Raw genomic sequence first — 55,478 nt, forward strand, 5'->3', positions numbered from 1 at the left:
CGCGGTGGCCCTGCAGCGCGATGCCGCAGGCCGGGGGGAGGCGACGCTGCACTTCGAGAAACTGCCGCTGCTCAAGGGTCGCTACACCGTGTCGGTGTACGTGCTGTGCGAGCGCTCGATCAACATCTACGCCGCGGCCGAGCATGTGCTGGGCTTTGAAGTCCGGCAGGACAGCGTGTTGCAGGGCCTCGTGGCCTTGCCGCACCGCTGGCAGCTGGGGATGTAGCCGTGAGTCACGCTTTGCTGCGGCAGCCGGCGAAGCTGCGGCGCCTTGAGTTCGGCCCGGGGCAGGGCGGCGCCTTGCTCGCCACGCCGGCTGGCGAACCCCACGATGAGCTGGTGCTGCGGCACTGCAGCCATGAGGTCGGCATGCTCGCGTTGTTCGACGCTGCCGATCTTGTGCTGACGGCGCAGGGCGCTGCCGTTCTGGTGGTGCAGGATCGCTTCGTGCTGCAGCGCGCATCCACTGACCAACCGGGGCACCACGCGCTCGATGCGTTCTTGGCTCTGGCCCAGCGCATGGGCTGGGTGCTGGCCGATCGGGTCGAACTGGGCCGCGACGGGCCCTGCGGCGAGTACAGCCTGCGCTTCGAACGCGCAGCACCGCCGTCAGACCGGCTGCACCCGGTGGGAGCAACCGAGTCGGGCGCGATGCGGGCGCTGTTCGCGCATGTCTTCGGCCACGAGATGACCCCGGCCCACTGGCACTGGAAATACGGTGAGGGTCGTGGTTTCGCGGCCGGGCTGAGCCGCGACGGGGAGCTGGTGGCCCACTACGGCGGCTGCACGCGCTCGGTGCTGTGGGCCGGCCGGCCGGTGACGGCCTGCCAGGTGTGCGACGTGATGGTGGCGCCGGCGGCCAACAGCGCGCTGGTGCGCAAGGGCACCATGCATCAGGTCACCACCGCGTTTCTCGAATCCGAGATCGGTTGGGGCCAGCGGCATGTGCTGGCCTTCGGCTTTCCGAGCGACCGGCATCATGCCTTGGCCCGTCTGCTGGGGCTGTACGACGGCGTCGACAGCATGCTGCGCGCCAGCTGGCCCGCCACGCCACCGGCGCAGTCGCCGGGCTTGAGCAGCCGCGCCTTGCAGCATGCTGAGCTTGCGCCCGGCAGTCGCCATGCAGCAGCGGTGCAGCGCTTGTGGCAGCAGATGGCGGCGGCTTTCTCCGGTCAGCTCATCGGCGTGCGCGATGCGGCCTGGCTGCGCCACCGCTATCTTGCGCACCCGAGCCTGAATTACGACGTGCTGCTGCTGCGCCGCCGCTGGACGCGGCGGCCGGTTGGCGTGCTGGTGCTGAGAACCCACGAGCGGCATCTGGACGTGCTGGATCTGGTGGCACCGCCGTCAGCGTGGCCCGCGTTGATCGCCATCGCGCGTCAGCGCGCCGCCGCGGCCGGCCTCGAACGCGTGGACCTGTGGATCACGCAATCGCAGAAGCATCAGGTGGCTGGCATCGATGCTCCGGCGCTGACCCTGATCCCGCTGAACATCACCGTGCCGTCCATCGTGCACACGCCGGGCCCGGCAGTCGACGAACTGCGGGATCGCTGGCTGCTGCTGGCCGGCGATGCCGATTTCACTTAGGAGACGCCGGCTGTGAGCCCATCCCCCCCCATGCCCTGGCATCCGCTGCCCGAGCAGGAACTCGTGCCCTATCAGCCGCTGGGCACGCTGGGCATCGGCGCCTTGCTGGTGCTGGCGCCCCACCCGGACGATGAGGTGTTCGGCTGCGGTGGACTGCTGGCGCTGGCGGTGGCGCAAGGCGTGCGGGTGCATGTCGTGGTGGTGTCCGACGGCGCGGCAGGCGGCGATGCCGCGCAGCGCGAGCAGGAATGCCTGGCGGCGGCCCGCGAGATCGGCTACCTGACCCACGACGATGCCTTGCAGTTCTGGCGCCTGCCGGACCGCGGCGTGGCGCCCGACGAGGCGCTGGTGCAGCGCATCGTCCAGGCCATCGGCCATGGCCGCGTCGATTGGGTGTTGGCGCCGTCGCCGTTCGAGATCCATCCGGACCACCGTGCCGTCTGCGCGGCGGCGATCGAGGCCTGCAGGCTGGCCCATGCGCGGCTGGCCTTCTGCGAAATCGGCCAGGCGCTGATGGCCAACTGCCTGATCGACATCACGGCCGTGCTGCCGATCAAGCAACGCGCAATGCAATGCTTCACGTCGCAACTGGCAGTACAGGACTATGGCGAGCAAGTCACCGCGCTGAACCGCTACCGCTCGTACACGCTGGGCCCCACCGTGACTCATGCCGAAGCCTTTTGCCTGGTGGATGCAGCCGTGTCGAACGGCGGCCTGGAAGCGGTGCTTGGCGCAGTGCAGCAGCAACTGGACCATCGGTTCTCTTCGACGGTGCGCCCGCCGGGCTGATGCCGGCGTCGGTGGAAGAGGGTATCGACGTCAGGAAGCCGAACGCGCGCGCTGCAGCGCCCCTGCGAATCCCGCCACCAACAACAAGGGCAACGCGAACTTGCCGTCGCGTATCACGACGTTGAAGAGGCCGGTCCAGGCGATCGCGGTCCAGGCCAGCAGCGCGGCTTGTCCGTCAGGCCCCGCCCGCCAGGCGCGCCAGAGGTTGCCGCCGAACAGCCACAGCAGCAGCACGATGCCAGCCAGCCCCAGTTGCGAGGCGACCAGCAGGTACTCGTCATGCGGCGTGGTGTGGATGGAGATCAGCAGCCCGGGTTGTACGCGTTGCCGCCACTGCGCCAGCCAGCTGCCGACGCCATGGCCGAGGATCGGTTTCTCGCGCACCATGTCGATGGTGTGTTCAGCCAAGCGCAAGCGCATACCCCAACTGGTGGCGGCCGTGTCACTGGACTGATAGGTGCGCAGTTCGTGCAGGCCTTCGTCGAGGCGGCCGCGAACACCGGGTGAAAACTGCCAGGCCGCCGCCGACAGTGCAACCACCGCCAGCACCAGCACCAGCCGGCGCCAGGCCGAACGTTGGTGTGCCATGCCCAGCACCGCCAGCAGCACCGGCAGCGCGACCATGCCGGTGCGCCGGTCCTGCAGGGCCAGGCCCAGCAGCGCCAGCAAGGCTGCACCCAGCCAGGCGAGACGCCTGCCGGGTTGAGTCGACTGCCAGGCCTGCAGCAGACACATCGCAACGCCCAGCGACAGCACCAGCGAATTGACGATGCGCTGGTTGCCTTCGGCATCCACAGTGCTGTGCCACAGCGGGCTGGCCGGCAGCCAGCCGACCTGCGCAAGCCCGGTGGCCGCACCGACCACGGCGGCGGCCAGGCCGAACTGGCGCAGCGCCACGCGGCCCAGTTCGGGGGGGCAGGCCAGTGCGATGAGCGGCGCCACCAGCAGCATGCCGTACAGCCATAGCTGGCCGACGATCAGCTCGGCCGATGCGCCGGACCACGACACCGATGCCAGCGTCAGACCCCAGAACGCGGCGGCGGCGACGAATCCGGGGCTGCGCCACAGCTCGCCCCATCGCTGCTGTCGCGCCAAGCTCAGCAATGCGGCCAGGCCACAGCCCAGATAGGCCAGGTACTTGACGCCCACCGGCATGAATGCAGCCCAGCCGCAGGCGCCGGCCAGCAGTATCAGCAGGTTGCGGTTCATATCAGCGCCGCCCGGCCGTTCCGAAGGCGCTGAGCGCCCCCTCGGGGGGCAGCGAACGCAGTGAGCGTGGGGGCTGCTTCACTCCAGGTGCCTCGTGAACAGGCCTGCCACGGCGCCGCGCAGCAATGCGGCGAGTTTGGCGGGACGATGCGTTTCGGCCAGCGTGATACCCACCACCTCGTAGGCCAGCCGCGTGAGGCACAGAAAGGCAAATGCCGGTTCGCGCCACAGGTAGCGGCGCGCCAGCCAGGCGGTGTTGCGGCCGATCAGGTAGCGGCGCTGCGGTGCATGGCCGCCGGCCTGCATCTCGCGGCCGAACAATGTGAAGCGCTTGCGCTCGCCGATCGAGTGGGCGAATTCATGGGCGCCGGCGACGTAGACGTTCAATCCGGCCCCGCGTGCGCGCAAGCAGTATTCGGTGTCGACATGGTCGATGCGCAAGCCTTCGTTGAAGAGGCCGATGGTGCGCAGTGCGGCCACACGCCAGACTGACATCGAGTTGATCACGAAGCTCACGGGTTCAATAGCGTCGAATTGACGCGGCAGGTAGTGCAGCTGCCAGCGCTGCAGCTGGATGTGCTTGCCGCGCAGGCCGGTGGCCCGGTCGCGGTAGGCCGGCGCCACGGCCGCTGTCGTGTCGGAATGCAGCAGCGCCTGAACGGCGGGATCGGCCAGCAATTCTCGTAGCGCGCTGGCGTCCGAGTCTTCGTCGAGCAGCACGATCTGGCGGATCGAAGCATGGGTCAGCAGCAGGTGTCCGCAGGCGCGGTTGTAGGCGCCGGCCAGCCCGCCGTGGTTGCGGTTGCTCAACACGGTCACGTCGCTCAAGGGACGCAGGTTTGCCAACGCCGGATGGCCTTCGGGGGCGTTGTCGACGACGATTGTGTGCAGAACGGTCGTGCGCAGCTGTTCGATCAGCGTGTCTGGATCGGCGTCGAGACGGTAGACGACGACGATCGCGGCCGTCGTGCGAGCCACAGGGCTCATGACGAACAGCGGCTCTACAGCCGGTTGATCAGCGCTGCCAGCGTGATACCCAGATTGCCGAGCACGGTTTGCCGATGGATGCCGGTACGCCGCAGTCCCAGCAGCCGTGGGGCCAGCCAGCGCTTGCGGGCGCGCACGAACTCGTCCAGCACCTGCTGGCTTTCCGGCGTCATCAGGTGCCGCACGCGCTGCAGCGCCGAGAGGTTGGCGTCCACCCAGCCTCGGAAGCGGCCCTGCAGCAGCAAACGCACGCGCTTCATCTGCGCCAGCGGGCTGATGTTCGATCCGAACTGGTTGCGGGCATGCTGGCGGTAGCGCACCGTGGGGTGCACGTCGTAGTGCACCACGCCGCCGCAGCTGGTGACCAGCATGTAGGCCCACCAGTCATGCGTGACGGCTTCGATGTTCTCGCCGGCCGCACGCAGCAAATCTCGCGCGGCGCGGTTGAAGACCATGGTGTTGCCGCCGGCAATGCTTTGCACCAGCGCATTGCGGAAACTCGGCGGGTGTTCGAACAGCGGCGAATAGCCGATGTGCTGATTGCGTGCGTCGACCAGCAAGGTGCGCGAGCCATACAACGCCGGCACATCCGAGGGAATGGTCTTCAGCCAGTCGACCGCGCGTTCGAGCTTGTCGGCTTCCCAGATGTCGTCCTGGTCGGCGTAGGCGAAGTAGTCGGCGTCAATGTCGGCGCGGCAGGTCAGCGACAGGAAGTTGGCGGTGGAGCCTTCGGCTGGCCCGGCATGGATGGACAGCCGGTCTTCGCTCCAGTGCGACTGGTAGTACTCGAGGATGGCGTGGGTGTAGTCGTCCGAACCGTCATCGGAAGCCCAGATGGCCCAGGCCGGATGGGTTTGCGTGGCGATCGAATTCAGCTGCTCGGCCAGAAAGTGCTGCGCCTGCATCGTGCACAGCAGCACGGCCACCTTGGGCACCGAGGGGTGCGGCCGGTGTAGCAGCGACTTCAGCGACACCAGCGGAATGACGCGCCGGAATTCCTCCCAGGGGGAGAGCAACTCCTTGATGCTGGCGCGTGACCCTTGCGCTGTGTGGCCGCTGGCCGCGGCGTCCTGGGATTTTTCTAGAGTCCTCACCATGTCGGCGGCGAGTGTAACCCGAGTCCGTGAGAATGCTCACGGTTCAATTCGCCAAGCTGTTGATTTTAATAATGAATTGACGGCTTGTTACGATATGGCAGGGTGCCTGTCAAGTGCACGCGTCACCCCGAGTACGGACGCTCAGCAGCCGATCACCTTGAATTCGACGCGCCGGTCCAACGCATCGCTGGCGTCGTCGCGGGCATTGCCGACCAGGGTTTCGCGCGAGCCCATGCCATTGGCGATCAAGCGCTTGGACAAGGCCGGCGAGGCCCGTTCGAGCTGGCGCTTGATGTGGTCTGCGCGCAACTGCGACAGCCGTTCGTTGATCGGCTCCGGCCCGGTCGGGCTGGCGTGGCCGGTGACTTCCATGCAACTCTGGCGCTTGCCGGCCTGCGAAGACAGCTCCATCAGCCACAGCTGGTAGGGGCTGGCGGTCGGCCCGGTCTCGGCGGCAAGCACGGCCGAGCCGGAGCGGAACAGGAATTTCACGCCCAGGCGCTTGTTCTCCAGCCCATAGTCCACCAGCTGGCCAAAGGCCTTGACCGCTTCCTGCTTGCGGCCCAGGCGCCAGTTCGCGAGGTACAAGCCGCTGTACACGCGCAGTTGCTGGCCCTCGGTCGAGCGCAGCACGGTTTCGTACAGGTCCCGCGCTTCCTTGTAGCGGCCGGCGTCGTAGGCCTCCATCGCCTCGCTGATCAGCGAGGCGGCCACGATGCGGTTGATGTACTGCGGGTGGATCGGGTCGCCCGCGCGTGTGCCCTGGCAGGTGCGGATGTAGCCCAGCGTCGCGGGGTCTTCGGTCCAGGCCGGAGCGTCCCGGAAGGAGGTCAGCGGCGTGACATCGACGCCGTCCATCTGCGCAAAGGCCAGGCCCTTGCTCACCAGCTTGCCGGACTTCAGGTCGGCCAGCGCCAGGCAGATGCGGAAGGACTCGCGCCGCCCCTCGGTCTTGCGCTCCTTGCTGACGCCGGTGAAGGTGCCGACCAGCACCACCGGCGATTTCTGGACATTGGCGGCGGTGAAGGGCTGCACCTCGTACTGCGGGTAGCGCTCGCGGATCAGCTGCACGATGCGCGCGCCCATGGCCTGCGTGGCCTTGGACTGCATGCCGGTGACGCCGTCGATCAGCGGGTCGATCACGATGGTGTGGCGCGGGTGCGGTGGTTCGGCGGCCAGCTGGGCCTTGCCGAGCAGGTTGTTCGCCGCGCTCAGCACCGCCTCCTCGTACGGCAGCACGGGCGGCGGCGCGGCAGGTGCCGTCGCAGCGGCCGGGGGGGACGCGACCGGCGGGGCTGCCTGGGCCACCGGTGCCGGAGCGGGTGCCGGCGCCGTGGCGGAGGCTTCGCCCGGGCTCGGCGGGTTGGCACAAGCCGCCAGCATCACGGCCAGCAGGCAGCCGGACAGGGGCTTGAAGAAAGGCGTCGCCGGGCTGGGGGTGGTCATCGCTTGCACTCCTTCTGGAAGATGGCGAGGTTCTCGGGCGACAGGTCTTCGCCGAGCTGCAGCCGCTGCAACAGCTCGGTGCAGCGCACGTTGTTGGCGCGCGTGCCGCCCGGCTGTGCGGCGCGGTTGTCGGTTTTCACTGTACTCCCGGTATCCGACGCTGCGGGCACTGGCAAACGCGGTCGAATGGCCACCGAGACGGTCTGCGGCGGCGAGGCCGTGTGTGCAGGGTCGGCTGTGCGGGCCAAGCGTCCGGGGTCGGAGGCCGCGGCCGGGGCTGCGGCGGCCGCTGTCGAGGGCGCTGGCGTTGCCACGACGGCCGGCTTCGGTGCCGGGGGTGGGGGCGTTGCCGCAGGCCGAGGGGTGGCGGCAGGTGCGTTGGTGACAGGCGCCTTGGCCGTGGGTGCCTTGGCGTTGGGTGCGGGCGTGGGCCACCACCACAGGGCGGCGGCGGCCAACACGGCGATAGCGCCGAGGCCTGCAAACCACGACCAGCGCGGTACCACGGGCGCAGGTGCAGACGGCACGGTGATCGGCACTACCGTGGTCGCCTTGGCCGACCGCTCGGTGGCCGTGCGAGACGCGAGCGTCGATGTGCGCAGCACGGTTGATACAGCGGATGCAGCGGATGTGGCGCTGGCCATCGCACGGCCGGCCTGCGGCTTGGACTTGGGCATCAGCACGGTGGCCTCGGGGTCGTCTGCCTGGGGTGCCGTCAGCGCCTTGCGCAGATCGTCGGCAAACGCTTTCGCGCTCTGGTAGCGGTGCTCAGGGTTCTTCGCCAGCGCCCGCGCGACGACGGCATCGAACACCGGCGGCACGTCCTTGTTGGCAAACGACGGCGCTAGCGGCTCATCGTTGACGATCTTGCGTTGCACGGTCCAGTGGCCACCACCGGCGAACGGCCGCTGGTGGGTGAGGAACTGGTAGAGGATCACGCCGGCGGCGAACAGGTCGGCGCGCGAGCCAACGGCTTGGCCGAGGATCTGCTCCGGCGACATGTAGCTCGGCGTGCCGACCATCGTGCCGGGCCGTGTTCGGTCCGCGTTCGAATCGGCCAGACGCGCGACACCGAAATCGGTGAGCTTGACCCGGCCTTGCCGGTCGATCATCACGTTCGCCGGCTTGACATCGCGGTGCACGATGCCGCACTCATGCGCATAGGCCAGTGCATCGAGCAGTTCGCAAAGCAGGCGCACGGCAGTGGGCCGATCGAAGAACTGGTTGTCCTCGAAGTGCTGTGCCAGCTCACGCCCTTCGATGAACTCCATCACGATGTAGGCGACCTCGTCCTCTTCGCCGAAATCGAAGACCGTGACGATGTGCGGGTGGTTCAGCCGTGCCGCGGCCTGGGCCTCGCGCACGAAGCGGGCCGAATACTCGTGGCCCACCGCATCGTCCACCAAGTGGCTCTTCAGGATGGTCTTGATGGCCACCTTGCGGCCCAGGCGGGGATCCTGCGCCTCGTACACCACGCCCATCGCACCGTGCCCGAGCACGCTGCGGAGCTGGTAGCGGCCCAGCTGGGTCAAGGGCCCGGGGAGGTTCATGCGCGGCGGGAGTGATCACCCTGCGGTGAGGTGCGCGCGAGTATAGGGACGCAGGCCTGCGTCCGAACCTGTCTTCGGTCATGCCGGCGGCCAGGCCGCGCGGCAGAAACGGGCTCAGGCCGCCGGGCTCGCGGCGGCTTGCTGCGCGGCGTACCAGGCGGCCACCAGCGCCATGCCGGCACGGATGTCGTGCGTCGGGGCATAGGCCAGGCGCTCCCGGGCCTTGCCGATGTCGGCGCGCGAATGGCGCACATCGCCGGCGCGGAAGTCACGGTACTGCGGTGCGTTGATCACCAGGCCCGGCTGGTGAGCCGCCAACTGCGCGCCGAGCATGGCGTGCAGTTCGTTCAGCGTGGTCTGATCGCCCACGGCGACGTTGTAGACCTCGTTCAGGGCCTGGACATTGGCGGTGGTCGCCGCCAGCAGGTTGGCCTGCACGGCATTGGCAACGAAGCAGAAGTCGCGGCTGGTCTGCCCATCCCCGTTGATGAACACCGGCTCCTGGCGCAGCATCGAGGATGCCCAGCGCGGCACCACCGCGGCATAGGCACCGTCCGGGTCCTGGCGCGGGCCGAAGACATTGAAGTAGCGCAGGCCCACCGAGGCCAGGCCATAGCTGCGCGCGAACACCGAGGCGTACAGCTCGTTGACGTACTTGGTGACTGCATAGGGCGACAGCGGCTGGCCGATGGCGTGCTCCACCTTCGGCAGGCCCGGATGGTCGCCATAGGTCGAGCTGCTGGCGGCGTAGACGAAGCGCTGCGCTCCGGCATCCCGCGCGGCGACCAGCACGTTCAGGAAGCCGCCGATGTTGACCTCGTTGGTGGTCACCGGATCGGCCAGCGAGCGCGGCACCGAGCCCAGCGCCGCCTGGTGCAGCACCAGATCGACGCCGCGGCAGGCGGCCTGGCAATCGGCGGGCCGGCGGATGTCGCCTTCGATCAGGCTGAAACGCGACCAGGCCGCTGCGCCGACCGTCGCCCGCACATCTTCCAGGTTATGCCGATGGCCGGTGGCGAAGTTGTCCAGGCCGACGACGCGCTGGCCCAGCCCCAGCAAGGTCTCGAGCAAGTGGCTGCCGATGAAGCCTGCCACGCCGGTGACCAGCCAGCTGCGGGGTGCGTCGCGCAGCGACTGGAGGGTCTGGTCATAGGCGGTGGTCATCGTGTTCACGGGGCGGGCGGACATCAGGCAAATACCTCGGCTTGCGCCAGGGCGGGCGCCGCGGCGTCCTTGGGCGCCAGCAGCGGCGTCAGGCCCGCGGGCCACTGGATGCCGATGCGCGGGTCGTTCCAGGCGATCGAGCGCTCGCAGTCCTTGGCATAGACATCGGTGGTCTTGTAGAGGAAGCGTGTGTCGTCCTCGAGCGCAACGAAACCGTGCGCAAAGCCCTCCGGAATCCACAGCTGCCGGCGATTGGCGGCGCTGAGTTCGACGCCGACCCACTGGCCGAAGTGCGGGGAGCTGCGGCGGATGTCCACCGCCACGTCGAAAGCCGCGCCGTGCGTCACCCGCACCAGCTTGCCTTGGGGCTGCGGTGGTAGCTGGTAGTGCAGGCCACGCAGCACACCGCGGCGCGAGAAGGATTCGTTGTCCTGCATAAAGGGTCGCGGCGCCGGCAGGTCCAGGCTGGCCAGCCCGGCGACGAAGCGCGGTTGGCTGAAGCTTTCCATGAACCAGCCGCGGTCGTCGCCGAACACGGCGGGCTCGATGATCACGACACCGGGCAAGACTGTTGCACTGAACTTCATGGGCTGGGCAGGGTCGGTTGCAGGGTCAGGTTCAGCGCCTCGGCCAGCATGCGTTCAACCCCGCCTTGCCAGGCCGGCATCACCAGGCCGAAGGTCTCGCGCAGCTTGCGGGTGTCCAGCCGTGAATTCAAGGGCCGGCGTGCCGGCACCGGGTAGGCACTGGTCGGGATGGCGCCGATGCCGTCAGGCGGCACGCGCAGCGCCACGCCGCGCGCGCGCGCCCATTCGATGACATGGCGGGCGTAAGCGCACCAGCTGGTCTCGCCTGCCGCACAGGCGTGATAGGTGCCGCTGAACTCAGGCCGGCCCGCCACGCTGCGCAGCAGGTGGGCGCTGATGTCGGCCAGCAGGTCGGCGCCGGTGGGTGCGCCGATCTGGTCGTCCACCACGCTCAGGCGTTCGCGCTCGGTGGCCAGCCGCAGCATCGTGCGGGCAAAGTTCCCGCCGCGCGCCGCATAGACCCAGCTGGTGCGCAGAATCAGGTGGTGGCAGCCGCTGGCGCGGATCAGCGCCTCACCCTGCAGCTTGGAGTGTCCATAGACGCTGAGCGGGCCGGTCGGGCTGGCTTCGTCGCGCGGCTGGTCGCCAGACCCATCGAACACGTAGTCGCTGCTGTAGTGCAGCAGCCAGGCGCCGCAGGCGGCCGCTTCGCGGGCCAGCACGCCCGGCGCTTCGGCATTGATCGTATGGGCCAGGGCGGCCTCGCTCTCGGCCTTGTCGACCGCGGTGTAGGCCGCGGCATTGACGATGGCATCGGGCTTCAGCCGGCGCACGCACTGCGCCAGAACCTCCGGCTGGGCCAGGTCGGCACCATCGGTTCGACCGGCGGCGATCACCTCGCCCAGCGGTGTCAAGGCGCGCCGCAATTCCCAGCCCAGCTGGCCCTCGGGCCCGAGCAACAACAGTTTCATCGCGTGGCCGGTTTCCGGGGGTAGATTGTCGACAGGCGGCGGATTCTACGGGGTGGATCCGGGCCGCCGGGCCGCCCCCGGCACGGCCGGCGCCAAGGATCTCACGCACTTGGTCCAGGTAAGGGATAATCCCGGATTCATGATAGAAACCCCCTCATCCGTCGACACTGCCGATTTGCCGCAGAAGTTCGACACTCTCGCGCTCGATGCCAAGCTGCTGCGTGCCGTCGCCGACTCCGGCTACACCGCACTGACGCCGATCCAGGCCAAGGCCATCCCGATTGTGCTGGACGGGCGCGACGTGATGGGCGCTGCGCAAACCGGCACGGGCAAGACCGCAGCCTTCACGCTGCCGCTGCTTCAGAAGATGCTGAAGCATGAGAACGCCTCGATGTCGCCCGCCCGCCACCCGGTGCGCGCGCTGGTGATTGCACCCACGCGGGAGTTGGCCGACCAGGTGGCGAACAACGTCAAGACCTACGCCAAGCACACCAACCTGCGCGCCACGGTGGTCTTCGGCGGCATCGACATGAAGCCGCAGACCGCTGAACTGAAGCGCGGCGTCGAGGTGCTGATCGCCACGCCCGGCCGCTTGCTGGACCACATCGAAGCCAAGAACTGCGTGCTGAACCAGGTCGAGTACGTTGTGCTCGACGAAGCCGACCGCATGCTCGACATCGGTTTCCTGCCGGACCTGCAGCGCATCCTGTCCTACCTGCCCAAGCAGCGGCAGACGCTGCTGTTCTCGGCCACCTTCTCGCCGGAAATCCGGCGGTTGGCGCAAAGTTATCTGCAGGATCCGATCACTGTTGAAGTGGCCCGGCCGAATGCCACCGCCACCAATGTGGAGCAGCGCTTCTACAGCGTTGCGGAAGACGACAAGCGCCGCGCGGTGCGCCACTTGCTGCGCGAGCGGCAACTGAGCCAGGCCATCGTCTTCGTCAACTCCAAGCTCGGCGCAGCCCGCCTGGCGCGCTCGTTCGAACGCGACGGGCTGAAGACTGCCGCATTGCACGGCGACAAGTCGCAGGACGAGCGGCTGAAGTCGCTGGAAGCCTTCAAGCGCGGTGAGGTCGATGTGCTGGTGGCCACCGACGTGGCCGCCCGTGGGCTGGACATCGCCGACCTGCCGGCCGTCTTCAATTTCGACGTGCCGTTTAATGCGGAAGACTACGTGCACCGCATCGGCCGCACCGGCCGCGCCGGTGCCTCGGGCCTGGCGGTGACGCTGGTCGACCGCGACGATACACGGCTGGTGTCCGACATCGAAAAGCTGATCAAGAAGAAGATCGAGTTGGAAGCGATCGAACTCGACGATGAGCGCCCGCCCCGGCCGCCGCGCCGCGTGGCTGACGACGAAGAAGGACGGCCGCGCGAGCCGCGTGAGCGCTTCGATCCGCCACCGCGCTACGGCTATGCCGCGCCACGCACGGCGTCCGACCCGTTCTTCGACAAGCCCTACGAGCCCAGCAGCAGCACCAACGGCGGAACCGACAAGCCGGCCTGGGACAACAAGACCCCGGCACCGTCGCCCGCGGCGCGTGGCTTGACGGCCAACATCCGCGCCAAGCGCAAGGTGGCTTCACTGCTGGGCGGTGGCAGCGCCTGATCGCAGCCGATCCGGCGCCTCCTTGAGCACCGGCGCGTTCAGGCCAGCCAGCTGAAGACTGCCGGCAACCGGTCGGCCAGAGCGGGCGGGGCGTCCCGCCACGCCTTCGCCGTCAAGGTCCGGCACCAGCCGCCCGGCAAGGTCAGACCGCAGGCCACGCTGAGCCGTGTGCCGGGTTGCAGGTGTTCGGACAGCGCGGCCAGCAGCGCCGCGTTGCGGTAGGGCGTCTCGATCGCGATCTGCGTCTGGCCCTGGCGGCGTGACAGCGCATCGAGTTCGCGGATGCGCGTGGCCCGTGCGCCGGCCTCGACCGGCAGGTAGCCCACGAACGCGAAGCTCTGGCCGTTCAGGCCGCTGGCGGCCAGGGCCAGCAGCAAGGAACTGGGGCCGGACAGCGGCTCCACTGGAATGCCGAGCAAGTGGGCGGCGTGGACCAGCAAGGCGCCGGGGTCGGCCACCGCCGGCAGGCCGGCTTCGGACAGCAGGCCGATGTCGTGGCCGCTCATCGAATGTGCTAGCAAGGGCCGCAGATCCTGCGTGTCGGCGGCCGGCGCGGCCCCCTTGCGCGGCCGCGGCAACTCCTGGATGACGATGTCCTGCAGTGGCCGCGACAAGGGCACCAGGCGGTCGACGCGCTTGAGGAAGGCGCGGGTGGTCTTGGCGTTCTCCGCGACCCAATGGTCCAGGCTGGCAGCGCGCGCGATCACGGCTTGCGGCAACACCTGGTGCAGCTCCACCTCAAGCTCGGTGCCGAGGTCCAGCGCATTGGGCACCAGGACCAAGCGACCGGTCTGAGCGGTCTGAGTTGGTGGCGCGCTCATCGCGGCTGCAACGGGTCCAGGCCGGCTTCGCGCAGCAGCGCACTGGTGCGGATCAGCGGCAGGCCGATCAGCGCGGTCGGGTCGTCGGAATCGATCGCCTCGAGCAGCGCGATGCCCAGGGTTTCGCACTTGGCGCTGCCGGCGCAGTCGTAGGGCTGCTCGGTGCGCAGGTAGAACTCGATCTCGGCATCGCCGAGCGCCCGAAAGCGCACGGTGACGGGTGCCAACAGCACTTGTGCAAAGCCAGTGGTCGGGCGAACCACCGCCACGGCGGTTTGGAACACCACCGCGCGCCCGCGCATGGCCTGCAGTTGTTCGACGGCGCGCGCATGGGTACCGGGCTTGCCGATCGGTCGTCCGTCGAGGTCGGCGACCTGGTCCGAGCCGATCACCACCGCCTGCGGATGGCGCGCCGCGACCTCGTGCGCTTTGGCAAGCGCCAGCCGCAACGCCAGCGCGGCGGGGGCCTCGCCAGGCAGCGGCGTTTCGTCGACCCAGGGCGCCACCGCCTCGAAGGGCAGGCGCAGGCGTTGCAACAGTTCGGCGCGGTAGCGCGAGGTCGATCCGAGGATCAGGGCGGGGGCGATGGCCATGGCTCGAATTGTCCCATCAGCACCGTACACTGACATGATGAAGACGCGCCAACCGGATCCCCTCCGACTCGATGTCGCCGCCTTCGCGGCCGACGCCGCGGAACTCTCGGGCGACTGGCCGGGCGTGGACCTCACACGCCTGGCCGCCACGCAGGCACCGCCCCAGGACATAGCGCCTGCCGCCGTGGCTTGGCGCGCCAGCGGCGAGCGTCGCGCCGTGGCCGGCAGCGAACCCGAACTGTGGCTGCACCTGTCGGCGAATGCCGCGGTCTGGCTGACCTGCCAGCGCTGCCTGCAACCTTTCGAGCAGCCACTCGCCGTGGACACGCGTGTGCGATTCGTGCGCGACGAGGCGCAGGCCGAGGCGCTGGATGCCGAACTGGAAGAAGACGTGCTGGCGCTGCCGCGCTGGCTGGATCTGCGCACGTTGATCGAGGACGAGTTGCTGCTGGCGCTGCCGCTGGTGCCACGCCACGAACACTGCCCGCAGCCGCTGCCGGTGCGTGTCGATGACCTGGCGGACGACGACGAGGCGCCGGCCGAGCGCCCGAACCCGTTTGCCGTGCTGCAGGCGCTGAAGCCGCCGAAGGCAGGTTAAGCTGCCTTCGGTGCCGATGATGTTATAGTCGCGGGCTTTCCCTCACGGGTGCTGCGGCCGCCGGCTTGACAGTACCGCCTTCCCGGCCTCTCGTGCAGGTTCCATTGGTGGACCGAGCCGATCCGAGGCCCGCTCAGGAGATTTTCATGGCCGTTCAGCAAAACAAGAAGTCGCCCTCCAAGCGCGGCATGCACCGTTCGCACAATGCCCTGGTGACCCCGGGCACCGCGATCGAATCCACCACCGGTGAAGTGCATCTGCGCCACCACATCAGCCCGACCGGCTTCTACCGCGGCCGCAAGGTGCTCAAGAGCAAGCAGGACGCCTGATTTCTGCCCGCGGTGCTGCGCATCCCGGTGCGCACCCGCACCATGCCAAGCGAATGCTTCAATGCCCGGCCCCGTTGCCACGCGGCCGGGCATTGTCGTTGTCGGCCGCGCGCATCCGAATGCGGCAAGCAGGGCTCGCCCGCTTGTGCACTGGCGGCGCTTGCCCTACCGTCGCGCTTCGTCCCTGAGCCTGATCGCGCCGGCCCGATGCCGCGCAGCGCGTACCGATAACAAGTGTCTTCGACGTCGTTAACACCTCTGGAACGTGTGCGCCTGGCGGTCGACTGCATGGGCGGCGACCATGGTCCGGCCATCACGCTGCCGGCCTGCCGCGCATTCCTGGATGCACACCCGCAGGCCGAGCTCGTGCTCGTCGGCACCGAGGCCGCGTTGAAGCCGGCCGCGGGCTGGTCGCGCTGCACGCTGGTGGCGGCCACCGAAGTGATCACGATGGACGATGCCGTCGAGGTAGCGCTGCGCCGCAAGCGCGATTCGTCCATGCGCGTGGCCATTGCGCAGCTGAAGGCCGATGAAGGCGGCGTCGCCGCGGCGGATGTCTGCATCTCGGCCGGCAACACCGGCGCGCTGATGGCCGTGGCGCGCTATGTGCTGAAGACCTTTGCCGGCATCGACCGGCCGGCCATTGCCGCGCTGCTGCCGAATGCGCGCGGCGGCTTCACCAAGGTGCTGGACCTCGGCGCCAATGTCGACTGCAGCGCCGAGCACCTGTTGCAGTTCGCGGTGATGGGCAGCGCGCTGGTCAGCGCCCTCGATGGCAAGGACGAGCCCAGCGTCGGGCTGCTGAACATCGGCGAGGAAGTCATCAAGGGCAGCGAGACCATCAAGCGTGCCGGCGAGTTGCTGCGCGCCGCCGCCGCTGCCGGGCAGATCAACTTCCACGGCAACGTCGAAGGCAACGACATCTTCAAAGGCACCACCGATCTGGTGGTTTGCGACGGCTTTGTCGGCAACGTGGCGCTGAAGACCTCCGAAGGACTCGCGGCGCTGCTGACGCAGATGATCAAGCAGGAGTTCACCCGCACGCCGCTGGCCAAGCTGGCCGCGGTGGTGGCGATGCCGGTGCTCAACCGCTTCAAGGCCCGCGTCGACCACCGGCGCTACAGCGGCGGCGCGCTACTGGGCCTGCGCGGGCTGGTGTTCAAGGCACATGGCTCGTCCGATGCCTTCGCTTTCGAGCGAGCCCTCAGCCGGGCGTATGATGCCGCCCGCAATCGCCTGCTCGACCGCGTGCACGATCGCATCCGCGACACGCTGGCAGTGCTGCCTGCCGCACCAGACGAACCTGCCGCGGCCCAAGCTGCATGACATCGACATCATCACCTTCTTCGCGCTTCTCGCGCATCACCGGCACGGGCAGCATGCTGCCGCCGCGCCGCGTCACCAATGCCGAGCTGGCCAACGAACTGGCGGGCCGCGGCATCGAGACCTCGGACGAATGGATCGTGGCGCGCACCGGCATCCATGCGCGCCATTTCGCGGCGCCCGACGTGGGCTCCAGCGACCTGGCGGTGCACGCCGCGCGCCATGCGCTGGAGGCGGCCGGCCGCCGCGCCGACGAGATCGATCTGATCATCGTCGCGACCTCGACACCGGACATGGTGTTTCCGTCCACCGCCTGCATCGTGCAGCAGAAGCTGGGCGTGCACGGCTGTGCGGCGTTCGACCTGCAGGCGGTGTGCTCGGGCTTCGTCTATGGCCTCACGGTGGCCGATGCGATGATTCGCAGCGGCGCCGCCAGCAAGGCGTTGGTGATCGGTGCCGAAGTGTTCTCGCGCATCCTGGATTTCAACGACCGCGGCACCTGCGTGCTGTTCGGGGATGGCGCCGGCGCGGTGGTGCTGGAGGCCAGCGACCAACCTGGCATCCTGGCCACCGACCTGCATGCCGATGGCCGCCATGTCGGCATCCTCTGCGTGCCGGGCCATGTGTCCGGTGGCCACGTGCTGGGCGACGTGTTCCTGAAGATGGACGGCCAGGCGGTGTTCAAACTGGCCGTCGGTGTGCTCGAAGCGGCTGCCCGCACCGTGCTGGCCAAGGCCGGTCGCGACGAAACCGGCATCGACTGGCTGATCCCGCACCAGGCCAACATCCGCATCATGCAGGGCACGGCGCGCAAGCTGAAGCTGCCGATGGACAAGCTGATCGCCACCGTCGGCGAGCATGGCAACACCTCCGCCGCGTCGATTCCGCTGGCGCTGGACGTGGCCGTGCGATCGGGCCGCATTCAACCGGGCGACACCTTGATGCTTGAAGGTGTCGGCGGCGGCTTCACCTGGGGTGCGGTGCTGCTCGATTTTTGAGCGCGCCTTCTGGATGTTCTTGCCATGACTTCGTTTGCCTTTCTGTTCCCGGGCCAAGGCTCGCAATCCGTCGGCATGCTCGACGCCTGGCGCGACCATCCCGCCGTTCGCGCGACACTCGAAGAGGCCTCGACGGCGCTCGGCGAGGACATCACGCGCCTGATCTCGGCTGGCCCGAAGGAAGCCTTGGATCTGACCACCAACACCCAGCCGGTGATGCTGACCGCAGCCATCGCCTGCTACCGTGCCTGGCGCGCCGAAGGCGGCGCGGCGCCGGTGGCGGTGGCCGGCCACTCGCTGGGCGAATACAGCGCGCTGGTGGTGGCCGGCGTGCTGAGCCTGACCGATGCACTGGCGCTGGTGCGCTTTCGTGCGCAGGCCATGCAAGACGCCGTGCCGGTGGGTGCAGGCGCGATGGCGGCGATCCTCGGGCTGGATCCTGCGTCGATCAGCGACAGCTGCGCCCAGGCTGCCGCCGAAACCGGCGAGGTCGTCTCGGCCGCCAACTACAACGATCCGAAGCAAACCGTGATCGCCGGCAGCAAGGCCGCTGTCGACAAAGCCTGCGAGTTGCTGAAGGCCAAGGGCGCCAAGCGCGCGCTGCTGCTCCCGGTGTCGGCGCCCTTCCATTGCAGCCTGATGAAGCCCGCCGCCGAGCGCTTGCGCGAGCGGCTGGCCAGCGTGGCCTTCGCAGTGCCGACGATCCCGGTGGTCAACAACATCGATGTCGCCGCGCCCGGCGATGCGGACACCATTCGCGACGCGCTGTACCGCCAGGCCTTCGGCCCGGTGCGCTGGGTTGAAGTGGTGCGGGCGCTGCGCTCGCGCGGCATCACGCACCTGGTCGAGTGCGGGCCGGGCAGGGTGCTGACCGCCATGATCCGCCGCATCGATGCGGACGCGGTCGGGGCCTCGCTGCACGATCCGGGTAGCCTGATCGAAGTCAGGGAGCTGCTGGCATGAGCGGCGCTGTGGGCGTTGATGCGCGGCAGGTAGCGCTGGTCACCGGTGCGTCACGTGGCATTGGCCGTGCCATTGCGCTGGCGCTGGCTGCGCAAGGCCTTGTTGTCGTCGGCACCGCCACCAGCGAAGCCGGGGCGGCGGCCATCTCCGATGCGCTGGGCGCCCAGGGCGGGCGAGGGCTGTGCCTGAACGTCAACGACGCGGTTGCGGTCGATGCGGCGATCGAGGCGATCGTCAAGCAGCACGGCGGCCTGCATGTGCTGGTCAACAATGCCGGCATCACGCGTGACACCTTGGCCATGCGCATGAAGGACGACGATTGGGATGCGGTGCTCGACACCAACCTGAAGGCTGTGTTCCGCTGCAGTCGAGCGGTGATGCGCACGATGATGAAACAGCGCTTCGGTCGCATCATCAACATCACTTCGGTGGTCGGCGCCAGTGGCAACGCGGGCCAGGCCAACTACGCCGCGGCCAAGGCCGGCGTGGCCGGCATGACACGCGCACTGGCGCGTGAGCTGGGCAGCCGCAATATCACCGTCAACTGCATTGCGCCAGGCTTCATTGCCACCGACATGACGGCGTCGCTGCCCGAAACCCAGCAAGCCGCGCTGCTGCAGCAGATCCCGCTCGGCCGGCTCGGCACACCCGAGGAGATTGCCCATGCCGTGGCCTTTCTCGCCTCGCCGCTGGCCGGCTACATCACCGGCGCTGAGTTGCATGTCAATGGCGGCATGTTCATGAACTGACGATGTCGTCACCCGCCGGTCCGTGCCCGGGCCGGCGCGGCGCTGCAGAGCCTGTCCTCGAGCGGGCACTCCGGCGCCGGTAGAATCCCGGGCTGGTTTTTTGCATTCACTCCTGGAGGAGTCATGAGCGATATCGAATCCCGTGTCAAGAAGATCATCGCCGAGCAACTCGGCGTCCCTGAATCCGATGTCAGCAACGAGAAGGCCTTCGTGGCCGACCTCGGCGCCGATTCCCTCGACACGGTGGAACTGGTGATGGCGCTGGAGGACGAGTTCGGCATCGAGATCCCGGACGAAGAGGCCGAGAAGATCACCACGGTGCAGCTGGCGATCGACTACGCCGTCAAGCACCAGAAGGCCTGAGCGCCAGTCGGAGCCGCAGCGCATGAGCCGTCGTCGCGTCGTCATCACCGGTCTCGGGCTGATCAGCCCGGTGGGCAACACGGTTGCCGAGGGCTGGGCCAACCTGCTCGCCGGCCGCTCGGGCATAGCCGCCATCCAGCGGTTCGATGCGTCGGCTTTCGCCTGCAAGTTCGCCGGCGAAGTGAAGGGCTTCCAGATCGAGGATTACATCCCGGCCAAGGAAGCACGGCACATGGACAGCTTCATTCACTTCGGCCTGGCTGCGGCGATCCAGGCGGTGCAGGACGCTGGTTTGCCGACCGGTGACGCCCTGAATGAACAGCAGGCCGAACGCATCGGCTGCATGGTGGGCTCGGGTATCGGCGGCCTGCCGATGATCGAGCAGACGCACCAGGATTACACCGAGCGCGGCCCGCGCCGCATCTCGCCGTTCTTCGTGCCGGCCTCGATCATCAACATGATCTCCGGCCACATCTCGATCAAGTACGGCTTCACCGGGCCCAACATGGCCATCGTCACGGCCTGCACCACCGGCCTGCATTGCATCGGCGAAGCCGGCCGCATGATCGAGTATGGCGATGCCGACGTGATGATCGCCGGTGGGGCCGAGTCCACCGTCTCGCCGCTGGGCATCGGCGGCTTCGCGGCGGCGCGGGCGCTGTCCACCCGCAACGATGATCCGCAGACCGCATCCCGTCCCTGGGACAAGGACCGCGACGGCTTCGTGCTCGGCGAAGGCGCCGGCGTGATGGTGGTCGAGGAGTACGAACATGCCAAGCGGCGCGGCGCGAAGATCTATGCCGAGCTGTCGGGCTTCGGCATGGGTGCCGATGCGTACCACATGACCGCGCCGAACGTCGATGGCCCGAAGCGCGCGATGATGGCCGCGCTGCGCAATGCGCGCATCAACGCCGGCGATGTGCAGTACCTCAATGCCCATGGCACCTCGACGCCGCTGGGCGACCTGAACGAAACCAATGCGATCAAGCTCGCGTTCGGTGATCATGCGAAGAAGCTGGTGGTCAACTCCACCAAGTCGATGACCGGTCACCTGCTGGGTGGTGCCGGCGGCATCGAGTCGGTCTTTACCGCGCTGGCGCTGCATCACCAGGTGTCGCCGCCGACGATCAACATCTTCAACCAGGATCCCGAGTGCGACCTGGACTACTGCGCCAACACGGCACGGGAGATGCGCATCGACGTGGCCGTGAAGAACAACTTCGGCTTCGGCGGCACCAACGGCACGCTGGTTCTGCGCCGGGTCTGAGCCTGGACCAGCGACGCGTGATGCGCGCTGCTCCGCCACCTGTTGAGCTGGGCCTGGGCAAGGGCCGCCGGGAACGGGCCGTCGTGGCGATGCTGCATGGGCTGGCAGCCTGCGCTGTGACGGCGTGGCTGCTGCAACGGCACGGTGAAGGCTCGCCGGCCAGCGCAGGGGGCGCCGTTTTGCTGGTCTTCTTGATCGCCGCCGCGAGCGGCGGAGCGCTGCTGGGCTGGTTCGTGGTGCCGCCGCTGCAAGGCCGCTTGCGCTGGGACGGCGCAGGGTGGTCCCATGTCGATGAGGGCAACGCGGCCGTGCAAGCGCTGAAGGCCGTGCAGTTGCAGCTGGACCTGGGCTCCTGGGTGTTGCTGCGTGCAGTGCGCCTCGATCGACGGCCGGCCCTGTGGTGCGGCGTCACGGCGTTGGAGGCCGGCGCAGCCTGGCACGGCCTGCGCTTGGCGCTGTACCACCGGCCCCCGGACAGTTCGGCGCAGCAGGGGTTGCCATGATCCCCGACGCGACCGACGTGCAACTGGTCGAGCGCGCCCAGCGCGGCGACACGCGGGCCTTCGAGATGCTGGTCATCAAGTACCAGCGTCGGTTGGAGCGCTTGATCGGGCGCATGGTGCGCGATGTCGATCTGGTGCAGGATATTGCGCAGGAATCCTTTATCCGGGCCTACCGCGCACTGCCGCAGTTCCGTGGCGACAGCGCTTTCTACACCTGGCTGTACCGCATCGCGGTGAACACGGCCAAGAAGGCGCTGGTCGAACTCAAGCGTGATCCCCTGGTGCTGGAGTCGGCACTCAGCAGCGGTCAGGACGACGACGATGAAACTTACCGGGTCGAGCGCGAACTAACCGACGGCGCAACGCCGGAGGCACTGCTCGCCAGCAAGGAAATCGCCGAAACCGTGAATGCCGCGATCGAGGCCTTGTCCGAAGACTTGCGCCAGGCGATCACGCTGCGCGAGATCGAAGGTCTGAGCTATGAAGAGATTGCCGAGATGATGAATTGCCCCATCGGTACCGTGCGCTCGCGTATCTTCCGGGCGCGTGAAGCGATTGCGCTACGTCTGCGACCGTTGCTCGGTACCCACGAAGGTGGCGACCGATGGTGAGCGTGATGATGGGCGGGCGTGCAGGATCTCAGGGCCGGTGTGGTCGGATTTCAGTGGAGTTGTGAAACGATCATGGTGAACAGTTCAGGGCAAACGGACGCGATGCGCCAGACCTTGTCGTCCTTGATGGACGGCCACACCGATGCAGGCCAGCTCGAAGGTGCCTGTGGGGCTTGGCGCAGCGACCCAAAGGCACGCGAGTGCTGGCACACCTATCACCTGATCGGCGATGTGCTGCGCTCCGAGGAATTGGCGGGTGCGCCGGCGCGTGACGCGGCCTTCCTGAGCGCTTTGCGCAGCCGCCTGGCGCAGGAACCGGTGCCGCTGGCGTCGGTGCCAGCGGCACCGCAGCCCACCGGCAGCACATGGTGGCGAGGTCGGCTGATGGCGCCGATCGCCGTGGCCGCCGGCTTTGTTGCCGTCGCGGGTGTGCTGGTGGTCACCCGGGTTGCGGTGCCGGAGGCCACGGGTGGCGTGCCGGTGGCTACCGGTACCGGCCAGCCCGATGTGACGGTGGTCAATGGCCAGTTGATCCGCGACGCCCGGCTCGACCGCTACCTGTCCGCCCACCGTCAGGTGTCCACCGGCGCTTCGGTGCATGTGCCTGGCACGGTGGTCCGCAGCGTCGACACCATCGTGCTCGAGCACAAGTGAGTGCCACGATGGTGAACTGGCGCCGGCAGTTCGGCCGGCTGGGCGTGGGCGCGGCGCTGTTGTCCTGCGCCTCGCTGGTCGGCGCTCAGGCGGGCGATGCCGGTCAGTGGCTGCAGCGCATCCAGCAAGCCGCGGCCGACCGCACCTACCAGGGCACGATGATGACCAGCGCCGCTGGTGTGGTGTCCAGTTCACGTGTGGCGCACATCTGCAATGGGCGTGAGCGCTATGAGCGCATCGAGGTGCTGGACGGCCAGGTGCGCCGCCAGTATCGGCACAACGGCCTGGTGCTGACGTTGTGGCCGCAGACCAAGGTGGCGGTGGTCGAGCAGCAGGATTCGATCGCCGACTTTCCGTCCTTGCCTTCTGCCAGCGTGCGTGCGTTGGACAGCTATGAGCTGCGCTCGATCGGCATGGACCGCATTGCCGGCCATGAGGCCGAGGTGTTGATGCTGAAGCCGCGCGATGGCCACCGCTATGCCCAGCGCCTGTGGGCCGAGCGCGAAAGCGGGCTGCTGCTGCGCACCGATGTGCTAGGCCCGCGGGGCGAGGTGCTGGAATCTTCGGCCTTCACCGATTTGAGCATCGGCGGCAAGCTGGCCACCGACACCGTGCTCGGACCGATGAAGAAGCTCGATGGCTACCGGGTGGTGCGGCCCCAGAACCAGCGCACGCAGTTGGAAGCCGAGGGTTGGATGCTGGCGCGCAGCGTGCCGGGCTTCCAGTTGCTCAGTTGCGTCAAGCGGCCGCTCGACGCGGTGGCCGAAGGCAGTGCCGCCGAGCAGGTGATGCAGACGGTGTTCTCCGATGGACTTACCCATGTCTCGGTGTTCATCGAGCGCTTCGATGCCCAGCGCCACAAGCCGATGCGTACCGTGCTCGGTGCGACGAACACCTCGATGAATCGCGTTGGCGACTGGTGGATCACCGTCGTGGGTGATGTGCCGATGGCGACGGTGCAGCAGTTCGAATCGATGCTGCAGCGGCGCCCCTAGTGCAGCGGTCGCCCCGCGACGTCAGGCAGGCCATGCGGTCGTTGAATGCTTTTGTTTGATTTCCGATGCAGGAGAGAACTTTGACCACCTCTGTTTTGCGCAGTCGGCGCGCGATGTTCTGCGCCGTGCTGGTGTCCGGCCTGATGGGCTTGCTGTCGGGCCCGGCGCACGCCAAGGTCGAGTTGCCGGACTTTACCGAGTTGGTGGAGCGCGTCGGCCCATCGGTGGTCAACATCCGCACGATGGAACGGGCGCGCGGCGGCGCCACACAGGAACGCGGTGGGATCGATCCGAACCTCGAAGAGTTCTTCAAACGCTTCGGCATCCCCTTGCCTGGAGGCCGCGGCGGCGCGCCACGTGGCAACAACAACGATGATGAACCGCAGCAGCGCGGCGTCGGCTCCGGTTTCATTCTCAGCGCCGACGGCTACGTGATGACCAATGCACATGTCGTCGACGGCGCCGATGAAGTGCTGGTGACGTTGACCGACAAGCGCGAGTTCAAGGCCAAGCTGATCGGCGCCGACAAGCGCACCGACGTCGCGGTGGTGAAGATCGAAGCCGCCGGCCTGCCGGCAGTGAAGGTCGGTGATGTCGGCCGGCTCAAGGTTGGCGCCTGGGTGATGGCGATCGGCTCACCCTTCAACCTGGCCAACAGCGTAACGGCTGGCATCGTCAGCGCCAAGGGCCGCGAGACCGGCGAGTACCTGCCCTTCATCCAGACCGATGTGGCCATCAACCCGGGCAATTCCGGCGGCCCATTGATCAACATGAACGGCGAGGTGGTGGGCATCAACTCCCAGATCTACAGCCGTTCCGGCGGCTACATGGGCATTGCTTTCGCGATTCCAATCGACGAGGCGATGCGCGTTGCGGACCAGCTGCGTGCCAGCGGGCGTGTGATCCGCGGCCGCATCGGCGTCTCGATCGCGCCGGTGACCAAGGAAGTGGCCGAAGCCATCGGCCTGGGCAAGCCCGGCGGTGCACTGGTGCGCGGTGTCGAAACCGGCCAGCCGGCCGAGAAGGCGGGCATCGAGGCCGGCGACATCATCACCAAGGTCGACGGCAAGACCATCGAGAGTTCGGTCGACCTGCCGCGTATCGTCGGTGGTATCAAACCCGGCGCCAAGACCACACTGCAGGTGTTCCGCCGCGGCAGCTACCGTGACCTGGCGGTCACCGTGGCCGAGTTCGAAGCCGAACAGACCGCGCGTGTCACCGCGCCAGAGCCCGGCGCCGCGGTACCCGCCAAGACGGCTTTGGGCCTGACTGTCAGCGAACTCAGCGACGCGCAACGGCGTGAGTTGAAGATCCGCGGCGGTGTGCGTGTCGATGCGGTCGATGGTGCGGGCGCTCGCGCCGGCCTGCGCGAAGGCGATGTGCTGCTGACCGTCGACAACACCGAGATCACCGACGTCAAGCAGTTCCTGGGCATCGCTGCGAAAGCCGAGAAGTCGCGTGCCGTCAGCGTGATGGTGCGGCGCGGGGAATGGGTGAACTACCTGGTCATCCGGCCGAGCCGCTGAGGGCGGGGCCGTCAGATCAGGAAGGTGCGCAATCGTCCCTGTCACCCGACTGAATCCGCGGGTCTTTTCGCATTGCGGCAGCGCAGCTTGTCGTGGCGGAGGCTCAATTAAATGGGGACACCACGCGCGATTTGCACGTCTTGCCGGATCGTAAGTTTGTGAACGCTTACCTCCGAATCCTGCCGATCGGATTGTGTCGCCGCCCGGTTAGAATTGACGCCAGATAGTGCCCGTTTAGCCCAGCAAACGATTCGGAGCGAGGGTTCATCCCAGGTCTGAAGAAGTTCGTCGAGGGCTGTGGATAAGATGTGGATGAACTGTGTCTGTTGGCACCTCGCAACGGCCGGAAAACAAGCAATGGCGCGGTTTCCAGCCCGATGGATTTGGCTACAATGAAGGCCCAACAAGCAGTTGCCATAACCTTTTGTTGGAAGGCGCGTCTCCTCTTGGACGTGCCTTTTTTTTGGTTCCGGCACAGGTCTAACGACCTTCGCATCGCACCTGATGTGAGCCTTCTACGCGGCGGTCACGCCGTTGCAGCGTGCGCCGGCACGAACCCCCGATTGACTGCATGGACCACATCAGAAACTTCTCGATCATTGCCCACATCGACCACGGCAAGTCGACCCTGGCCGATCGATTGATCCAACGCTGCGGTGGCCTGAGTGATCGCGAGATGGAAGCCCAGGTGCTCGACTCGATGGACATCGAGCGCGAGCGCGGCATCACGATCAAGGCCCAGACTGCAGCACTGAGCTACACCGCGCGCGATGGCCAGGTCTACAACCTGAACCTGATCGACACGCCCGGGCATGTGGACTTCAGCTATGAGGTGAGCCGTTCGCTGTCGGCCTGCGAAGGTGCGTTGCTGGTAGTCGATGCCAGCCAGGGTGTCGAAGCGCAAACCGTGGCCAACTGCTACACCGCGCTCGACCTGCATGTCGAAGTGGTGCCGGTGCTCAACAAGATGGATCTGCCGCAGGCCGATCCCGACAACGCCAAAGCCGAGATCGAGGACGTGATCGGCATCGATGCGACCCACGCGATCCCGTGCTCGGCCAAGACCGGCATGGGCATCGACGAGATTCTCGAAGCGGTGATCGCCCGCATGCCCGCACCGAAGGGCAAGCCCGAGGGCCCGCCGCGGGCGATGATCATCGACAGCTGGTTCGACAACTACGTCGGCGTCGTGATGCTGGTGCGTGTGGTCGATGGCGTGCTGCGCAAGGGCGACCGTATCCGCATGATGGCCACCAACGCGGCCTATCCGCTGGAGCAGCTCGGCGTGTTCACGCCGAAGTCGCAGCCGCGTGAAGAGCTGAAGGCCGGCGAGGTGGGTTTCCTGATCGCCGGCATCAAGGAACTGCAGGCCGCCAAGGTCGGCGACACCGTCACGCTGGAAAAGAAGCTGCCGAACAACGCCGGCCCGGCCAGTGAAGCCTTGCCGGGCTTCAAGGAAATCCAGCCGCAGGTGTTCGCCGGCCTCTACCCCACCGAGGCCAGTGAGTACGACCAGTTGCGCGACGCGCTGGAGAAACTCAAGCTCAACGACAGTTCGCTGCGCTATGAGCCCGAGGTGTCCCAGGCGCTGGGCTTCGGCTTCCGCTGCGGCTTCCTGGGTCTGCTGCACATGGAGATCGTGCAGGAGCGCCTGGAACGCGAGTTCGACCAGGACCTGATCACCACCGCGCCGAGCGTGGTCTACCAGGTCGAGTTGAACGACGGCGACGTGCTGCAGGTCGAGAACCCGTCGAAGATGCCGGACCTGGGCCGCATCCGCGAGATCCGTGAGCCCATCGTCACAGTGCACCTGTACATGCCGCAGGAGTACGTCGGCCCGGTGATGACGCTGGCCAACCAGAAGCGTGGTGTGCAGCTGAACATGGCCTACCACGGGCGCCAGGTGATGCTGACCTACGAGTTGCCGCTGGCCGAGATCGTGCTGGACTTCTTCGACAAGCTGAAGAGCGTGTCGCGCGGTTATGCGTCGATGGACTACGAGTTCAAGGAGTACAGGGCCGCCGATGTCGTGAAGGTCGACCTGCTGATCAACGGCGACCGGGTCGATGCACTCTCGATCATCGTGCACCGTGTGCAGAGCCAGTACCGCGGCCGCGCGGTGGCGGCCAAGATGCGCGAGCAGATCCCGCGCCAGATGTACGACGTGGCGATCCAGGCCGCCATCGGCGCCAACATCATCGCGCGCGAGAACATCAAGGCGTTGCGCAAGAACGTGCTGGCAAAATGCTATGGCGGCGACGTTTCGCGCAAGAAGAAACTGCTCGAGAAGCAGAAGGCCGGCAAGAAGCGCATGAAACAGATCGGCACGGTCGAGGTGCCGCAGGAAGCCTTCCTGGCCATCCTGCAAGTCGAGGACTGACAAGAACATCCCATGATGAGCACCCTCACCGTCGCGCTGTTTGGCGCGCTCGTGGTCTACCTCGGCGGTTGGTATCTCGGCCACTGGATCGGCAACTTCTCCTTGCTGCTGCTGGTGCTGTCGGTGGTCACCTTCGGCTATTGGCTGGCAGAACGATTTCGCTTCGCGCCGGCGAGAACCGCAGCCGCCGAAGCGCTGCTGACGCACGATGCCCAGCGCCGTGCCTCGCTGGCCAAGCAGGGCATCACGCAGGTCGACGGCGATGTCGAAAGCGCGCGCCAGCAGATCCTGGCACAACCCTGGTGGCTGGACTGGACCGCCGGCTTGTTCCCGGTGATCCTGATCGTCTTCCTGTTGCGCTCGTTCCTGTTCGAGCCCTTCAAGATTCCGTCGGGCTCGATGATCCCGACCCTGCTGGTGGGTGACCTGATCCTGGTGAACAAGTTTCACTATGGCGTGCGCTTGCCGGTGGCCAACATCAAGGTCATCAGCAACCACGACCCCCAGGCGGGCGACGTGATCGTGTTTCGTTACCCGGTGGATCCGCGGATCGATTACATCAAGCGCGTGGTCGGCGTGCCGGGCGACGAGGTGGCCTATCTGAACCAGAAGCTCAGCATCAACGGCAAGCTGGTGCCCACCGAAGCGCAGACGCCCTTCTACGACGCCGACAGCATCCGCCATTTCCCGATGTTCAGCGAGCAGCTCGGCAGTGTGAAGCACAGCATCCTGGTGCAGCCCGACAACGGACCACCGCTGCAGGCCATGGAAGCCTTCCGCCCGTTCCGCGATCAATGCCGCTACAGCGCCGAAGGTGTGGTGTGCAAGGTGCCCGCCGGCCACTACTTCGTGATGGGCGACAACCGCGACAATTCGCAGGATTCTCGTTACTGGGGTTTCGTGCCGGACAAGAACATTGTGGGCAAGGCGTTCTTCATCTGGATGAATTTCGGTAACCTACGGCGATTCGGCGGCTTCGACTGAGCCTTCAGCGGCTCGGCAACGGGAACATGACGCACAACATCGGCCTTCGCACGCAACGCGGCGTCACCCTGATCGGCTTGTTGAGCTGGGCAGTGGTGGTCGGCTTCATCGGCTACGTGCTGGTGCGCGCGGTGCCCACGGTGCTGGAGTTCCATGCCATCCAGACGGCAGTCGACAAGATAGCAGCGGCCCCGTCGCCGACGGTGGCCGGTATCCGTGGGGCTTTCGACAAGCAGCGAGAGATCGACTACTCGATCGAATCCATCTCGGGCAAGGACCTGGACATCAGCAAGGAGAACGACCGCGTGGTGATCCGCTTCGCCTACAGCAGGGAAATCGAACTGATCAAGCCGGTGTACCTGCTGTTCAAGTACGAAGGCGAATCGAAGTGATGCGATTGTGCGGGCTGGCACTGTGACGACAGATAACCGATTCGACGCGCTGCAATCCCGGTTGGGACGGCGCTTCAATGATGCCCGCTTGCTGCAGCGTGCGATGACGCACCGCAGCTTCGGTGCCGACCACAACGAGCGGCTGGAGTTCCTCGGCGATGCGGTGCTGAACCTCGCGGTGTCCAGCCTGCTGTTCGAGCGCTTCGCCGGCTCCGACGAAGGCGACCTGACCCGCGTGCGCGCCCACCTGGTGCGCGAAGACAGCCTGCACCGCGCGGCATTGGCGCTGGGCCTGCCCGAGGTGCTGCGCCTGTCCGATGGCGAAGCGCGTGGCGGCGGCGCGCAGCGGCCGTCGATCCTGGCCGATGCGGTGGAAGCGCTGATTGGTGCCACCTACCTCGATGGCGGCTTCGAGCCGGCCGCTGAACTGGTGCGTCAGCTGTTTGGTGAGCTGATCACCAGCACCGAGGCCGACAGCTGGAGCAAGGACGCGAAAACCGAGCTGCAGGAATGGCTGCAGGCGCGCAAGCTGCCGGTGCCCACCTACCGCATCGTGGCCACACGCGGCCAGGCCCATGCGCAGACCTTCGATGTCGAGTGCGCGGCACCCGCGCTTGGCGTGGCCGAGCAAGGCGAAGGCCGCTCGCGCCGCGCCGCCGAGCAGGAGGCCGCGCGCCGCCTGCTGGCCAAGTTGAAAGCCAGCGATCGGCCGGGCGGCCCCTTGCGGTCCTGAACTCTGAAACGGAGCCCGCCATGAGCGAGGAAACCCAGGTCGGCGTTGAACAACAGCGCTGCGGCCTGATGGCCATTGTCGGCCGGCCCAACGTCGGCAAGTCGACCTTGCTGAATGCGCTGGTCGGCCAGAAGATCAGCATCACCTCGCGCAAGGCGCAGACCACGCGGCACCGCATCACCGGCGTGCGCACGCTGGGTGATGCGCAGTTCGTGTTCGTCGACACGCCCGGCTTCCAAACCCGCCACAGCACGCCTTTGAACCGCAGTCTGAACCGCACGGTGCAGGGCGCGTTGAGCGATGTCGACGTGGTGCTTTTTGTCGTCGAAGCCGGCCGCTTCGGCCTGGACGACGCGAAGGTGCTGTCGCTGCTGCCGCAGGACAAGCCGGCGATCCTGGTGGCCAACAAGCTCGATGCGGTGCAGCGCCGCACCGACATGCTGCCGTGGTTGAAGAGCATGCAGGAGCGCCACCCCTTCGCTGAATTCGTGCCGATGTCGGCGCAAAAGAACGACGACATCGAGCGCCTGTTCAAGATCGTTGCGCCCTACCTGCCGCAGCAGCCGTGGATGTACGAGGAAGACGCGCTGACCGATCGCAGCGACCGCTTCCTCGCCGCCGAGTTGATCCGCGAAAAGCTCTTCCGTCTGACCGGCGACGAACTGCCCTACAGCGCGACCGTGGTGATCGACAAGTTCGAGGAAGAGGGCAACCTGAAGCGCATTGCCGCGACCATCATCGTCGAGCGTGAAGCGCACAAGGGCATGATCATCGGCGACGGCGGTGAACACCTGAAGCGCATCGGCAGCGAAGCGCGTCAGGAGCTGGAACGCCTGATGGCCGCCAAGGTCTTCCTCGAGATCTGGGTCAAGGTGCGATCGGGCTGGGCCGACAACGAGGCGCACCTGCGGTCCTACGGCTACGAATGATCAAGTCGTCGGGGCAGCCTGCTTATGTGCTGCACCAATGGGACTGGAGCGAGACCAGCCTGATCCTCGACCTGTTCACGCGCGAGCAGGGTCGCGTGGCCACGGTGGCCAAGGGCGCCAAGCGACCCTATTCCCAGCTGCGCGCGGTGCTGTTGCCCTTCCAGCGCATCCACGTGGCGCTGGGCCGGCCCAAGGCCGATGAAGCCAGTGACATCCTGACGCTGCGTTCGGCCGAGTACGGTGGCGCCGCCGCGGCGCTGCCGCCGGCCCAGCTGTTTTCCGGCTTCTATCTGAACGAGCTGTTGATGAAGCTGCTGGCCCGCCAGGACGCGCATGCGCTGCTGTTCGATGCCTATGCCGACACCTTGCAGGCGCTGGCCGTGGCGCAAGATGAAGCGCCGCTGCGCGCCTTCGAGCTGGTGCTGTTGCGCGAGACCGGCGTGCTGCCCGAGCTGAACCATGCCACGCTGACGCAGAGCGAGGTGCAGGCCGGGCAGTTCTACGCGTTGCGGCCCGAGGCTGGACTGGTGGCGGCGGGTGGCAACGAACCTGCGCTCGCCGGCGCCGCGTGCCTGGCGCTGCAGGCGGCGCTCGATGCGAACGAGATGACGCCCTTGCGCCAGGTCTGCAGCAGCGTCTTGCCGGCCTTGCGGCCGCAGCTGCGCAGCCTGCTTCACTATCATCTTGGTTCGCCGCAGCTGCGCACCCGGGCCGCGATGCTCGAAGTGCGCCGCCTGCTCGATGCCACCACCCACCCAGGGACGCGATGAACCCGCTTGTTGCACCCGAACCCCACCGCCATGACGGCCGCACCGCACTGTCGGTCAACGTCAACAAGATCGCGCTGCTGCGCAACACACGGCACCTGGCCATTCCGGATGTCGTGAAGCTGTCGCGCCAGGCCCTGGAAGCCGGCGCGCAAGGCATCACCGTGCACCCCCGGCCCGATGAGCGGCACATCCGCGCGCAGGACGTGCATGATCTGGCGGCCTTGATGAAGCAATGGCCGGAGGCCGAATACAACATCGAGGGCAACCCCTTCCACAACCTGATGCCTTTTGTGCGCGAGTTGCGGCCGCATCAATGCACCTTCGTGCCGGACAGCAGCGAGCAGTTCACGTCCGATCATGGCTGGAATCTGCTCGCCGACCTGGAGCGCTTGCTGCCGCTGGTGGCCGAGGCGCAGGCCCTGGGCGTGCGTGTCAGCCTGTTCATGGACCCGTTGCCCGAAGCCATGGCGCGTGCCAGCGCCACCGGCGCCGAGCGCATCGAGCTGTACACCGAGGCCTATGCCAGCGCGCACGGCACCGCGCAGCAGGCCGAGGTGCTCGCGCGCTACACCGCTGCTGCGCAGGCCGCCATCGCCGCGGGTCTGCAGATCAACGCCGGCCACGATCTGAACCGCGACAACCTGAGCGACTTCCTGCGCGCCGTGCCGGGCGTGCTGGAGGTGTCGATCGGCCACGCGCTGATCGCCGATGCGCTGGAACTCGGCCTGAGCGAGACCGTGCGTGACTACCAGCGCTGCATTCAACGCGCGTTCGCACCGCAGGCCGCCGCTCGATGATCTACGGCATCGGCACCGACATCTGCGACCTGCGCCGCATCCGCGCGACGCTGGAGCGCCGCGGTGAGCGCTTCGCCGACAAGGTGCTAGGCCCGCACGAGATCGAGGTCTTCCGTGCCCGACGTGCCCGTGTCGATGCCCGCGGCGTGGCCTACCTGGCCACGCGCTTCTCGGCCAAGGAGGCCTTCTCCAAGGCCATCGGCCTGGGCATCCGCATGCCGATGACCTGGCGCAGCTGCGAGATCCTGAACCTGCCCAGCGGCAAGCCGGAGATTCGCCTGAACGGTGCGTTGGCCGATTGGTTTGCGGCGCGCCGGCTGCGGGCCCATGTCACCGTCACCGATGAAACCGACTACGCGGCGTCCTTCGTCGTCGTTGAACGCACAGACTCCCCTGACGACACCCCATGACGCTTGATGCTTCCCTCCATGCACCGCTGGTGCTCGATGTTGCCGGCACCGAACTCGATGCCAACGACCGCCGCCGCCTGCAGCACCCGCTGACCGGCGGGCTGATCCTGTTCACCCGCAACTGGCGCGACCGCCAGCAGATGACCGCGCTGGTCGCCGAAGCCAAGGATCTGCGGCCGGACCTGCTGGTGACCATCGACCACGAGGGCGGCCGTGTGCAGCGTTTCCGCAGCGACGGCTTCACCCACCTGCCACCGATGCGCACGCTCGGCGAGCTGTGGATGAAGGATGCGATGGCCGCCACCGATGCCGCTACCGCTGCAGGTTATGTGCTCGGCGCCGAGTTGCGCGCCTGCGGCGTGGACTTGAGCTACACGCCGGTGGTCGACCTGGACCACGGCCACAGCCAGGTCGTCGGCGACCGGGCCTTCCACCGCGATGCGCGCGTCGTGTCGCTGCTGGCCAAGAGCCTGATGCATGGCTTGCTGCTGTCGGGCATGGCCAACTGCGGCAAGCACTTTCCCGGTCATGGTTATGCCAGTGCCGACAGCCACGTGGCGCTGCCGGTGGACAAGCGCTCGCTGAAAACCATCCTGGCCGACGATGCGCAACCCTACCGCTGGCTGTCGACCAGCCTCGCCGCGGTGATGCCGGCACACATCGTCTACCCCAAGGTCGATGCGATGCCGGCTGGCTTTTCGCCGCGCTGGCTGCGCGAGATCCTGCGCGGCGAACTGGAATTCCACGGCGCGATCTTCAGCGACGACCTGAGCATGGCCGGCGCGCGTGCCGCCGGCAGCACGCTGGACGGCGCGCTGGCGGCGCTGAACGCCGGCTGCGACATGGTGCTGTTGTGCAACCAGTCGCTCAATGGCGGCGCGGCGGTCGATGCGCTGCTCGACGGCTTGACGGCCGCACAGGCCCGCGGTGCCTGGTCACCCGACGTCGACAGCGAAGCGCGCCGCCTCGACCTGATGCCGCTGACGCCGCCGCTGCCCTGGGACGAACTGATGCACCAGCCGGCATATCAGCATGCATTGGCCAAGCTGCCGTGAGCGGCCTGGCCTCTCAGCACCCGGTTACGACATGGTTCGGTGCCATGCGTCACTGAGCCAGTGTCCCGCGCACCCGGGCCTCACTGGCCGAAGTGCATCTGGTATTTGGCGCCGTCGGAGAACAGGCAGGCGCCGGTGCCGATCGTCGGACCGGTGATCACGTACTCGCACTGCGCACTGACGCCATTGCCGTAGGCGTTGGCGATGCCGCGGCGACCGCCGTAGGATGGGTTGCCGTTGCCGAGCACCTGTGTGTGGATGCGGCCGAAACCCGGGTGGCCGCCATCGACACGGGTGGCGTCGCCTTGCATCAGCTGGCCGCGGTAGCTCAGCGAGATGCTGCCCCGGCCGCTGTGTTGATCAGCGACGGAGGCCATCAGCAGGCCGGCCGTCTGCGCCGGCTCGTTCAGTGGATACAGCCGCGCCTGCAACAGGCCGGGCGACGGCGCGGCGCTGGGCGTGGCCGAGGGCTGCACGATCGTGACGTTGGGCGCCTGCCCCACCGGAAACGGCTGGCCCGTGCGGTGATCGATCGGCACGACATAACACGCAGACAGTGCGGCCAGCAGCGATGTGCCGATGCACAGCCGGGCGGCAATCGAAGGACTCATACAAGCTTTCGTGGCGCGGCAACGGTGCCGCGCCACGAAGCTTGGTGCGTGCAGGGCGGTGGCTCAAGCACCGACCCGCCAGGTAGCGCCCGGCGCGCCGACGTGGCGCACCGGGCGATACCGGTCAGCGCGGCGCTGCGGCGCCGCCGGACTCGAACGGCAGCTTCAGCTGCGACAAGTCCTTGCGCGTCTCCACCAGCACCAGCGGGCCTTCGTCGACCACCGCCAGCGGCTTGCGTTCACGCGGCGCGTGCACCGGCTTCGGCTCGTTGGCCATGGCCTCCTGCACCGCACGGATCTTGTCGGCGTCGGAATTGACCCACTGCAGGCCCGAGGACTCGGCCACGCGCTGCAGCGCGTCCAGCGGCAGCACATAGGGCTCGATCAGCGTCCGCGGCGCGGCCGGAGCGGCTGTGGGCGGGACTGCCGGCGAAGTTTCGGCCACGGCGGCCGACGCGACGGGGGCGGCTTCGCCGTTGTCGCGGGCTTCCGCCGCGACTTGTGCCGGGGCTTCGGCGGGCGCGACGGCTGGGCCGCTCACCTCGTCGACCAGCGCCGCGTGGCCGTTGCTCTCGTCGCGCACCTCACCGTCGCGACGTTCGCGGCGGTTGCGGTCGCGGCCACGGCCACGGCGGCGGCCTTCCTCACCGACCCCCGCTTCGTCGGCACCGGCAGGTGCCAGGGCTTCGGCCTCGGCCCTCGGTTCGGCCATGTCGACAGCGTCAACGCTGCCGTCGGCCTGGCCTTCCGTGCCCGGCGCGGCGGCGGACTCGTCGCGGCCGCCTCGGCCACCACGGCGCCGACGGCGGCGGCGCTGTTCGTCGCGTTCGGCCTCGCTGGCCCCGCCGGCTTCGCCGGGCAGTGCGGCGTCCACCGGCAGATCAGCCAGTGCGGCGGCCTTGTCGGCCGGATCCGGCCTGGGCTCGCGCTCGGGCCGTGGTGTGCGGCGCGGCGTCTCTGCCGGACTGCCTTCGGCGGCCTCGACCGGCCGCTCGTTGCGACGGCCATCGCGGCGGCCGCGAGCTTCGCCGCGACCTTCACCCCGTGCTTCACCGCGCGGCTCGCCGCGGGCTTCGCCACGGTCGGCGCGGCCTTCGCGGTTGTCGCGACCCTCGGTGCGCGATTCAGCACGCGCTTCGCCGGCCTTGCCCTCGCGGCCGCGGCCACCGCGTTCACCGCGGCCCCGTTCACCGCGTTCGCCACGCCGGCCGTCGCGGCCTTCGCGCTTGTCGCCGGCGGGCACGGCGGCCACGACAGGCGCGGCCACCACCGGTGCTGGTTCAGGCGCCGGCGCCGGTGCGGTGCTGCCGAAGATCTTCTTGATCCAGCCGAAGAAGCCACTGCCGGCAGCCGGTGTCGGTGCCGGGGCGGCCCAGCTGGGCGTGAGCGTCGCGGCGGCCGGCGCGGCCACCGGGGGCGCCACAACGGCCACCGGTTCGGGCTTGGGCGGTGCGATCGGTGCCGGCTGGTCCGGCAGCACGCCCTTGATCACTGGCTCCTGCTTGGGTTTGGCCTTTTCGCGGCGGCTGATCGCCACCTCGTCGTCCGGCTCCTCGATCATCGTGTAGCTGGCCTGCAGGTTCTCCAGCCGCGGGTCGTCGTGGCGCAGGCGCTCGAGCTTGTAGTTCGGCGTCTCCAGGTGCTTGTTCGGCACCAGCAGCACGGTGCAGCGCTGCTTCAGTTCGATCTTGGTGATCTCGGTGCGCTTCTCGTTCAGCAGGAACGAGGTCACTTCCACCGGCACCTGCACATGCACGGCGGCGGTGTTGTCCTTCATCGACTCTTCCTGAATGATGCGCAGGATCTGCAGCGCGCTCGATTCGGTGTCGCGGATGTGGCCGGTGCCGTTGCAGCGCGGGCAGGTGATGTGGTTGCCTTCGCTCAGCGCCGGGCGCAGGCGCTGGCGGCTCAACTCCAGCAGGCCGAACTTGCTGATCGACGAGAACTGCACCCGCGCGCGGTCTTGCCGCATCGCGTCGCGCAGCCGCTGTTCGACCTCGCGGCGGTTCTTGCTCTCCTCCATGTCGATGAAGTCGACGACGATCAGGCCGCCCAGGTCGCGCAACCGCATCTGGCGCGCGATCTCGTCGGCGGCTTCCAGGTTGGTGCGCGTGGCGGTTTCTTCGATGTCGCCACCGCGCGTGGCGCGTGCCGAGTTGACGTCCACCGACACCAGCGCTTCGGTGTGGTCGATGACGATCGCGCCGCCGGCCGGCAGGTTCACCGTGCGCGAGAACGCGGTTTCGATCTGGTGCTCGATCTGGAAGCGCGAAAACAGCGCGGCGTCGTCGCGGTAGCGCTTCACCCGTGAGGCCGATTCCGGCATCACGTGGTTCATGAACTGCTGGGCCTGTTCGTAGATGTCGTCGGTATCGATCAGGATCTCGCCGATGTCCGACGTGAAGTAGTCGCGGATCGCACGGATCACCAGGCTCGATTCCTGGTAGATCAGGAACGCGCCCTTGCCGACCTTGCTGGCCGAATCGATCGCCGTCCACAGCTTGAGCATGTAGTTCAGGTCCCACTGCAGCTCGGGCGCCGTGCGGCCGATGCCGGCGGTGCGGGCGATCAGGCTCATGCCCTTGGGGTAATCCAGCTGCTCGAGGTTTTCCTTCAGCTCTTCGCGGTCTTCACCCTCGATGCGCCGCGACACACCACCGCCGCGCGGGTTGTTGGGCATCAGCACCAGGTAGCGGCCGGCCAGCGAGACGAAGGTGGTCAGCGCCGCGCCCTTGTTGCCGCGCTCTTCCTTTTCCACCTGGACCAGCAGTTCCTGGCCTTCCTTGATCGCGTCCTTGATGGTCGCGTTCTTCAGCTCGATGCCGTCGCGGAAATACTGGCGCGAGATTTCCTTGAACGGCAGGAAGCCGTGGCGGTCTTCGCCGTAGTCGACGAAACACGCCTCGAGCGAAGGCTCGACGCGGGTTACGACCGCCTTGTAGATGTTGCCCTTGCGTTGTTCGCGGCCTTCGATTTCGGTTTCGAAATCGAGCAGCTTCTGTCCATCGACGATCGCCAGGCGCCGTTCTTCCGGCTGCGTGGCATTGATCAGCATGCGCTTCATGTGCACTCCTGTCCGCACGCGCCGCCTTTATTCGGCGCGTGTTGAGTCGGTCACCGGCCCGGACCCGAAGGTCAGGGTTGGCGACTCATCCGATGCACGAGCAACGTGACACTTGGCCGGTGGAGGAATCGCCCTGGACTGCGGTGACCATCAGATGATCAGGATTGCAGTGGGGCCGCGTGCGGCGAGCGGAAGACGGTTGGCGGCGCCGCCAACGCCCTGCCGGGCGCGACAGGGCGCGCCGCGCCATGACTGGCGCTCGTTCGGGCAGGGAAGTGGGCTGGCATGCGAACCGGGAGGCTTGGCCGCGGGCGACAGACTGGGCATCAAACCCGGTCTGCCGCCCATGAGCTGGAATCTTTCCCAATGACGGGACGGCTGGTGAGTACGTGTCTCTTCCACCTGTTTCGCGCCAGCCGCCCTCTCGCTTTGGCGAGGGGGCCTGCCGCGCGGTGCCAGGTGTTGCATCAACGCTTGTGGCGCGCCTGGTACGGCGCACCGCCACAATAGCGCCCGGCATGCCCGGGTAAACTCTGAAAAATCAAGCACTTAGGGCTCAATTGTGGTCCGCGGCATTATAAGCAGCAAACCGACACAGCGCCGCGAAGAAGCGTCTGCACCCATCGCCGTGCGGCGCATCGTGGTCGATGAAGCGGGGGAGGGCCAGCGCCTGGACAACTTCCTGATCCGCCTGCTCAAGGGCGTGCCGAAGACCCATGTGTACCGGGTCATCCGTTCGGGCGAGGTGCGTGTCAACAAGGGCCGCGCCGGTGCGGACACGCGGCTGGCGATCGGCGACGAGGTGCGGGTGCCGCCGGTGCGCGTGGCGGAAAAGCCGGCTGACGCGAAGCCGGCGCCGCCGCGTGAATTTCCGGTGCTGTTCGAGGATGACCATCTGCTGGCCATCGACAAGCCGGCCGGCGTGGCCGTGCATGGTGGCTCTGGCGTCAGCTTTGGCGTCATCGAGCAGCTGCGCCAAGCCCGGCCGCAGGCGAAGTTCCTGGAACTGGTGCACCGGCTGGACAAGGAAACCTCCGGCATCCTGCTGCTGGCCAAGAAGCGCAGTGCACTCACGGCGCTGCAGGACCAGTTCCGCGCGCGCGACACCGGCAAGACCTATGCCGCGCTGGTGATCGGCAGCTGGCCGGTCAAGCTGAAGCTGATCGATGTCGCGCTGCACAAATACCTCGATGCGGCCGGCGAGCGCCGGGTTCGCACGGTCGGCCCGGAATCGGAAGACGGCCGCCGCTCGATCACGCTGGTGAAGATCGCCCAAGCCTTCGAGGCCTACACGCTGCTGGACGTGACCATCAAGACCGGCCGCACCCACCAGATCCGCGTGCACCTGGCCCATGCCGGCCACCCGATCGTCGGCGACGACAAGTACGGTGACTTCACGCTGAACAAGCAGGTCGCACGCGGCGAGGGCTTGCAGGGCCAGCGCTTCGAGCGCATGTTCCTGCATGCGAAGCGACTGGCCTTCGATCACCCGGCGAGTGGCGAACGCATCGAGTTGCAGGCGCCGCTGCCGCCCGAATGCGTCACACTGCTGGCCCGTCTTTCCCAGCCGCACTGATTGGCATGAGCCCTCGCCCCCGCCGCTTCGACCTGATCGTCTTCGATTGGGACGGCACGCTGTTCGATTCCACCGCGCTGATCGTGCGCTGCATCCAGTCCGCCTGCCGCGACATCGGCGTCGACGTGCCCAGCGATGAACGGGCGGCCTACGTCATCGGCCTGGGTCTGCACGACGCGCTGCAGCACGCCGTGCCGGGGCTGCCCGAGGCCCGCTACCCTGAACTGGGCCTGCGCTACCGTCACCACTACTTTGCACGGCAGCACGAGCTGGTGCTGTTTCCCGGTACGCTGCAGATGTTGCATGCGCTGAAGGCGCGCAACCATTGGCTGGCGGTGGCCACCGGCAAGAGCCGCCGCGGCCTGGACGAAGCGCTGCAAACGGTGCAGCTCAAGGGCCTGTTCGACGGCACCCGAACCGCCGACGAGACCGCCAGCAAACCCAATCCCTTGATGCTGCAGCAGCTGATGCGCGAGTTCGGCACCGAGCCCGAGCGCACGCTGATGATCGGCGACACCACGCATGACCTGCTGCTGGCGGTGAACGCCGGCACCGCACGCATCGGCGTCAGCTACGGTGCGCACGAGCCCGAGGCCTTTGCCGAACACGCCCCGCTGTTCATTGCCCACAGCACGGCGGAGCTGGATCAGTGGCTGGCCGACCATGCATGAGCCGGTGCTGTTGTGCGCAGCGCACGAACTGATCGAGCGCGACAAGGCCTATGTCTTCGATGTGCTGCTGTGGCGCCAGCCGGCGCGGGCCTTCGCGATGCGCTTCGACGGCCGCATCGTGGCCTACCTGAACCGCTGCGCCCATGTGCCGGTGGAGATGGATTGGCAGCCCGGCCAATTCCTCGACATGGACAAGCGCTGGATCATCTGCTCGATCCACGGCGCGACCTACGAGCCTGCCGACGGTCATTGCATCGCCGGGCCTTGCAGCCGCGGCCGGCTGATGCGCATCGAAACCCTTGAGCGCGGCGGGCAGGTGTATTGGTATCCTTCGCCCGACATCCGGCCCGTCGTCTTCGATGAACCTGCGGCCCCACCTTCCACGGCATGAATCGAACGCCATGACGACTCCCGAAGACGCCCCCTCCGCCGCTGACGGCGCCACGCCGCCGGAACCGGCCCCTGCTGCAACGGCCGCCGCACCGTCTGCTGCCGTCCCTGCCGCGCCGCCCCATTCACGGCGTGCCGTCGAGCAGACGCTGGAATACCTGGCGCGTGAACTGCTGCAAGACCGCCGGGCCGAACGCCGCTGGCGCATCTTCTTCCGCCTGGCCTGGTTCGGCCTGGTCTGTGCTTCGCTGTGGCTGCTGCTCAGCCAGCGCATGCATCCTGGCGGGCCCACCGGCCCGCACACCGCGCTGGTCGAGTTGCGCGGCGAAATCGCCGTCGACACCGAAGCCAGCGCCGAGCAATTGCTCGCCGGGCTGAAGCAGGCGTTCGAAGACAGCGGGGCGCAGGGCGTGGTGATCCGCATCAACAGCCCGGGCGGCAGCCCGGTGCAGGCCGGCATCGTGCACGACGAGATCCGTCGCCTGAAGGCCAAGCACCAGAAGAAGGTCTATGCGGTGGTCGAGGAAATGTGCGCCTCGGGCGCCTACTACATCGCCGTGGCGGCCGACGAGATCTATGTCGACAAGGCCAGCCTGGTCGGTTCGATCGGCGTGCTGATGGACGGCTTCGGCTTCACCGGGCTGATGGACAAGCTGGGCGTCGAGCGCCGCCTGCTGACCGCGGGTGAGAACAAAGGCATGCTGGACCCGTTTTCGCCGCAGAACGCGCGCCACAAGGCTTACGCCCAGGCGATGATTGATCAGATCCACCGCCAGTTCGTCACGGTGGTCAAGCAAGGGCGGGGTGAGCGGCTGAAGGAAGCGCCCGAGACCTTCTCGGGTCTGTTCTGGAATGGCGAAGAGGCCGTCAGGCTGGGCTTGGCCGATCACTTCGGCAATCTCGATCATGTGGCGCGCGAGGTCATCAAGGCCGAAGAAGTCATCGACTACACACCGAAAGAAAACGTCGCCGAGCGCCTGGCCAAACGCTTCGGTGCCGCCATCGGCGAAGGCGCTGTGCGCACCCTGAGCACGCTGGGCCGAATTCACTGAAACCCGCGTCGGGACAGTGCTGATGAAGGACAAAGCCGTGATGCGTCGTCAACGAATTCCCGTGCTGGCCACGCTGCTGCTGGCCCTGGTGCTGACGGCTTGTGGCGGCAAAAGCGAGGGCGAGTTGCTGGCTTCGGCCAAGGACTACCTGGACAAGCGCGACGCCAAGGCGGCCGTGATCCAGTTGAAGAACCTGCTGGAGAAGAATCCGTCGTCTGCCGAGGGCCGCTTCCTGCTGGGCCAGGCCTTGCTGGAGAACGGTGACGCGGCCGGTGCCGAGGCTGAGTTGCGCCGCGCGGTGGACCTGAAATACCCGGAAGCGCAGGTGGTGCCGCTGCGCGCGCGCGCCTTGCTGGCCCAGGGCCAGTTGCGCAAGCTGACCGATGAGCTCGGCAGCATCGATCTGAAAGACCCGACGCTCGACATCGAGCTGCAGACCACGCTGGCCACCGCCTACGCGATGCAGGGCGCGGCGGACGAAGCGCGCACGGCCGTCGACAAGGCGCTGGCGATTTCGCCGCACTATGGCCCGGCGGTGGTGCTCGACGCGCGGCTCAAGGCGGCTGGCGGTGACATCGAGGGCGCCCTGAAGGTGATCGACGTGTTGCTGGCCAAGGCAGCCAACAACACCGACGCCTTGCAATTCAAGGCCGAGATGCTGTGGCACGCCAAGAGAGACCGTGCCGGTGCCGCAGAGCTCTACCGCAAGGCGCTGCTGGTACGCAACGATCTGCCCGAGGTGCATGCTGCGCTGATCTCGTTGGCCCTGCTGCAGCGGGATGTGGAAGCGGCGGGTCGTCAGCTCGACGCGTTGAAGAAGATTCGCCCCAACCATCCGCAGACGCGGTTCCTCGACGCGCAACTGGCCTTTGCGCGCATGGACTTCAAGCGGGCCCAGGACCTGATTCAGCCGGTGCTGCAGTCGGCGCCGAACAGTGTGCGCACCTTGCAGTTCGCCGGCGCCGTGGAGTTGCAACTGGGCTCGCTGCAGCAGGCCGAAGCGCTGTTGAGTCGCGCCGTACAACTGGCCCCGAATGCGCTGGAGGCGCGGCGCTTGCTGGCCGACACCTACCTGCGCTCGCGCCAACCCGAAAAAACGCTGGCCACACTCAAGCCCATGCTGGATTCGCCGTCCGTCGCGGCGCCGGTGCTGGCGCTGGCGGCTCAGGCCTATCTGCAAAATGGCGACGACAAGATGGCCCAGGCGCTGTTTGCCAAGGCCGCCAAGCTCAAGCCCGACGACAAGCGGCTGAGTGCCGCGGTCGCGTTGTCGCAGTTGAACAAGGGCGATGCCGATGCTGCCTTTGGCGAGCTGCAACGCCTGGCCGCGTCTGACGACGGCCGTGCGGTCGACTTGGCGCTGATCAGCGCACGGCTGCAGCGCAAGGAGTTCGAGGCGGCGCTGAAAGCGATCGAGTCGCTTGAGAAAAAGCAGCCTGACAGCCCCGTGGGCCCAGGTCTTCGGGGGCGGGTCTGGCTGGCCAAGCAGGACCTCGCGGCTGCACGTGCGGCGTTCGATCAGGCCCTGGCGAAGGATGCCAAGTACCTGCCAGCGGCGGCTGGCTTGGCGAGCATCGACATGCTGCAGAAGCAGCCGGAGGCGGCGCAGGGTCGTTTCCAGGCCATCCTGAAGCTGGATCCGAAGAACATCCCGGCCTTGCTCGCGCTGGCTGAACTCAAGACCCGCAACGGAGCGCCCACGGCGGACATCGCCAAGCTGTTCGCCGATGCGGTGGCGGCAAATCCTTCGGATGTGCAGGCGCGCGTGGCCCAGATCGATTTTCTGGCAGGTACGCGCGACAACAAGGCCATGCTGTCCGCTGCCCAGGCGGCCCTGGCGACGGTGCCCGACAACGTGGAACTGCTGGACCGGCTGGGCCGCGCCCAACTTGGCACGGACGATCGGCAACAGGCGCTCAGCACCTACGGCAAGCTGGTGTCGCTGCGGCCCGACGCCGCGGTGGGTTACCTGGGGCTGGCGACCGCGCAGCTGGCGGGCAAGGACCTGGAGGCCGCGACACGTGATGTGCGGCGGGCGCTGGAGCGTGAACCCGATTCATTGATGGCGCACAAGATGGCGATCGCCCTCGCTTGGCAGCAAAAGAAGCCGCTGGATGCGATTGCCGCCGCACGCCGCTTGCAGGAGCGCCGTCCCGACGACGGCACGGGCTTCGTCAGCGAAGGCGAGATCGAGGCCTCGCAGAAGCATTGGGACGCCGCGATCACCGCATTTCGCAAGGCCCTGACCAAGACCGATGCGTCGGTGGCGGCGTCGCGTCTGCATCTCACCTTCATCTCCGCGCAGCGTGTCGGTGAAGCCAACAAGTTCGCCGACAGCTGGCTGAAGGATCACCCCGACGACAGCAAGTTCCTGTTCTATCTGGGTGATGTGGCGATCGGCTCGAATGACCTGCCGCTGGCCGAGACCCGGTACCTGGAGGTGCTGAAGCGTCATCCGGACAATGCGTTGGCCTTGAACAACGTGGCCTGGCTGCAGCTGCGGCAGAAGAAGCCCGGTGCGCTGGCCTACGCGGAACGGGCCGTCAAGGCCGCGCCGGGTCAACCGGCGCTGATGGATACGCTGGCCATGGTGCTGGCCAGCGAAAAACAGTTTCCGCGGGCGCTGGAGGTGCAGAAAAAAGTGGTTGCCCAGATGGCGCAAGTGCCGGGTTTCCGTCTGAACCTGGCCAAGATCTACCTCGAATCCGGCGACAAGAAGTCAGCGCGCACCGAGCTGGAGCAATTGGCCAAGCTCGGCAAGGAATTCGCCGGACAGGACGAAGTGGCGCGGCTGTTGAAGCAAGCCAACGCGTCCTGAGCAGCCCCGACAAACCTGCTGCTTTGCGTCAGGCGCAGTTCAGCATCGGTCCGCTGTCACGCTTGAAGGCCACCACATGGTCCAGTTCGAGCCGGATGCCGATGCGTTCGCCGATCGCGTGGTTGTGGTGTGAGGGCACCAGCGACAGCACCGTCGCCCCGCTGTCCAGCCGCAAGGTGTAGATGAACTCGGCGCCGCGGAAGGCTTTGGCCAGCACCTCGGCGGTCACCGGGCTGGCGTCGTCGTGCACCACGTCGTCGGGCCGCAGCAGCACATCGACCTGGCAACCGGTGGGGCACAGATCGCCGTGCTCGGTGCAGCGCACGGCCTGCGGCGCAGCATAGGCGCCGAGTTCCAGCCGCACGCTGCTGCCCTCGGCGACCACGCCGGGCAGGAAGACACCCTGGCCGACAAAATCGGCCACGAAGCGGTTGGCCGGGCGGTGATACAGGTTGTAGGCCGAGTCCCATTGCTGGATGCGGCCATCGCTCATGATGCCGATGTCATCGGCAATCGCGAAGGCCTCGTGCTGGTCGTGGGTGACCATCAGCCCGGTGGTGCCGGCGGCCTTCAGCAACTGGCGCAACTCGCCACCCAGGCGTTCGCGCAGTTCGATGTCGAGGTTGGCGAAGGGCTCGTCCAGCAGCAGCAAGGCCGGCTCCGGCGCCAGCGCGCGGGCCAGGGCCACGCGTTGCTGCTGGCCGCCGGAGAGCTCGTGCGGATAGCGGCGCCCGGCATGGGCCAGGCCCACGGTCTCCAGCATCTCCAGCGTGCGCCGTGCAGCGTCGGCCCGGCCGCGCAGCCCGAAGCCGACATTGGCCTCGACGCTCAAGTGGGGGAAGAGGGCATGGTCCTGGAACACCATGCCGATGCGGCGTGATTCAGGCGGTACCTGCTGGCCCGGGGTGCTGACGACCTGACCGCCCAGCAGGATGCGGCCGGCGCGCAGCGGCTCGAAGCCGGCCACCGCCCGCAACACGGTGGTCTTGCCGCAGCCCGAAGGGCCCAGCAGGCAGCCGATGGCGCCGGCGGCGAGCGTGATCGACAGGCGCTCGACAACATCCTTGCGTCCATAACCGACGCTGATGGTGTCGATGGCGAGCCAGGGCGGCAATGTGGACATGCCACCCATGATACGGGGCCGTCCCCCGGCGACGCGCCGGCGGACGGCAGGGCTTTTCAGTGGCCCGCCGATACACTGCGGCCGTGCGCGCGCCTGCCGTGTTTCGTCTGCCCACTGCCCCGCGCGTGCCGTGGCTGATGCTGTGCGCGTTGCTCGTGGCAGCCTTGGTGGCCGCGCCGCTGGTCTCGGTGGGCCTGCATGTCTTTGCGGGCGGCACCGGGGCCACCTGGTCGCACTTGCTGGCCACCGTGCTGCCCGACTACGTGCTGACCACGCTGTACCTGTCCGCCGCTGTCGCGCTGGGCGTGGCCTTGCTGGGCGTGGGCGCCGCATGGCTGGTCACCCGCTACGACTTTCCACTGCGCAGCACGCTGGAGTGGGCGCTGGTGCTGCCGCTGGCCATGCCGGCCTATGTTGCGGCCTACACCTACACCGACCTGCTGCAGTACGTGGGACCGGTGCAGACCGCACTGCGCGAAGCCTTCGGCTGGCGCCGCGCCGACTACTGGTTTCCCAACGTGCGCTCGACCGGTGGCGCGGCGCTGATGTTCTCGCTGGTGCTCTACCCGTATGTCTACATGCTGGCGCGCACGGCCTTCATCGAGCGCGCGGGCGGCCTGGTCGAGGTGGCGCGCTCGATGGGCCTGTCGCCCTGGCAAGGCTTTCTGCGCATCTCGCTGCCGCTGGCGCGGCCGGCCATCGCCGGCGGCATGGCACTGGCCCTGATGGAGACGCTGGCCGACTACGGCACGGTCTCCTACTTCGCGGTGCAGACCTTCACCACCGGCATCTACCGCGCCTGGTTCTCGCTGGGCGACCGGGTGGCCGCGGCCCAGCTGGCGCTGGCGCTGCTGGCCTTCGTCGTGATCGTGCTGGTGCTGGAGCGGCTGTCGCGCAGCGGCTCGCGCTACCACGACACCACGTTGCGCCGCAGCGGCACGCCGCGTGAGCGCCTGGCCGGTACGCGGGCGCTGCTGGCGGCCGCGGGGTGCGCCGTGCCGCTGGTGCTGGGCTTCGTGCTGCCGGCGGCCGTGCTGCTGCAGATGACGCTGACGCAGGGCGACGCGCAATTCGGTCTGCGCTTCGTCACGCTGGCCGGCAACAGCGTGCTGCTGTCCGGCAGCACGGCGGTCCTGGCGGTGCTGCTGGCCTTGTTGATCGGCTATGCCGCGCGCCTGAACCGCCAGCCGGCGATGCGCTGGGCCCACCGCGTCGTCGGCCTCGGCTACGCGCTGCCGGGCTCGGTGATCGCCGTCGGCGTGCTGATCCCGGTGACGCAGCTGGATCACCTGCTGGCCGATGGGCTGCGGCGGCTGCTGCAGCGTGAGGTCGGCCTGGTCTTCACCGGCACCATCGCTGCGCTGGTGTACGCGTGCCTGGTGCGTTATCTCAGCGCGGCGGTGCAGACGGTGGATGCCGGTCTGGCGAAGATCACGCCGTCCATGGACGATGCGGCGCGCAGCCTCGGGCACGGACCGCTGCACACGCTGCGCCGGGTGCACCTGCCCTTGCTGCGCGGCAGTGTGCTGACGGCCGCGCTGCTGGTCTTCATCGACGTGATGAAGGAATTGCCGGCTACGTTGGTGATGCGCCCGTTCAACTTCGATACGCTGGCCACGCAGACCTACACGCTGGCATCCGACGAGCGCCTGGCCGAGGCCTCCACCGCGGCGCTGGCGATCGTTCTGGTCGGGCTCCTGCCGATGGTGCTGCTGTGCCGGCAGATCGCACGCGGCCACCCAGCCAGCGTGCACTGACTTGCCATGCGGCGCCGGGCCGGATGCGCCGTCCTACTTCCACCCGGCGCGGTCGAACACCTTTTGCGCTTGGACGGTGGTCTTGGCCAGATCGCCGATCGGCAACTGATCGGCCTTGAACGTGCCGAGCGCGCTCAGCTCCTTGTTGACGATCGGGGCACTCTTCACCACCGGCCACTCATTGTTGCCGTTGGCAAAGTAGCCCTGCGCCTCGTCGCTGGCCAGGTACTCCAGGAACTGCACGGCGGCTTCGCGATGCGGCGCATGCTTGAGCACGCCGGCGCCCGAGACATTCACATGCGTGCCCCAGCTGGCCTGGTTCGGCCAGACGATGCCCACCGCATTGATGGCCTGCAGGTCCGGCGCATTCTTCGAGCGCATCAAGCGCACGAGGTAGTAGGTGTTCGAGATCGTCACGCCGCATTCGCCGGCCGCCACGGCCTTGATCTGGTCGGTGTCCCCGCCCATCGGCTTGCGTGCGAAGTTCTCCACCAGGCCGCGCGCCCAGGCCTCGGTCTTCGCTTCGCCGTCGTGCGCGATCATCGCGGCGCCCAGCGACAGGTTGTAGGGATGGGCTCCCGAACGCACGCAGACCTGGCCCTTGAGCGCCGGCGCGGCGAGGTCGGCGTAGCTCTGCACCGCCTCGCGTTTGACCGCCGCCTTGTTGTAGACGATCACCCGCGCACGGGTGGAGAAGGCAAACCAGTTCGGCGTGCGCAGCGTGGCCGGCACGCGTTCTTCGAGCAGCTTGGAGCGGGCCGGCTGGAACAGCCCGAGCGAATCGGCCACTTCCAGCCGCGCTGCGTCCACCGTGATCAGGATGTCGGCCGGGCTGGCCGTCCCTTCGTTGCGGATGCGCTCGACCAGTTCGTCTTCCTTGCCGTCAAGCCGGTTGATCTTGACGCCGGTGGCCTTGGTGAAGTTGGCGTACAGCGCCTCATCGGTCTGGTAGTGACGGGCCGAATAGATGTTCAGCACCTTCTCCTGCGCCTGGGCAGCGCCCGCGGCAAACAGGGCAGCGATCAGCGCGGGCACCGAGGCCAGCAAAGGACGGCGAAGCATGTTCGTGGTACTCGGAAGCAGCAGGAGGTGGAATCATAACAAGAAGCATTCTCAAATCCCTGCGCTGGATCAAGGCGCCGCGCTACAACCAGCCCGCGCGCCGGAAGCGCCACCACATCAGCCCGCAAGTACCGGCGATCAGGCTCAGCGCCACCGGGTAGCCCCAGGCCCACTTCAGCTCGGGCATGCGCTCGAAGTTCATGCCCCAGATGCCGACGAAGAAGGTCGCCACCGCAAAGATGCCGGCCCAGGCGGCGAGCCGCTTGGTCACTTCCGACTCCTCGATCGTCACCATCGACAGGTTGACCTGGATGGCGGTGCCGATGGTGTCGCGGATGGTGTCGATCGAGTTCTGGATGCGGGCCAGGTGGTCGTGCACGTCGCGGAAATAGGCCTCGCTGGACGCACACACCGCGGGCACGCGCCCGCCGTGCAGCTTGGTTACGGCCTCGAGCAGCGGGGCGACGGCGTGCCGCAGTGCGATGACCTTGTGCTTCAGCTCGTAGAGCCGCTCGATGTTGGCGCGGCCGGCGTTGCGCTCGAAGATCTGGCCCTCGATGGTTTCGAGTTCGGTCTCCAGAGCGTCGACGATCGGGAAGTAGCGGTCGACCACCGCATCCATCAAGGCATAGAGCACGAAACCGGAGCCCAGGCGCAGCAGCTGCGGTTCACGCTCGCAGCGCTGGCGCACGCCCAGAAAGCCCTGCGTGCTGCGATTGCGCACCGACAGCACGAAGTTCGGCCCGGTGAAGATGTGCACCTCGCCCAGCCGCAACTCATCGGTGGGGCTGAACTCCACCAGGTGCAGCACGACGAAGAGGGTGTCGCCGTACTCCTCGATCTTCGGCCGCTGGTGGCCGTGCCGCGCGTCTTCGATGGCCAGGTCATGCAGGCCGAATTCACGCTGCGCCTGGGCCAGTTCGGCTTCCGATGCGTCCCGCAGGGCCACCCAGACGAAGCAGTCCGGCTGGCTCAGGTGATCGCTGATGGCCTCGACCGGGATATCGGCCAGCTTGGTGCCCTGGTGGTACGCAACGCAGTTGATCAGCATGGGACAGCCTTCGAAATCGGCACCGGAACGCGGTGGAGGCGGGAGAATACCCGCCACGCACTGACCGGAGGACGATGATGAAGGGTGATGCCCAGGTGCTTGCGCACCTCAATACGCAGCTGAAGAACGAGTTGACCGCCATCAACCAGTACTTCCTGCACTGTCGCATGCTGAAGAACTGGGGCTTCGGCCGCATGGCCAAGCACGAGTACGACGAATCGATCGAGGAGATGAAGCATGCCGACCGCCTGATCGAACGCATCCTGATGCTCGAGGGCCTGCCCAACCTGCAGGACCTGGGCAAGCTGCTGATCGGCGAAAGTGCGATCGAAGTGCTGTCCTGCGACCTGAAGATCGAGCAGGGTTCGGTGATCCACTTGCGCGACGCCATCGCGCACTGCGAAACCGTGCGCGACTACGTCACCCGCGACCTGCTGCGCGACATCCTGGAAGACACCGAAGAGCATGTCGACCACCTGGAAACCCAGATCGACCTGGTGGCCCAGGTCGGCGAGCAGAACTACCTGCAGTCGCAGATGGGCGAGGGCGGCGGTTCGTGACATCTGCCGCCGAAGCCCCTTCGCTGAACTCGGGTGATTGAGAACAATTCGTATTAGCTTGTAGACTGGCGGCATCCATTTGGGTGCCTGCCATGATCGTCTGCCTGTGCCGCCGAGTTTCCGACCGCGACATCCACCGCGCGGTGCAGCATGGCGTGGCTGACTTTGAAGTGCTGCAAGACCAGACCGGCGTCGCCAGCCATTGCGGCTGCTGCCACGACTGCGCGCGCGAGGTGTTCGACGAAGCACGCAGCGCGTGCGCCGGCCGCGCGAGCGGCGTGCACACCGTGATGATCATGCCCGCGGCCGCGACAGCCTGAAAACAGCCTGAATCGAAGGCCGGCTCAGGCCACCAGCAAGCCCTTGCGTTCGATGAACGCCACCACCTCGGCCAGGCCCTGGCGGGTGCGCAGGTTGGTCATCACATGCGGGCGGTTCGGGCGCATGCGCCGCGTATCGGCTTCCATCACGCTCAGATCCGCGCCCACATGCGGCGCCAGGTCGGTCTTGTTGATGACGAACAGGTCGCTCTTGGTGATGCCGGGGCCGCCCTTGCGCGGGATCTTCTCGCCGGCGGCGACGTCGATCACGTAGATCGTCAAGTCGCTCAGTTCCGGACTGAAGGTGGCGGCCAGGTTGTCGCCGCCGGACTCGATGAACACGATGTCGGCATCCGGGAAACGTTCCAGCATGCGGTCGACGGCTTCGAGGTTGATCGAGGCGTCTTCGCGGATCGCCGTGTGCGGGCAGCCGCCGGTCTCCACGCCCATGATGCGCTCGGGTGCCAGCGCGCCGGCGACGGTGAGCAGGCGCTGGTCTTCCTTGGTGTAGATGTCATTGGTGATGACCACCAGGTCCCAGCGCTCGCGCATGGTCTTGCACAGCATCTCGACCAGCGTGGTCTTGCCCGAGCCGACCGGGCCACCCACCCCCACGCGCAGCGGCGGCAGTCTCTTGGTGCGGTGGGCGATGGTGTGCAGGGCTGGGCTCATCGGCGCAGTGTAGCGAGCGGCATGCCAGGCGCATGGCCCGGGTCAGGTGCTCAGGACCGGAACAGCCGTGAGTACTGCGCTTCATGTCGCGCCGACAGGATGGCGAACATCGGCGCGAAGCTCTGGCGCGCCGCATCGCCTTGTTCGGCCAGCACCAGCGCGGCCAGGGCAGTGCCCGGCAGTGCAGCGGTCAGGGCGTCCAGCAGCCGCTGGCCCGCGCTCTGGCCCAGCGGCACGGCTTTCAGCGCGGCTTGCACCATGTTCTCAGCCCAGGCGAAGCCGCTGCACTGCAGCACCTCGGCCAACGGCGCGCCGCTGTGCACGCCGGCCAGCGCAAAGGCCACCGCCCAGGCGGGCGCCGGCTTCAGTGCACGCAGCGCGGCCACGCGTTCGTCGCCCGGCTGCCGCTGGCGCAGCCAATCGCTAAGCGAGCGGCCCATCTGCTCGGTCTGCAGCCGCAGCTCGCGGGTTTCGCGGGTCTGCATGACCCAGTCGTTCAGAGCGGTGATGCGCTCGACGTCGCCGGCCTGCCAGGCCTGGAAGGCCGCGGCCACCAGCGGCAGCTCGGCACGCTGCTGCGTCAGCTGCAGTTGCTGCAGCAGCCAGTGCAGGGCACTGGTTTCATCGCTCACCTCGCCGGCATCGACTGCGGCTTCAAGGCCGTCGGAGTAGCTGAAGCCGCCCACCGGCAGCGCCGGCGAGGCCAGACGCATCAGGGCCAGCAGCGAGGACATCAGTGCGTATGGCCGTGGCCGCTGTCATGGCCGTCCGCGTGGCCATGATCGTGGTCGTGGTCGTGGTCGTGCCCATGATCGTGGCCGGCGTGACCGTGATCGTGGCCATGTCCTGCATGGGCGTGAGCGCCGGCTGCATACGCACCCGCTTCAGGCTCGAAGGCTTCGTTGGCCTCGCTGACGATCAGGTGCTGCTGCCGCAACAGATCGGCCAGCACATGGTCCGGCTCCAGCTTGAGGTGATCCGGCTTCAACTCCAGCGCCACATGGCGGTTGCCCAGGTGGTAGGCCGCGCGCAGCAGGTCGAAGGGAGAGCCATGATCGCTGCAATGGCGCACCACCAGCACGGCCTGCGGGGCGGCGCGCACGAGCACCAGCGAGCCGTCCTCGGCCACCAGCACATCGCCGCCGCGCACCACGGTGCCGCGCGGCAGGAACACGCCCAGTTGGCGCCCGGCCGAATCGCTGGCCTCGAAGCGGCTTTTCTGCCGCAGGTCCCAATCGAGTTCCACCGTGGTGGCGCGTCGCAACAGCACGGCGGCGAGGCCGCGACCCTGCGGAATGAGTTTGTTGATCGTCAGCATCGGGCGATTGTCGCGCCGCGTGGCGGGATCAGAAGTCGACCATTTCGAGTTCGATGCGCCGGGCCAGCGCTACGCGGGCGTTCTCGGCCTGTCGCGGGTTGGTGAAGGGCCACCACGTGACGCGCCAACCGTCGCGCGATTCCTGCAGCGCGGTCTGTGTGGCGGTGGGGTGGGCAATGCGGTCGGTTTCGGCACGCAGGCGGCGCAGCATGGACTCGGCCTCGGCCTTGCTGCGCACCGGGCGGGTCACCAAGGCGTAGAAACGCGCAACACCCGGTTGGGCGGCGGAGGCCGCCGGACGTGGCCTGTCCGCGTTGCCAGGCCCTGGGTCGGGCAATCCGGCGACCGGCCTGGACGCACCGCCGGGCTGCGGCGACTCGGCGCGTGCGGAAGCGGCCAGGTCGGGTCGAAGGCGGGGCACCAGCGGCGTTGAAGCACGCGCCACCTCGGCGAGCGACGGGACGGCCGGCGCGGCCACCGACGCGTGTTCGACAGGCAAGGGCGCGGCGGCTGGTGGCCGTTTCGGAACGCTCGCCGAGGCGGGCACGCTGATCGCCGAGGCCAGCCGCGAGGGTGTCACCGGCACCGGCGCCCGCGAGGCTGCGGAGGCCGGCGTGGCAAGCGCCGATGCGGGTAGTGCCGCGGGTGACGTTGCGGGCGCTGTGGCGGGCGCGAACGCCGTGGACGCGGCCGGGGGCGCCGATGCAGGCGCCGTGATGATCACCGATGCGGGCATCGACGCCCGCCCGGCCGCACTGGCGCGCACCACCGGCGCGGCCGACGCCTGGGGCGCGGATGCCGTTCCCGCCTTGGCCGCCACGGTCGGCATCGTTCCCCGCTGCGGCATCGCTTTCAACCACAAACCGGCCACGCCGAACACCATCACCAGCAGCAGGCCACCGCCCAGCGCGGCCAGCCGGGGCAGGCTCCACAGGCGCGGGCCCAGCACCTCGGGCCGCTTGCCGGCGCCCAGCAGCAGGCGTGGCCGTGCCGGGCCGATGTCGATGGCCGCGGTCACCAGATAGCGGTTCAGCCGCTCGGGCGGAAATTCGGCGCCCGGGGCGTCGAGCAGGTCGCGGTCGAAGCTCGCCACGCGTTCGGGCAGGTCCATCGGGCCGGGTCGATCGGTCTGGCCATGCCGCGTGGCGAACTTCACCACGCGCTGGATGCCGATCTCGGGCAGCAGGTCTTCGCTGAACACCGGCCACACGCGGCGGTGTTGGCGCGGCGGGAACATCAGTGCCAGCAGGCCGCGCTTGGGTTGCGGTGCATCCCAGGGCCGTTGGCCATCACGCGCATAAGGCAGCGTGACGATGCCCACGCCCTGCACATCCTTGCGCGTGATGCGGCGAGCCAGCGGGTGGCGGTTGTGCCAGGCCACCACCTGGGCGGCAACGTCGGCCACGAAGCTCGGCGGGTCGGCGGTCATTCAGCCAGGGTGGGACCCGCCGTCGAGGGCGGATGGTACTTTTGCGTAAGGCCCGACTGTACCGCGCCCACCACAGCGAAACTATCATCGGCCTGTCGGCCAGCCAGCGTGCCGACATCGCATCGACATGAGGGCAACATCATGCGTTTCGTCGGGATTCCTCTGCTGCTGGCTGCGTGCTTCCTGGGTCGCCCCGCTGACGCGGCCGACCTGCCTGATTGCGCCCGGCCGCTAAGCCTGGCGCTGCATGAGCACGGCCTGCTGTATTCCGGGCAGACCGGCGAAGGCATCGACAAGGACGTGGCCGACGAGCTGGCGCGCCGCAGCGGCTGCAAGCTGGTGGTGTCGCTGATGCCGCGGGCGCGCATCTGGCAGCTCATCGAGTCGGGCGCGCTGGACTTCAGCCTGTCGGGCATCAGCAACGAAGCGCGCGACAAGTTCGCCGCCTTCGCCTGGTACTTCTCGAACAAGTATTACCTGCTGGTGCGCAAGGATGCCGGCGTGGCGACGCATGCCGACCTGGAGCGCAATGCCGCGCTGAAGCTCGGCGCGATCCGCGGCTTTCGTTACAGCCCCACGGCCAACAAGATGGTGGACAAGCTCGAAGCCCAGCAGCGCGTGAGCTATGCGACGCAACTGGAGCCGCTGTACCAGATCCTGATGGACAACCGGGTGCAGGCAATGATCATCGAGCCCTTCGACTACCCGACGCTGGACAGCGGACGCATTCGCGAGCAGACCAGCATTCTCGAGTTCGACGATCCGCCGGTGCCGCATGGGCTGATCATGTCGAAGAAGTCGCTGCCCCTGGCCCAGCAGCAGGCCTGGCGCGGTCTGGTCGAACAGATGCGGCGCGATGGCACGATGCAGCGCATCTTCGAGAAGTACTTCAAGCCCGACCTGGCGCGCGCGATGACGCAGTTCTGACGGCCACCGGCGAACCCCCACGGGCCGATGGCGTGAAACGACTGCTGACCCTGCTGCTGCCCTGGCTCGTGGGTCTGGCCGCGCTGGCCATCACCGCAGTGCTGGCGCTGCACGAGCAACGCACGCAGCAGCAGACGCTGCGCGCCAGCTTCGACCTGGGCCTGCGCCAGACGGCCAACCGCGTCGAGCAGCGCATCGCCAGCTATGAGCTGGTGCTGCGCGGCGCGCAGGGCTTGTTCCGCGCTGCCGAGCGGGTCGACGCGGCGGCCTTCTCGACCTACGTCGACGCCCTGCTCGCCGGGGCAGACTTTGCCGGCCTGCAGGCCATCGGCCATGCGCCGGCGCTGCGGGCGGCCGGCGGCCGGCTGAGCTCGCCGGTGACCTTCGTCGCGCCGGCGATCGGGCAGAACCTGACGGTGCTGGGCTTCGATCTGCAGGATGAGCCGGTGCGGCGCGCGGCAATGCTGCAGTCGCGGGACTCGGGCAGCATCGCGATCACGCGCAAGCTGCGTCTGTTGATCGACCCCGAATCCGGGCCGCAGAACGGCTTTCTGATGGTGCTGCCGCTGTATGCGCCTGGGCAGCCGCTGGCGACGGTGGACGAACGCCGGCGCCACCACCGCGGCTGGGTCTTCGCGGCGTTCCGCATGAGCGACCTGATGTCCAGCCTGTATGGCGAAGGCATGCCGGGCCTGGAGGTGCGCATCCATGACGGGGTGGCGCTCAACGACGCGACGCTGATGTACCAGTCCGGCGGCGCGCAGGCGCAGGCGGCGCGCTTCGAGGCGCAGGAGTACATCGGCTTCGCCGGGCACACCTGGACGCTGGTGGTGCGCACGCAGGCCGATTTCGACGCGCTGCACAACCTGGATGCGCCGCGCATCATCGTCATTGCCGGCATCGGCGTCAGCCTGCTGCTGGCGCTGCTGACGCAGCAACTGGTGCGCGGCCGCGAGCGCGCGCATGCCGTGGCCCAGCGCATGACGCGCCAATTGCGTGATAGCGAGGAGCGTTACCGCCGCATCGTCGAGACCGCCGACGAAGGCATCTGGATGGGGGACGCCGAGCAGCGCACCTCCTTCGTCAACCCCAAGGCGCTGCAGATGCTGGGCTATGAGGCCGGGCAGCTGATCGGCCTGCCCCTGACGGTGCTGCTGGAGGAGCCCGGCCGCGCCCAGGTGGCGGCCAGCCTGGCCTTGCGCGACCAGGCCGCGACCACGCACCACGAGCTGCAGCTGCGGCGCAAGGACGGCACGGCGCTGTGGGCCTCGCTGGCGATGAACCCGATCATCGATGCCGCCGGCCACTACGCCGGTGCCTTGGCGATGTTCACCGACATCAGCCAGGCCCGGCAGGCCGAGGCCCGCCGTTCGGTGCTGGAGAGCCAGCTGCGCGAAT

General features: G+C 67.6%; 55 protein-coding genes (1 of these 55 running past the window's edge). 36 read left to right on the forward strand and 19 right to left on the reverse strand.

Annotated elements, in window-relative coordinates; all coding sequences use genetic code 11:
• From VLK61_RS09735 to VLK61_RS09745, 3 genes are all read left to right on the forward strand, one after another.
• Positions 1-226, forward strand: a 226-nt coding sequence (locus VLK61_RS09735) for a hypothetical protein (RefSeq protein ID WP_414636798.1), incomplete at its 5' end; no start/stop codon positions are given.
• 2 nt (positions 227-228) lie between these two features.
• Positions 229-1,587 (forward strand): GNAT family N-acetyltransferase, encoded by a 1,359-nt coding sequence (locus VLK61_RS09740; RefSeq protein WP_325420601.1) that lies wholly within the window; start codon positions 229-231, stop codon positions 1,585-1,587.
• A 12-nt stretch (positions 1,588-1,599) separates the two neighbouring features.
• A complete protein-coding gene (locus tag VLK61_RS09745) occupies positions 1,600-2,376 on the forward strand; it encodes a PIG-L deacetylase family protein (protein ID WP_325420603.1) in 777 nt (258 codons plus the stop codon).
• Positions 2,377-2,406: 30 nt separating this feature from the next.
• Here the strand turns inward: VLK61_RS09745 and VLK61_RS09750 are convergent, their stop codons facing one another.
• From VLK61_RS09750 to rfbD, 8 genes are all read right to left on the reverse strand, one after another.
• Complete coding sequence (locus VLK61_RS09750) at positions 2,407-3,585, reverse strand: O-antigen ligase family protein (protein WP_325420605.1); 1,179 nt, start codon at positions 3,583-3,585, stop codon at positions 2,407-2,409.
• Positions 3,586-3,663: 78 nt separating this feature from the next.
• A complete protein-coding gene (locus tag VLK61_RS09755; RefSeq protein WP_325420607.1) occupies positions 3,664-4,572 on the reverse strand; it encodes a glycosyltransferase family 2 protein in 909 nt (302 codons plus the stop codon).
• 14 nt (positions 4,573-4,586) lie between these two features.
• The gene (locus VLK61_RS09760; RefSeq protein ID WP_325420609.1) at positions 4,587-5,669 is read right to left on the reverse strand and encodes a glycosyltransferase family 2 protein; all 1,083 of its coding nucleotides are present in this window, start codon (positions 5,667-5,669) and stop codon (positions 4,587-4,589) included.
• Between the two features lie 141 nt (positions 5,670-5,810).
• Positions 5,811-7,115, reverse strand: a complete 1,305-nt coding sequence (locus VLK61_RS09765; protein WP_325420610.1) for an OmpA family protein — start codon at positions 7,113-7,115, stop codon at positions 5,811-5,813.
• Positions 7,112-8,665: a serine/threonine-protein kinase gene (locus VLK61_RS09770; protein ID WP_325420612.1), complete on the reverse strand. Its 1,554-nt coding sequence runs from the start codon at positions 8,663-8,665 to the stop codon at positions 7,112-7,114. The genes VLK61_RS09765 and VLK61_RS09770 overlap by 4 nt, the downstream gene beginning before the upstream one ends.
• 114 nt (positions 8,666-8,779) lie before the next feature.
• A complete protein-coding gene (locus VLK61_RS09775; RefSeq protein WP_325420704.1) occupies positions 8,780-9,829 on the reverse strand; it encodes an NAD-dependent epimerase/dehydratase family protein in 1,050 nt (349 codons plus the stop codon).
• Between the two features lie 23 nt (positions 9,830-9,852).
• Entirely contained in the window at positions 9,853-10,416 is a 564-nt protein-coding gene (gene rfbC, locus VLK61_RS09780) for a dTDP-4-dehydrorhamnose 3,5-epimerase (protein WP_325420614.1), read from the reverse strand.
• Positions 10,413-11,327, reverse strand: coding sequence for a dTDP-4-dehydrorhamnose reductase (gene rfbD, locus VLK61_RS09785; RefSeq protein ID WP_325420616.1), 915 nt, complete (start codon positions 11,325-11,327; stop codon positions 10,413-10,415). Before rfbD ends, rfbC begins: the two co-directional genes overlap by 4 nt.
• Before the next feature lie 139 nt (positions 11,328-11,466).
• Between rfbD and VLK61_RS09790 the strand changes: the two genes are divergently transcribed.
• A complete protein-coding gene (locus VLK61_RS09790; protein WP_325420617.1) occupies positions 11,467-12,936 on the forward strand; it encodes a DEAD/DEAH box helicase in 1,470 nt (489 codons plus the stop codon).
• Between the two features lie 38 nt (positions 12,937-12,974).
• Here the strand turns inward: VLK61_RS09790 and VLK61_RS09795 are convergent, their stop codons facing one another.
• Together VLK61_RS09795 and VLK61_RS09800 are read right to left on the reverse strand one after the other, a co-directional pair.
• On the reverse strand, positions 12,975-13,757 hold the full coding sequence (locus VLK61_RS09795; RefSeq protein WP_325420619.1) for an SAM-dependent methyltransferase: 783 nt from the start codon (positions 13,755-13,757) through the stop codon (positions 12,975-12,977).
• A complete protein-coding gene (locus VLK61_RS09800; RefSeq protein WP_325420621.1) occupies positions 13,754-14,350 on the reverse strand; it encodes a Maf family nucleotide pyrophosphatase in 597 nt (198 codons plus the stop codon). Before VLK61_RS09800 ends, VLK61_RS09795 begins: the two co-directional genes overlap by 4 nt.
• Before the next feature lie 37 nt (positions 14,351-14,387).
• On the opposite strand from VLK61_RS09800, the gene VLK61_RS09805 reads away from it, so the two are divergent.
• The 22 genes from VLK61_RS09805 (at position 14,388) to nagZ (ending at position 33,679) form a co-directional block, all read left to right on the forward strand.
• Positions 14,388-14,948 carry a YceD family protein gene (locus VLK61_RS09805; protein WP_325420623.1) on the forward strand — a complete coding sequence of 187 codons (561 nt, stop codon included), beginning with the start codon at positions 14,388-14,390 and terminating at the stop codon, positions 14,946-14,948.
• A 146-nt stretch (positions 14,949-15,094) separates the two neighbouring features.
• Positions 15,095-15,277 carry a 50S ribosomal protein L32 gene (rpmF, locus tag VLK61_RS09810; protein WP_325420625.1) on the forward strand — a complete coding sequence of 61 codons (183 nt, stop codon included), beginning with the start codon at positions 15,095-15,097 and terminating at the stop codon, positions 15,275-15,277.
• Between the two features lie 267 nt (positions 15,278-15,544).
• A complete protein-coding gene (gene plsX, locus VLK61_RS09815; protein ID WP_325420705.1) occupies positions 15,545-16,603 on the forward strand; it encodes a phosphate acyltransferase PlsX in 1,059 nt (352 codons plus the stop codon).
• Positions 16,600-17,598, forward strand: a complete 999-nt coding sequence (locus VLK61_RS09820; RefSeq protein WP_325420627.1) for a beta-ketoacyl-ACP synthase III — start codon at positions 16,600-16,602, stop codon at positions 17,596-17,598. The genes plsX and VLK61_RS09820 overlap by 4 nt, the downstream gene beginning before the upstream one ends.
• 24 nt (positions 17,599-17,622) lie before the next feature.
• The gene (gene fabD, locus VLK61_RS09825; RefSeq protein ID WP_325420630.1) at positions 17,623-18,561 is read left to right on the forward strand and encodes an ACP S-malonyltransferase; all 939 of its coding nucleotides are present in this window, start codon (positions 17,623-17,625) and stop codon (positions 18,559-18,561) included.
• On the forward strand, positions 18,558-19,310 hold the full coding sequence (fabG, locus tag VLK61_RS09830) for a 3-oxoacyl-ACP reductase FabG (RefSeq protein ID WP_325420632.1): 753 nt from the start codon (positions 18,558-18,560) through the stop codon (positions 19,308-19,310). Before fabD ends, fabG begins: the two co-directional genes overlap by 4 nt.
• 123 nt (positions 19,311-19,433) lie before the next feature.
• Positions 19,434-19,673 (forward strand): acyl carrier protein, encoded by a 240-nt coding sequence (gene acpP, locus VLK61_RS09835; RefSeq protein WP_325420634.1) that lies wholly within the window; start codon positions 19,434-19,436, stop codon positions 19,671-19,673.
• Positions 19,674-19,695: 22 nt separating this feature from the next.
• Entirely contained in the window at positions 19,696-20,940 is a 1,245-nt protein-coding gene (gene fabF, locus VLK61_RS09840; RefSeq protein WP_325420636.1) for a beta-ketoacyl-ACP synthase II, read from the forward strand.
• A gap of 20 nt (positions 20,941-20,960) precedes the next feature.
• Positions 20,961-21,443 carry a hypothetical protein gene (locus VLK61_RS09845; protein ID WP_325420638.1) on the forward strand — a complete coding sequence of 161 codons (483 nt, stop codon included), beginning with the start codon at positions 20,961-20,963 and terminating at the stop codon, positions 21,441-21,443.
• Positions 21,440-22,054, forward strand: a complete 615-nt coding sequence (gene rpoE / locus VLK61_RS09850) for an RNA polymerase sigma factor RpoE (RefSeq protein ID WP_325420640.1) — start codon at positions 21,440-21,442, stop codon at positions 22,052-22,054. The genes VLK61_RS09845 and rpoE overlap by 4 nt, the downstream gene beginning before the upstream one ends.
• 102 nt (positions 22,055-22,156) lie before the next feature.
• The gene (locus tag VLK61_RS09855) at positions 22,157-22,708 is read left to right on the forward strand and encodes a sigma-E factor negative regulatory protein (protein ID WP_325420642.1); all 552 of its coding nucleotides are present in this window, start codon (positions 22,157-22,159) and stop codon (positions 22,706-22,708) included.
• A gap of 8 nt (positions 22,709-22,716) precedes the next feature.
• Positions 22,717-23,703, forward strand: coding sequence for a MucB/RseB C-terminal domain-containing protein (locus VLK61_RS09860; protein WP_325420644.1), 987 nt, complete (start codon positions 22,717-22,719; stop codon positions 23,701-23,703).
• Positions 23,704-23,816: 113 nt separating this feature from the next.
• Positions 23,817-25,229, forward strand: coding sequence for a DegQ family serine endoprotease (locus tag VLK61_RS09865; RefSeq protein WP_414636799.1), 1,413 nt, complete (start codon positions 23,817-23,819; stop codon positions 25,227-25,229).
• Positions 25,230-25,800: 571 nt separating this feature from the next.
• Positions 25,801-27,609, forward strand: a complete 1,809-nt coding sequence (gene lepA / locus VLK61_RS09870; protein ID WP_325420646.1) for a translation elongation factor 4 — start codon at positions 25,801-25,803, stop codon at positions 27,607-27,609.
• A gap of 15 nt (positions 27,610-27,624) precedes the next feature.
• Complete coding sequence (lepB, locus tag VLK61_RS09875; protein ID WP_325420649.1) at positions 27,625-28,593, forward strand: signal peptidase I; 969 nt, start codon at positions 27,625-27,627, stop codon at positions 28,591-28,593.
• A 26-nt stretch (positions 28,594-28,619) separates the two neighbouring features.
• On the forward strand, positions 28,620-28,985 hold the full coding sequence (locus tag VLK61_RS09880; protein ID WP_325420651.1) for a DUF4845 domain-containing protein: 366 nt from the start codon (positions 28,620-28,622) through the stop codon (positions 28,983-28,985).
• Positions 28,986-29,007: 22 nt separating this feature from the next.
• Entirely contained in the window at positions 29,008-29,718 is a 711-nt protein-coding gene (rnc, locus tag VLK61_RS09885) for a ribonuclease III (RefSeq protein ID WP_325420653.1), read from the forward strand.
• Between the two features lie 20 nt (positions 29,719-29,738).
• Positions 29,739-30,647, forward strand: coding sequence for a GTPase Era (gene era / locus VLK61_RS09890; protein WP_325420655.1), 909 nt, complete (start codon positions 29,739-29,741; stop codon positions 30,645-30,647).
• A complete protein-coding gene (gene recO / locus VLK61_RS09895) occupies positions 30,644-31,417 on the forward strand; it encodes a DNA repair protein RecO (RefSeq protein ID WP_325420657.1) in 774 nt (257 codons plus the stop codon). The genes era and recO overlap by 4 nt, the downstream gene beginning before the upstream one ends.
• Positions 31,414-32,214 (forward strand): pyridoxine 5'-phosphate synthase, encoded by an 801-nt coding sequence (locus tag VLK61_RS09900; RefSeq protein WP_325420659.1) that lies wholly within the window; start codon positions 31,414-31,416, stop codon positions 32,212-32,214. Before recO ends, VLK61_RS09900 begins: the two co-directional genes overlap by 4 nt.
• A complete protein-coding gene (gene acpS, locus VLK61_RS09905; RefSeq protein ID WP_325420661.1) occupies positions 32,211-32,624 on the forward strand; it encodes a holo-ACP synthase in 414 nt (137 codons plus the stop codon). The genes VLK61_RS09900 and acpS overlap by 4 nt, the downstream gene beginning before the upstream one ends.
• A complete protein-coding gene (gene nagZ / locus VLK61_RS09910; RefSeq protein ID WP_325420663.1) occupies positions 32,621-33,679 on the forward strand; it encodes a beta-N-acetylhexosaminidase in 1,059 nt (352 codons plus the stop codon). Before acpS ends, nagZ begins: the two co-directional genes overlap by 4 nt.
• 80 nt (positions 33,680-33,759) lie before the next feature.
• Here the strand turns inward: nagZ and VLK61_RS09915 are convergent, their stop codons facing one another.
• A complete protein-coding gene (locus VLK61_RS09915) occupies positions 33,760-34,290 on the reverse strand; it encodes a hypothetical protein (protein WP_325420665.1) in 531 nt (176 codons plus the stop codon).
• A gap of 124 nt (positions 34,291-34,414) precedes the next feature.
• The gene (locus VLK61_RS09920; protein WP_325420667.1) at positions 34,415-37,354 is read right to left on the reverse strand and encodes a ribonuclease E/G; all 2,940 of its coding nucleotides are present in this window, start codon (positions 37,352-37,354) and stop codon (positions 34,415-34,417) included.
• Positions 37,355-37,982: 628 nt separating this feature from the next.
• On the opposite strand from VLK61_RS09920, the gene VLK61_RS09925 reads away from it, so the two are divergent.
• From VLK61_RS09925 to prsT, 5 genes are read left to right on the forward strand one after another with little or no spacing between them, the layout of a single operon-like run.
• Positions 37,983-38,930 (forward strand): RluA family pseudouridine synthase, encoded by a 948-nt coding sequence (locus VLK61_RS09925; RefSeq protein WP_325420669.1) that lies wholly within the window; start codon positions 37,983-37,985, stop codon positions 38,928-38,930.
• A gap of 5 nt (positions 38,931-38,935) precedes the next feature.
• On the forward strand, positions 38,936-39,601 hold the full coding sequence (locus VLK61_RS09930) for an HAD family hydrolase (RefSeq protein WP_325420671.1): 666 nt from the start codon (positions 38,936-38,938) through the stop codon (positions 39,599-39,601).
• Complete coding sequence (locus tag VLK61_RS09935) at positions 39,594-39,992, forward strand: Rieske (2Fe-2S) protein (protein ID WP_325420673.1); 399 nt, start codon at positions 39,594-39,596, stop codon at positions 39,990-39,992. Before VLK61_RS09930 ends, VLK61_RS09935 begins: the two co-directional genes overlap by 8 nt.
• Positions 39,993-40,002: 10 nt before the next feature.
• On the forward strand, positions 40,003-41,043 hold the full coding sequence (locus tag VLK61_RS09940) for a S49 family peptidase (RefSeq protein WP_325420675.1): 1,041 nt from the start codon (positions 40,003-40,005) through the stop codon (positions 41,041-41,043).
• A gap of 40 nt (positions 41,044-41,083) precedes the next feature.
• Positions 41,084-43,861, forward strand: coding sequence for an XrtA/PEP-CTERM system TPR-repeat protein PrsT (prsT, locus tag VLK61_RS09945; protein WP_325420677.1), 2,778 nt, complete (start codon positions 41,084-41,086; stop codon positions 43,859-43,861).
• A gap of 28 nt (positions 43,862-43,889) precedes the next feature.
• Here the strand turns inward: prsT and VLK61_RS09950 are convergent, their stop codons facing one another.
• A complete protein-coding gene (locus VLK61_RS09950) occupies positions 43,890-44,984 on the reverse strand; it encodes an ABC transporter ATP-binding protein (protein WP_325420679.1) in 1,095 nt (364 codons plus the stop codon).
• Between the two features lie 137 nt (positions 44,985-45,121).
• Here VLK61_RS09950 and VLK61_RS09955 point away from each other — a divergent pair, with 137 nt between their 5' ends.
• Entirely contained in the window at positions 45,122-46,741 is a 1,620-nt protein-coding gene (locus VLK61_RS09955; protein ID WP_325420709.1) for an ABC transporter permease, read from the forward strand.
• Between the two features lie 33 nt (positions 46,742-46,774).
• Here the strand turns inward: VLK61_RS09955 and VLK61_RS09960 are convergent, their stop codons facing one another.
• Both VLK61_RS09960 and corA read right to left on the reverse strand, forming a co-directional pair.
• Positions 46,775-47,803: an extracellular solute-binding protein gene (locus VLK61_RS09960; RefSeq protein ID WP_325420681.1), complete on the reverse strand. Its 1,029-nt coding sequence runs from the start codon at positions 47,801-47,803 to the stop codon at positions 46,775-46,777.
• An 82-nt stretch (positions 47,804-47,885) separates the two neighbouring features.
• On the reverse strand, positions 47,886-48,854 hold the full coding sequence (gene corA / locus VLK61_RS09965; RefSeq protein WP_325420683.1) for a magnesium/cobalt transporter CorA: 969 nt from the start codon (positions 48,852-48,854) through the stop codon (positions 47,886-47,888).
• Positions 48,855-48,931: 77 nt separating this feature from the next.
• On the opposite strand from corA, the gene bfr reads away from it, so the two are divergent.
• Both bfr and VLK61_RS09975 read left to right on the forward strand, forming a co-directional pair.
• Complete coding sequence (bfr, locus tag VLK61_RS09970) at positions 48,932-49,414, forward strand: bacterioferritin (protein ID WP_325420685.1); 483 nt, start codon at positions 48,932-48,934, stop codon at positions 49,412-49,414.
• Positions 49,415-49,506: 92 nt separating this feature from the next.
• On the forward strand, positions 49,507-49,734 hold the full coding sequence (locus VLK61_RS09975; RefSeq protein WP_325420687.1) for a (2Fe-2S)-binding protein: 228 nt from the start codon (positions 49,507-49,509) through the stop codon (positions 49,732-49,734).
• Between the two features lie 24 nt (positions 49,735-49,758).
• Here the strand turns inward: VLK61_RS09975 and ureG are convergent, their stop codons facing one another.
• The 4 genes from ureG to VLK61_RS09995 are packed head-to-tail and all read right to left on the reverse strand — an operon-like array spanning position 49,759 to position 53,153.
• Positions 49,759-50,406: an urease accessory protein UreG gene (ureG, locus tag VLK61_RS09980; RefSeq protein ID WP_325420690.1), complete on the reverse strand. Its 648-nt coding sequence runs from the start codon at positions 50,404-50,406 to the stop codon at positions 49,759-49,761.
• A gap of 50 nt (positions 50,407-50,456) precedes the next feature.
• Positions 50,457-51,140: an urease accessory protein UreF gene (locus tag VLK61_RS09985; protein ID WP_325420692.1), complete on the reverse strand. Its 684-nt coding sequence runs from the start codon at positions 51,138-51,140 to the stop codon at positions 50,457-50,459.
• Entirely contained in the window at positions 51,140-51,724 is a 585-nt protein-coding gene (ureE, locus tag VLK61_RS09990; protein WP_325420694.1) for an urease accessory protein UreE, read from the reverse strand. The genes VLK61_RS09985 and ureE overlap by 1 nt, the downstream gene beginning before the upstream one ends.
• Before the next feature lie 28 nt (positions 51,725-51,752).
• A complete protein-coding gene (locus tag VLK61_RS09995; RefSeq protein ID WP_325420696.1) occupies positions 51,753-53,153 on the reverse strand; it encodes a hypothetical protein in 1,401 nt (466 codons plus the stop codon).
• Between the two features lie 141 nt (positions 53,154-53,294).
• Here VLK61_RS09995 and VLK61_RS10000 point away from each other — a divergent pair, with 141 nt between their 5' ends.
• Positions 53,295-54,080 carry a substrate-binding periplasmic protein gene (locus VLK61_RS10000; protein ID WP_325420698.1) on the forward strand — a complete coding sequence of 262 codons (786 nt, stop codon included), beginning with the start codon at positions 53,295-53,297 and terminating at the stop codon, positions 54,078-54,080.
• A gap of 32 nt (positions 54,081-54,112) precedes the next feature.
• On the forward strand, positions 54,113-55,478 hold the 5' portion of the coding sequence (locus tag VLK61_RS10005) for a CHASE domain-containing protein (protein ID WP_325420700.1). Its footprint extends 1,145 nt past the window's final position; 1,366 of the gene's 2,511 nt are visible here — the first part of the coding sequence; the start codon lies at positions 54,113-54,115; its stop codon lies off the right edge, out of view.

It is taken from the genome of Aquabacterium sp. (assembly GCF_035476535.1).
Lineage (GTDB): Bacteria > Pseudomonadota > Gammaproteobacteria > Burkholderiales > Burkholderiaceae_C > Pseudaquabacterium.

Excerpts from the sequence above, each read along its gene's own strand:
- VLK61_RS09985 (WP_325420692.1), bottom strand. The coding sequence starts at position 51,140 with ATGTCCTCGCTGCTGGCCCTGATGCGTCTGGCCTCGCCGGCGCTGCCG.
- VLK61_RS09900 (WP_325420659.1), top strand. The coding sequence starts at position 31,414 with ATGAACCCGCTTGTTGCACCCGAACCCCACCGCCATGACGGCCGCACC.
- VLK61_RS09820 (WP_325420627.1), top strand. The coding sequence starts at position 16,600 with ATGACATCGACATCATCACCTTCTTCGCGCTTCTCGCGCATCACCGGC.
- VLK61_RS09920 (WP_325420667.1), bottom strand. The coding sequence starts at position 37,354 with ATGAAGCGCATGCTGATCAATGCCACGCAGCCGGAAGAACGGCGCCTG.
- VLK61_RS09975 (WP_325420687.1), top strand. The coding sequence starts at position 49,507 with ATGATCGTCTGCCTGTGCCGCCGAGTTTCCGACCGCGACATCCACCGC.
- VLK61_RS09880 (WP_325420651.1), top strand. The coding sequence starts at position 28,620 with ATGACGCACAACATCGGCCTTCGCACGCAACGCGGCGTCACCCTGATC.
- fabG (WP_325420632.1), top strand. The coding sequence starts at position 18,558 with ATGAGCGGCGCTGTGGGCGTTGATGCGCGGCAGGTAGCGCTGGTCACC.
- VLK61_RS09750 (WP_325420605.1), bottom strand. The coding sequence starts at position 3,585 with ATGAACCGCAACCTGCTGATACTGCTGGCCGGCGCCTGCGGCTGGGCT.
- rfbD (WP_325420616.1), bottom strand. The coding sequence starts at position 11,327 with ATGAAACTGTTGTTGCTCGGGCCCGAGGGCCAGCTGGGCTGGGAATTG.
- VLK61_RS09795 (WP_325420619.1), bottom strand. The coding sequence starts at position 13,757 with ATGAGCGCGCCACCAACTCAGACCGCTCAGACCGGTCGCTTGGTCCTG.
- nagZ (WP_325420663.1), top strand. The coding sequence starts at position 32,621 with ATGACGCTTGATGCTTCCCTCCATGCACCGCTGGTGCTCGATGTTGCC.
- lepA (WP_325420646.1), top strand. The coding sequence starts at position 25,801 with ATGGACCACATCAGAAACTTCTCGATCATTGCCCACATCGACCACGGC.
- fabD (WP_325420630.1), top strand. The coding sequence starts at position 17,623 with ATGACTTCGTTTGCCTTTCTGTTCCCGGGCCAAGGCTCGCAATCCGTC.
- VLK61_RS09855 (WP_325420642.1), top strand. The coding sequence starts at position 22,157 with ATGCGCCAGACCTTGTCGTCCTTGATGGACGGCCACACCGATGCAGGC.
- VLK61_RS09930 (WP_325420671.1), top strand. The coding sequence starts at position 38,936 with ATGAGCCCTCGCCCCCGCCGCTTCGACCTGATCGTCTTCGATTGGGAC.
- VLK61_RS09800 (WP_325420621.1), bottom strand. The coding sequence starts at position 14,350 with ATGGCCATCGCCCCCGCCCTGATCCTCGGATCGACCTCGCGCTACCGC.
- VLK61_RS10000 (WP_325420698.1), top strand. The coding sequence starts at position 53,295 with ATGCGTTTCGTCGGGATTCCTCTGCTGCTGGCTGCGTGCTTCCTGGGT.
- VLK61_RS09765 (WP_325420610.1), bottom strand. The coding sequence starts at position 7,115 with ATGACCACCCCCAGCCCGGCGACGCCTTTCTTCAAGCCCCTGTCCGGC.
- VLK61_RS09860 (WP_325420644.1), top strand. The coding sequence starts at position 22,717 with ATGGTGAACTGGCGCCGGCAGTTCGGCCGGCTGGGCGTGGGCGCGGCG.
- lepB (WP_325420649.1), top strand. The coding sequence starts at position 27,625 with ATGAGCACCCTCACCGTCGCGCTGTTTGGCGCGCTCGTGGTCTACCTC.
- rpmF (WP_325420625.1), top strand. The coding sequence starts at position 15,095 with ATGGCCGTTCAGCAAAACAAGAAGTCGCCCTCCAAGCGCGGCATGCAC.
- VLK61_RS09845 (WP_325420638.1), top strand. The coding sequence starts at position 20,961 with ATGCGCGCTGCTCCGCCACCTGTTGAGCTGGGCCTGGGCAAGGGCCGC.
- ureE (WP_325420694.1), bottom strand. The coding sequence starts at position 51,724 with ATGCTGACGATCAACAAACTCATTCCGCAGGGTCGCGGCCTCGCCGCC.
- acpP (WP_325420634.1), top strand. The coding sequence starts at position 19,434 with ATGAGCGATATCGAATCCCGTGTCAAGAAGATCATCGCCGAGCAACTC.
- bfr (WP_325420685.1), top strand. The coding sequence starts at position 48,932 with ATGAAGGGTGATGCCCAGGTGCTTGCGCACCTCAATACGCAGCTGAAG.
- VLK61_RS09915 (WP_325420665.1), bottom strand. The coding sequence starts at position 34,290 with ATGAGTCCTTCGATTGCCGCCCGGCTGTGCATCGGCACATCGCTGCTG.
- VLK61_RS09935 (WP_325420673.1), top strand. The coding sequence starts at position 39,594 with ATGCATGAGCCGGTGCTGTTGTGCGCAGCGCACGAACTGATCGAGCGC.
- VLK61_RS09770 (WP_325420612.1), bottom strand. The coding sequence starts at position 8,665 with ATGAACCTCCCCGGGCCCTTGACCCAGCTGGGCCGCTACCAGCTCCGC.
- corA (WP_325420683.1), bottom strand. The coding sequence starts at position 48,854 with ATGCTGATCAACTGCGTTGCGTACCACCAGGGCACCAAGCTGGCCGAT.
- ureG (WP_325420690.1), bottom strand. The coding sequence starts at position 50,406 with ATGAGCCCAGCCCTGCACACCATCGCCCACCGCACCAAGAGACTGCCG.
- VLK61_RS09940 (WP_325420675.1), top strand. The coding sequence starts at position 40,003 with ATGACGACTCCCGAAGACGCCCCCTCCGCCGCTGACGGCGCCACGCCG.
- recO (WP_325420657.1), top strand. The coding sequence starts at position 30,644 with ATGATCAAGTCGTCGGGGCAGCCTGCTTATGTGCTGCACCAATGGGAC.
- VLK61_RS09950 (WP_325420679.1), bottom strand. The coding sequence starts at position 44,984 with ATGTCCACATTGCCGCCCTGGCTCGCCATCGACACCATCAGCGTCGGT.
- fabF (WP_325420636.1), top strand. The coding sequence starts at position 19,696 with ATGAGCCGTCGTCGCGTCGTCATCACCGGTCTCGGGCTGATCAGCCCG.
- VLK61_RS09960 (WP_325420681.1), bottom strand. The coding sequence starts at position 47,803 with ATGCTTCGCCGTCCTTTGCTGGCCTCGGTGCCCGCGCTGATCGCTGCC.
- VLK61_RS09865 (WP_414636799.1), top strand. The coding sequence starts at position 23,817 with ATGTTCTGCGCCGTGCTGGTGTCCGGCCTGATGGGCTTGCTGTCGGGC.
- VLK61_RS09955 (WP_325420709.1), top strand. The coding sequence starts at position 45,122 with ATGCTGTGCGCGTTGCTCGTGGCAGCCTTGGTGGCCGCGCCGCTGGTC.
- acpS (WP_325420661.1), top strand. The coding sequence starts at position 32,211 with ATGATCTACGGCATCGGCACCGACATCTGCGACCTGCGCCGCATCCGC.
- era (WP_325420655.1), top strand. The coding sequence starts at position 29,739 with ATGAGCGAGGAAACCCAGGTCGGCGTTGAACAACAGCGCTGCGGCCTG.
- VLK61_RS09805 (WP_325420623.1), top strand. The coding sequence starts at position 14,388 with ATGAAGACGCGCCAACCGGATCCCCTCCGACTCGATGTCGCCGCCTTC.
- VLK61_RS09995 (WP_325420696.1), bottom strand. The coding sequence starts at position 53,153 with ATGACCGCCGACCCGCCGAGCTTCGTGGCCGACGTTGCCGCCCAGGTG.
- rpoE (WP_325420640.1), top strand. The coding sequence starts at position 21,440 with ATGATCCCCGACGCGACCGACGTGCAACTGGTCGAGCGCGCCCAGCGC.
- VLK61_RS09755 (WP_325420607.1), bottom strand. The coding sequence starts at position 4,572 with ATGAGCCCTGTGGCTCGCACGACGGCCGCGATCGTCGTCGTCTACCGT.
- VLK61_RS09760 (WP_325420609.1), bottom strand. The coding sequence starts at position 5,669 with ATGGTGAGGACTCTAGAAAAATCCCAGGACGCCGCGGCCAGCGGCCAC.
- prsT (WP_325420677.1), top strand. The coding sequence starts at position 41,084 with ATGCGTCGTCAACGAATTCCCGTGCTGGCCACGCTGCTGCTGGCCCTG.
- rfbC (WP_325420614.1), bottom strand. The coding sequence starts at position 10,416 with ATGAAGTTCAGTGCAACAGTCTTGCCCGGTGTCGTGATCATCGAGCCC.
- VLK61_RS09775 (WP_325420704.1), bottom strand. The coding sequence starts at position 9,829 with ATGACCACCGCCTATGACCAGACCCTCCAGTCGCTGCGCGACGCACCC.
- VLK61_RS09790 (WP_325420617.1), top strand. The coding sequence starts at position 11,467 with ATGATAGAAACCCCCTCATCCGTCGACACTGCCGATTTGCCGCAGAAG.